The sequence below is a fragment of the Dankookia rubra genome (genome assembly GCF_004355005.1).
GTDB lineage: Bacteria > Pseudomonadota > Alphaproteobacteria > Acetobacterales > Acetobacteraceae > Paracraurococcus > Paracraurococcus ruber_A.
The window spans coordinates 1-56,594 of sequence record NZ_SMSJ01000030.1 but is presented as its reverse complement, the minus strand read 5'-3'; the positions used below and the strand labels follow the sequence as shown (position 1 = coordinate 56,594).

Sequence of the window (56,594 nt, the reverse complement as noted above, 5' to 3'; positions counted from 1 at the left end):
GGAGCCGCACCACTACGCGCTGCTCGGCCATCTCGGCACCAGGCCACGAACCACCTACCTCAAGTGCGTGCGGAACCCGAACCCGGCACTGGAGGACGGTGCATGAGCGCGGCGGCGCAGGACGCCGGCCTGCCGCTCGGCGCGAGCTATGACGGCATGATCGGCATCGTCGCCGACCCCATGCTGCAACACCGGCCCGGCCGGCACTACCGGATCGCCCTCGGCCTTGCCTTCCTGGCCACGCTGAGCTTCATCGGCCTCGTCACCTGGCTTTTCGTCGCAGGCATCGGGATCTACGGCAATAACGCGACGGTTGTCTGGGGCTTCCCCATCGCCAACTACGTCTGGTGGATCGGCATCGGCAATGCCGGGACACTGATCTCCGCCCTGCTGCTGTTGACCCGGCAGCCCTGGCGCGCCTCGATCAACCGCTTCGCCGAGGCGATGACGCTGTTCGCCGCCAGCATCGCCGGGCTGTTTCCCATCCTGCATCTCGGCCGGCCTTACCGGGCCTACTGGCTCGCGCCCTATCCCAATACGATGGAGCTCTGGCCGCAATGGCGCAGCGCCCTGGTCTGGGACTTCGCGGCCATCGCGGTTTACATCCTGTTCTCGCTGCTGTTCTGGTACCTCGGGCTTATCCCGGACCTCGCGACGATGCGCGACCGTGCGCGCAGTCGGCGGGCGCGGCTGGTCTACGGCGTGCTCGCCTTCGGCTGGCGCGGATCGGCCCGGCACTGGCAGCGGCATGATGCGGTGTACCGCGCCATGGCGGCGCTGGCCGTGCCGCTGGTGGTCTCGGTCCACAGCGTCGTCGGCCTCGATTTCGCGGCCAGCCTGATGCCGGGCTGGCAGGAGTCGATCTTCCCGCCCTATTTCGTGGTGGGCGCGCTGTTCTCCGGCTTCGCCATGGTCGTCACCCTGGCGGTGATCCTGCGCTGGGGCCTTGGGCTGCAGGCGGTGATCACCGAGCGGCATTTCGACGCCATGGGCAAGATCCTGCTTGCCGGCGCGATCGTCATGGGCATGTCCTACGCCACCGAATGGTTCCTGGCTTGGTATGGCGGTGAGCGCGCCGAACGCGAGGTATTGCATTTCGAGTTCACCGGCCCTTATGCGCCGCTCTACTGGACCATGCTCGCCTGCAACGTGGCGGTGCCGCAGTTGCTGTGGTTCCGCCGGCTGCGCACCGGGCTGCTGGCGACCTTTCTCATCGCGGTTGCCATCAACATCGGCATGTGGCTGGAGCGGGTCCTGATTATCTGGAACACGCTCTCGCACGGCTATCTGCCCAGCATGCGACGGTTGTTTCAACCGACCTTCTGGGATTGGGCGACGCTCGCCACGTCCTTCGGCGTCTTCGTCTTCCTTTTCCTTTGCTTCGTCCGCTTGGTGCCGGCAGTGGCGATGCACGACGTCAACAAGCGCCTGCACGACGAACAGGCGGGGCGTGCATGAGCCTGCTGCTCGCCGAATTTCGCGACCCGGAGACGCTGCTGGACGCCGCGCGTCGCGCCCGCGATGCTGGTTGGCAGGGGCTCGACGCGCATGTGCCCTTCAGCATCGAAGGGCTGAGCGAGGCGCTTGGCCTGCCGCAGACGCGGCTGCGCCTGGTGATGCTGACCGGCGGCGTGCTGGCCGGCATCTTCGCCTATGCCCTGCAGTGGTACACCGCCGTCTACGACTACCCCCTCAACTCCGGCGGCCGCCCGCTGAACAGCTGGCCGGTCTTCCTGATCCCGACCTTCGAGGCGGTGGTGCTCGGCGCCATCCTGTCCGGCGTAGTCGGCTTCCTCGTCTCCACCGGCCTGCCGCGGTTGAACCACCCGGCTTTCGCCGCGCATGGCTTCGAGCGCGCCAGCCAGGACCGCTTCTTCCTCGCCGTCGCCGATCCGGCGGTGGATGAGACGCGGCTGGCGGCGGCGCTCGACGGGCTCGACCCGCTGTCGATCCGCGAGGTCGCATGACCCGCGCCGCGCTCCTCTTTCTGCCCCTCGCGCTCTCGGCCTGCCGGCTTGAGATGGTGCAGCAGCGCAGGCTCGACACCTACGGGGCCAGCGCGATCTGGCCGGACGGCACCACGGCGCGGCCGCTGCCGGTGGGCGTCGTCGCCCGCGGCGACTTGGCGCGCGATGCCGTTGCGGTCAACCCGCCCGAAGCGACGCCGGCGCTGCTGGCGCGTGGCCAGGAACGTTACGGCATCTATTGCGCGCCCTGTCACGGCTCTGCCGGCGACGGCGATGGCATGATCCCGCGCCGCGGCTTCCCACATCCACCGAGCTATCACACGGCCAGGCTGCGCGCTGCGCCGGCCCCCTACATTTTCGACGTCATCAGCAAAGGCTATGGCGTGATGTATGGCTATGCGGCGCGGGTGGAGCCCGCCGACCGCTGGGCCATCATCGCCTATATCCGCGCGCTGCAACTCTCGCGCCAGGTCGCGCTCTCGGCGGTGCCCGATGCACGGGACCGGCTTCCATGACCCCGCAGGCCTGGCTGCGCGGGCATGCGGGACGGCTGGTCCTCGCCGGGATGGTCGGCACCGCTCTGCTGGCGTTGTGGGGCGTCGCCGCGCCGGGCGTCGCGCTGGCCGGCTGGCTGGTCGCCTTCGCCTTCTGGTTCGGTCTCGCCCTCGGTGCCCATGCCCTGCTCGCGGTCCATGCGCTGACCGGCGGCCGCTGGCTGGCGCCCCTGTTCCCCGTGCTGGCGCCGGCGGTGGCGAGCATGCCGGCTTTCGCCTTGCTGGCGCTGCCGCTGCTGCTCGGCGCTGCCGCCCTGTGGCCCTGGGCAGCCGACCCTGCTGCGGTGACGTCGCCCGGCGTGGCGCAGTGGTACCTCAATCTGCCGGGTTTCGCCCTGCGCGGTGCCGTGCTGCTGGCCGGCTGGTCGATATTCGGCCTGCTGCTGGTCGGCAGCGGCGCGCGGCGGCCGGCGGTGGCCGCGCCGGCGATGGTCTTCCACGGAGTGGCGGTCTCGGTATTCGGTCTCGACTGGCTGCTCTCGCTCGACCCGGATTTCCGCTCCTCCGCCTTCGGCATGGCGCTCGGCGTGACCCAGGTGCTGGCCGCGCTCGCCTGGGCGGCGCTGCTGGAGCCGGAGCCGGCGGACTTCCGCGGCAAGGCAGGCGACCTGGCGCGGCTGATGATGGCGGCGGCGCTCGGCGCCATCTACCTCGGCTTCGCGGAGTACCTCGTCGCCTGGTATGGCAACCTGCCGCACAAGGCGGCATGGTATCTGCGGCGCGAGGCGCTGCCCTGGATCCGGCTCGAGGCCGCCGCGGTCGCGCTGAGCGCCATCCTGCCCGTCGCCACGCTGCTGCCGACGGTCATGCGGCGCAGCCCGCGCGTGCTGGCCTGGGTCGGCATGGGGGTGCTCGCCGGGATCTGGTGCCACTTGGTGACGCTGGTCGGGCCGCAATTCGGACCCTGGGCCGTCGGCTCGGCCGCACTGGGCACGTTCGGCATGGGCGGGATCTGGCTGGGCCTCACTGGCGGCCCCTTTGCCGCGCGGCTGACGCGGGAGGTGCCGCATGGCGCGTGAGACGGTGCTCGCCGAGCGCCGCGAGCCGCTCGACCTTCGCCCCTGGCTGGTGCTCGGCGTCGGCCTCGGCACGCTGGCCCTGGTCGGCGCGGTGCTCGGCGCGGTTTGGCTGTTTCAGAGCCTCGTCGGCTTCGAGCCCGCCGGGGTATCCCCGCCGGCCGCCTTCGCGCCGCCGCACCTCCAGAGCGACCCGGCCGGGGAGTTGCGCGACTACCAGGCGGCGCAGCGCGCCAGGCTGTCGGGCTATGCCTGGGCGGACCGCGAGCGCGGGCTGGTGCGGATCCCGGTCGAGCGTGCGATGGCGATGGTCGCCGCGCGCGGCCGTGGCGCCTACGAACCGCTCGACCCGCCGCGCACCCCGGACCCGCGCCGATGACCCGCCGCGGGCTGCTCGGCCTTCTTGCCATCTTGCCAGCCGCCCCGCTGCACGCAGCAGAACCCGGCCTCACGCCGCCGCCCGGCGCAGCGCTGCCCGCTGGCCTCGCGGTGCGGGACCAGGCTGGCCGGCTCATGACGCTGGGCTCGGCGCTCGGCGACCTGCCGGCCGTCTTCGCCTTCGCCGATTACGATTGCGCGGCGCTCTGCGGCACGGCGCTGGGCCTTGCCGCCGCCACCTTGCCGGGCACCGGCCTGCGGCCGGGACAGGACTACCGGCTGGTCGTGCTCGGGCTCGATGCCGCCGACGGTCCGGACAAGGCGCTCACCATGCGGCGCGGCTGGCTCGGGGAGGGTAATGCCCTGGCCGAGAGCGCCGCCTTTCTGGTCGCCGAAGCACTGGTGGTCGACACGGCCACGCGCGCCCTCGGGTACGCCGCCACCCGGCGCGGCGCGGGCTTCGACCACCCGCTGGCACTCTTCGTGCTCCGGCGCGACGGCACCCTCTCAGCCACCCTGCCCGCCCTCGGCGCGGAACCGGAGGAAGTGCGGGCGGCGTTGCAGGCCGCGGCTTCGGGCAGGGAACCGGGCGTCTTCGGCCGCGTACGGCTGTTTTGCGCCGGCGCCGTCTCGGGCCGCGGTGCGGCGCTGCGAAGCGCCCTGGCCGCTGGCGGGGCGGTGACGCTCGGCCTGCTCGGCGGCGGCATCCTGCTACTGCGGCGGCGGGAACGCCGCGCGTGAGCCCGCTCACGCTCTGGCCGGCGACCGCCTCGGAGCAGGCCGCGCGGATCGACATGCTGTTTACCGGCCTGCTCGTGATTTCCGGAGCCATCCTGCTGCTGGTGGCTGGGCTGCTGCTGGTCCTCTGCGCCCGCTACCGCCGCGGCTCCGCTGCGCCGCGCGGCGACCTGCCGGACTTCATCCGCCGCGACGTCGAGATCGGCTGGACCGCGGCGACGCTCTTCCTCGCGCTTTTCCTGTTCTGGTGGGCCGGCGCGACCCAGCTTCGGGCCAGCGATCCGCCCGCCGGCGCGCTCGAGGTCCATGTCGTCGCCAAGCAGTGGATGTGGAAGACCCGCTACCCCAATGGCGCGCGCGAGATCAACGCCCTGCATGCTCCGCGCGGCGAGGCGATGCGGCTGATGATGACGTCGCAGGACGTAATCCACAGCTTCTTCGTCCCGGCTTTCCGTTTGAAGCAGGACGTGCTGCCCGGGCGTTTCACCGAGATGTGGTTCCGCGCCACCAAGCCGGGCGAGTACCGGCTGTTCTGCGCCGAGTTCTGCGGCACCGACCATGCCCGCATGGGCGGCACCGTCACGGTGATGGAGCCCGAGGATTTCGCCCGTTGGGTTGCCGCTCAGCCGCAGGAGGAGGACCTGCCGGGAGAGGGCGCCGCGCTGTTCACCGCGCTCGGGTGTTCCGGCTGCCACGCCGCGGCCTCGGCGGTGCATGCGCCGGTCCTCGCCGGGGTCTATGGCCGCATGGTGCATCTGGCCGACGGCCGGACGGTCAGGGCCGACGAGGCCTACCTGCGGGATTCCATCCTGCAGCCGAAGCGGGACGTGGTGGTCGGCTACGAGCCCATCATGCCGTCCTTCGACGGGCTGGTGGACGAGGCCGACCTGCAGCGCCTAGTCGCCTACCTGCAATCCCTGCGCGGTGAGGCGGCACGATGAGCGGCATCACGGCGGAACGCGCCATCCCCGGAGCCCCGCCGCGCGAGCCAAGCTACCTGACGGCCAAGACCGGCCTCGCCTCCTGGCTGCTGACCACCGACCACAAGCGCATCGCGCTGCTCTACATGGCGGCGATCACCGTATTCTTCTTCGTCGGCGGCGCCGGGGCGGTCGCCATCCGGATCGAGCTGTTCACGCCCCAGGCCGACCTGCTCTCGGCTGATGCCTACAACCGCGCCTTCACCTTCCATGGGGTGATCATGGTGTGGTTCTTCCTGATCCCGTCAATCCCGAACATTCTCGGCAACTTCCTGCTGCCGCTGATGATCGGGGCGAAGGACCTGGCCTTCCCGCGGCTCAACCTCGCCAGCTGGTACATCTTCATGGCTGCCGGCGGGCTGGCTGTCTACACGCTGCTGTCGGGAGGCGTCGATACCGGCTGGACCTTCTACACGCCACTGACCACCGCTTTTTCCAACGGCAATGTGCTGGCCGCAGCGGCGGCGGTCTTCGTCTCGGGCTTCTCCACGATCGCCACGGCGGTGAACTTTATCGCCACGGTCCACCTGCAGCGCGCCCCGGGCCTGACCTGGTTCCGCCTGCCGCTCTTCGTCTGGGCGATCTACGCCACCAGCATCGTCATGGTGCTGGCGACGCCAGTGCTGGCGATGGTGCTGGCGCTCATCTTCGCCGAGCGCGCCTTCGGCATCCCGATATTCGACCCGCTGCGCGGCGGCGATCCCATCCTGTTCCAGCACCTGTTCTGGTTCTACAGCCACCCCGCCGTCTACATCATGGTCCTGCCCTCCTTCGGGGTGATCTCTGAACTCGTCACCTGCTACGCGCGGCGGCGGGTCTTCGGCTACAATTTCATGGTCTATGCGATCCTTTGGATCTCGCTGGTGGGTTTCCTCGTCTGGGGCCACCACATGTTCGTCTCCGGCCAGTCGCTGTTTGCCAGCCTGGCTTTCTCGCTGCTCTCCTTCATCGTCGCGGTGCCCTCCGCCATCAAGGTGTTCAATTGGACTGCCACGCTTTACCGCGGCCAGATCGTCTTCGACGCGCCGATGATCTACGCGCTCGGCTTCATCGGCCTCTTCACCATCGGCGGGCTGACGGGGCTGTTCCTCGCTTCCGTGCCGGTCGATATCCATGTGACGGACACCTACTTCGTCGTCGCGCACTTCCACTACATCATGGTTGGCGGTGCAGTCTCGGCACTCTATGGCGGGCTGGCTTTCTGGTGGCCGAAGATCACCGGGAGGCTCTATCCGGAAGGCTGGGCGCGCTTCGCCGCCATCATGATGTTCTTCGGGTTCGGCTTCACCTTCTTCCCAATGTTCATCATGGGCTACCTCGGCATGCCGCGGCGCTACCATGTCTACCCCGAGGAATTCCAGGTCTGGCACGTATTGGCCTCGGCCGGCGCGGTGATCCTGGCCTTCGCTTACCTGCTGCCAATGGGCTTCTTCGCCTGGTCGCTGATTTGGGGACGAAGGGCGCCAGCCAATCCTTGGGGCGCCACGGGGCTTGAATGGCAGACCTCCTCGCCGCCGCCCGAGGAAAACTTCCACACGCCGCCCGTGGTGGAGCAAGGTCCCTACAACTACCACCCCGAACATGCCGGCCCGCCGGCGCTGGAGCGTGAGCAGCACCAGCCGCAGGGCCGCCAGCCATGAGCGACATCGCCGCACGGAACGCCGCGCTGCGGCAGCCCTGGCGCAGCCTGCGGCGGCAGCGCGAGGGCGCCGCCTTCGGCATCTGGATTTTCCTCGGCAGCGAGGTCATGTTCTTCGGCTGCGCGCTGCTGACCTTTGCCGTCTATCGCAGTCTCTGGCCTGACGCCTTCGCGGCGGCGGCGCGCGAGACCAACATCACCTACGGTACCGTCAACACCGCACTGCTGCTGACCAGCAGCCTGACCATGGCCGCGGCGGCGGAAGGCGCCGCCGCCGGGCTGCGCCGGCTGACCCTTTGCTGCCTTGCCGCGACGGTGGCTTTCGGGATCGGCTTCCTCGTCGTCAAGGGCTTCGAGTACCAGGAGGACATCACCAAGCACCTGGTTCCCGGCGCCGGGTTCAGGCTGGAGGCGCCGCAGGCGCAGATCTTCTTCGCCTTTTACTGGCTGCTGACCGGGGTGCATGCGGTGCACCTCTCGACCGGCATCGGCATCGCCACGGTGCTCGGCATTCAGGCCTGGCGCGGCAGCCGGATGCTCGCCAGCCCGGCCTTCGAGGCACTCGGCCTTTACTGGCACTTTGTCGACCTGGTCTGGGTCTTCCTCTACCCGCTGCTCTACCTGGGGGGACGGTCGTGACCGGGCTCGGCGAGGAGAGGCCAGCCAGCACGGCGGGGATCTGGCGCGCCACCCTGCCGGTCTGGGCCGGGCTGATGGTGCTGCTCGTGGCGACGCTCGTCGGGGCCTATCTGGAGCTCGGGCGCTTCAACCTGGTGCTCTCGCTCGGCATCGCCGTGGCCAAGGCGGCGCTGGTCGTGGTGTTCTTCATGCAGCTGAAGCGGCCCGACCCGCTGCTTCGGCTGGCCGCCTGCGCGGGGCTGGTCTTCCTCGCCTTCATGTTCACCCTGACCTATGCCGACGTGCTGACCCGCGCGCCGCCGACCCAGCCCGGCACGGTGATGCCGCGCAGCATCCCGGACAGACCCGCCGCCGGGCAACGGGCCTTCTGATGGACGGCACCGAGATCCCAGCGCTCCGCCGTCCGCCGGCGATCGCGCGGCTGTTGCAGGCGCCGGCGGCGCAGGCGTTGGTCGCCGCGCATGGAAGGCCGCTGGTGGTCGAGGCGCTGCGGGCGGCGGCGGCGGAGTTCCGCGCCCGCGCCGGCGCCGGCGCCGCGGAGGCCGAAATCCTCGGCGCCGCGGCGCAGTGGCTGGCCCGGCACACGCGTGGCCTGCGCCCGGTGCTGAACCTTACCGGCACGGTGCTGCACACCAATCTCGGCCGCGCACCGCTGCCTCCCGAGGCGCTGTGGGCCATGACAGAGGCGGCCGGCGCCGCCGACCTCGAGCTGGATCTTGAGGCCGGCCGGCGCGGCGAGCGCGATTCCCACCTCGAGGCGCTGCTCTGCCACCTCACCGGCGCCGAGGCCGCCCTCGCGGTCAACAACAACGCCGCCGCGGTGCTGCTGCTGCTGCGCGCTCTGGCGTCGCGGCGAGAGGTGGTGGTCTCGCGCGGCGAACTGGTGGAGATCGGCGGTGCCTTCCGCATACCGGACATCATGCACGAGGCCGGCTGCAGGCTGCGCGAGGTCGGCACCACGAACCGCACCCATGCCCAGGATTACGCCGAGGCGATTGGCCCGCGTACCGCGCTGCTGATGAAGGTCCACCGCAGCAACTACATCATCGAGGGTTTCACCGCGGAAGTTGCGGAGGAGGAACTCGCAACCTTGGCGCACCGCCACTCCATGCCAATGGCCGTCGATCTCGGCAGCGGCAGCCTGCACGACCTGGCGCGCTGGGGTCTGCCTCAGGAGCCGACGGTGCGCGCGGCGATCACCGCAGGTGCCGACCTCGTCACCTTCAGCGGCGACAAGCTGCTGGGGGGACCACAGGCCGGGCTGGTGGTCGGGCGCGCCGCGCTCATCGCCAAGCTGCGGCGCCATCCTCTCAAGCGAGCATTGCGGCTGGACAAGACCGCCATAGCCGCGCTGGTCGCGGTGCTGCGGCTGCAGGCCGACCCGGACCGCCTGGCGCAGCGCTTGCCCGTGCTGCGGCTGCTGCTCCGGCCGCAGGCGGAGATCGCGTCGCTGGCGGAGCGGCTGCGCCCCGGCCTAGCGGCGGTGCTGCAGGGTGCGGCGGAGGTTGCGGTCACCACCTGCGAGAGCCAGATCGGCAGCGGCGCCCGCCCCGCCGACCTGTTGCCGAGCGCAGCGCTGGCGCTCAGTCCGCGTCGGGGCAGCACGGCGGATGCCCTAGCCGCGGCGCTGCGGCGGCTGCCCGTCCCGGTACTCGGCCGCGTTACCCACGGCAGCGTGCTGCTCGACCTTCGCTGCCTTGAGGACCCTGCCAGCTTCGAGTCGCAGCTCCCCCTCCTGCCCGGGCTGCTGGCGGGATGACGATTTTGGCGATCGGTGTGATGGGCCACGTGGACCACGGCAAGACGGCGCTGGTTCGCGCGCTGACCGGCACCGACACCGACCGGCTGCCGGAGGAGAAGGCGCGCGGCATCTCCATAGCTCTTGGCTTTGCGCTGCTGCGGGTTGGCGAAGCGGAGATCGACCTGATCGACATGCCGGGCCATGAGCGCTTCCTGCGCACCATGGTGGCCGGCGCCGCGGGGATCGGCGCGGTGCTGGTCGTCGTCTCGGCGTTGGAAGGCCCGCGGGCGCAGACGCGGGAGCATCTGGAGATCGCCGGGCTGCTCGGCCTGCGGCGGGCGGTTGTGGCGGTTTCCTTCTGCGACCGCGCCACGCCCGATCAGGCTCGGCTGGCGGGCGTGTCGACGGCGGCCCTGGCGATCCAGGCCGGCCTGCAGGCGCCGCCGGTGCTGCTGACCGCGGCCCGGACCGGCCTGGGCGTGACGGAGCTCGCCGCGGCGCTTGCCGATCTCGCGCGCGCGGTGCCGCCGCCGATCGATCTCGGTCTGGCGCAGCTCCCGGTGGACCGCGCATTCGCCCTGCCTGGCATCGGCCCGGTGGTGACCGGCACGCTGCGCCGCGGGCGCCTGGCGGTGGGCGAGGAGGTGGAGCTGAACCCTGGCGGCAGGCCCGTGCGGGTGCGCAGCCTGCAGGTGCACGGCAAGCCGGTCGCGGCGGCGCCGCCGGGGCGGCGGGTCGCAGTGGCGCTGCGCGGGGTCGAGATCGGCGCGCTCTCCCGCGGCATGGTGCTGGCCAGCCCAGGCGCGGCCCGGCCGGGCGAATGGCTGGACGCGCGGCTCGAGGTGCTGGGCTCGGCGCTTGCGCCGGTAGCGGATGGCGCCACCCTCCGCCTCCTGACCGGAACAATGGAGGTCGCGGCAAGGCTGCGGCTGCCGACCGGCGGCGTGCTCCCTCCCGGCGAGGCCGCGCTGGTCCAGTTGCGCTGCGATCCGCCGGTGGTCGCCATGGCCGGCGACGGCTTCGTGCTTCGCCTCGCCTCGCCGTCCCGCAGCATCGGCGGCGGGGTGATCCTTGACCCAGGCGCGGTGCGCCGGCGCCGGACCGATCGTGCCGCACTGCCGCGGCTGGAGGCTGCCGCCGCCGGCGACTGGGCAGAGGCCACGCTGTGTCTCCTGCGGGAATGCGGCGGCGCCCGACCGCAGGAATGGGTGCCGCGGCTCGGCCACGCGGCGGCGCAACTGCGCCGCTGGGCGCTGGCAGGCGGTGCGCGCGAGGTCGCGGACGGCACCCTCCTGCATCCCGGGACCTGGGAGTCGATTCTGTCCGGGCTGCGCGCGACGCTGGCCGCCTTCCATGCGGCTCAGCCGATGGAGGCGGGAATGCGGCCGGAGGCGCTGCGCGCGACCCTCCCCGCCGGCCTGGCCGATGCGGCGGCCGCGGCCCTGGTCGAGGCGGCTGGCTTGCGGCGCGACCCGGACGGCCTGCTGCGCCTGCCCGATTTCGATCCGGTCCAGGCCATGGCGGCGGAGGCGCGCGGCCTCACCGTCGGCCTCGCCGCGCTGTTCCGCCGCGCCGGTCTTTCGCCGCCCGATGCCGCGGCTGTAGTGGCCGGCGACCGGACGCGCGCTGAGGCGCTGCGCTTCCTACTGCAACGCGGCGTGCTGGTGCGGGCCACGGATACCGTGCAGCACCGGTTCATCCTGTTTCACCGCGACGCGGTGGCAGAAGCGCAACGCCGCCTGGCCGGCGCGCTGGACCGTCCAGAAGGCTTCGCCGTCGGCGAGGCGGGCGCGCTGCTCGGCATTTCCCGCAAGTTCAGCATCCCGCTGCTTGAGCATCTCGACTCGCTGCGCTTTACCCGCCGCGCCGGTGACCGACGCTACATCGAAGGTGACGCAGCGGCGCGGCGATCCGCGGCCGAGATGGCGCGTTAGGCGCTGCGGAGGCGTCCTGGGCCTGGTGGCCCGCCCGGTCTTCAAAACCGGTGGCGCGCCAACCGCGCGCGGCGGGTTCGATTCCCGTCCGCCTCCGCCACCGATTCCGCCCGGGGGGCCGCGCAACCGACTACAGCGCCGCCAGCAGCGCCCGCAATCCGTCGCGCGTCTTCTCGACCCTGTCCCAGTGCAGGCCGGTGACAGGAAACTCCGCACTGACCGCGACGCTGACCAGCTGGTTCACCCAGTCCAGCAGGTGTCTCCCACTGCCATCGGCGCGCACCTGCTGGATAAGGTCGTCGCGCACGCCGGCGATGCTGCGCACCGCCTCGGACAGGTCCGCATGCACCTCATGCGGCCGCTCGGCGAGAAGGCGGTCCAGCCGGTCCAACGCCGCTGCCGCGGCTTGGCGGGCCTTGGGCGTAATCATCGGGTGCGCCGCCGCCCCTCACGCGGTTGGGTCAAGCGGAAGGTGTCGCGCGGACGGTCGGCGCTGGCATTGCCGGCGCGAACGATCTCGTTGCGCATGACGATATTGCCGAGGACGAGCGTGAGCGAGGCAGCGAGCGACAGTTCCCGCCGCGCGCCCGGCGCGAGCGCCGCGGCGGCGTATCCGGCGACCGGCAGCGCCTCGGCGAGTCCGACCGCGCCGAGGCTCGTCGCCCATTCCAGTGCCGGGCGGCGCACGCCGGCGGCGACCGCGCGTCCTTCCGCGAGGCCCGAGGCGACGAGGCCGACGCCGGCCGCCAGCAGCGCCACCTCGTCGAGCCGGTCGGCCGTCGCATCCTCGCCACGCCGCCGGGCACCGAGCGACAGCGCGGCGGCCCCGGCGGCGAAGGCCGCGGAGCCGAAGCGCGCCCCCATCACCCGCGGCTCCGCCGCCCAGAGCGGCGTGCTCGTCGCCGAGAGCAGCGCGGCGGTATAGACGCTCATCCCCGCACCTCCGATCGCGGCCGGCACCTGCGCGGCGCGTCCCAGGCGGCGGGCGCCGAGCAGCTCGGCCACAGTGCCGACCGCGCTGGCCAGGCCGAAGCCGCTGAGGATCCAGGTGCCGAGCGACATCGGCGAGGTCGGTCGGACAATACGCAACATGTTGGCGAAGCGATGCGGCGTCTTCAGGTCGACGACCAGCAGCACGGCGCCGATGCCCGAGGCGACGCTGCCCAGCCAATGCGCCTGGCGGCGCAGCGCGCCGTGCCGGTCCCGCCCGCGCGCCAGCAGCGCGACGACCTGCGCCGCGCCGGCCATGCCGCCGAGGCCGATATAGGTGCCGACCTTCCAGTTCCAGTGGCTGCGCCGCACCGGCGGCACGCCGTAATAAGTCTCGCCGCGCCAGGGCCCGGTGGGATTGGCCACGGGCGTCGACGGCACCGCGTTCATCGCCGCCGGCCCAGCAGCGCAAAGGCCGCGAGTGCCAGGCCCGCCACGGCGACCAGCCCGCTGCCTAAGGCCGGGGCGATGCGTTCCGCCGGCCGGCTCGGCGCCGCCGGCAGGTTGTAGACCTCCGGCCGGTCCACCAGCAGGAAGCTGGCGTTCAGGTGCCGGATGCCGCCGGTGGCACCTTCCGCCCCCGGCGTACCGTATAGCCGCGCGCCGGCCACGCCGCGGTCGCGCAGCTCCTGCACGCGCGTCTCGGCACGGGTCTGCAGCGCCTCGACCTCGCCGAACTGGATGCTGTCGGTGGGGCAGGACTTGGCGCAGGCCGGCTCCAGCCCGCCCTTCATGCGGTCGTAGCAGAGCGTGCACTTGTGCGCCTTGCCATCGTTGTCATCCATGGCGACGACGCCGAAGGGGCAGGCGGGCACGCAGTAGCCGCAGCCGTTGCAGATGTCCTGCTGCACCACGACGGTGTCGAATTCGGTGCGGAAGATCGCCCCGGTCGGACAGGCCTCGAGGCAGGGCGCCGGGCTGCAATGCTTGCAGACATCCGACATCATCAGCCAGCTGCTCTGGAGAGCCTGCTGGGTGTTGTCGCGCACCTCCTTCTCGATGAAGGCCACGTGGCGCCAAGTGGTGGAGGACAGCCGCCGCGTGTTGTCGTAGCTCATGCCCGACAGCCGGACATCGTCGGCCGGCAGCGCGTTCCATTCCTTGCAGGCCACCTCGCAGGCCTTGCAGCCGATGCAGAGCGTGGTGTCGGTGAAGAAGCCGTAGGACCGGCCGGGCTCGATCCTGACCCCCGCGGTCAGCTCGGACTCGTCCGGGATCATGCGGTTGAATTCGGAGGGCGTGTGTTCCTGTGCCCGGGCGTGGACCTCGGTCATTCCGCTGCCTCCGGCGGCCGTGGGATGCGGCCCTTGCGCAGGGCGCAGGTCAGCGCCTTGTTCTCATGCATGCTGGTATTGGGGTCGCCGACCACGGCGGTCAGCGCATTGGCGATGTCGCCGGTGGCATAGCCGACCCAGCCGAAATGCCAGGGCATGCCGATCTGGTGGATGCGCCGGCCGGCGATCTCGAAGGGCCGCAGCCGCTCGGTCACCAGGGCGCGCGTCTCCACCTCGCCGCGCGCCGTCGACAGCACCACCCAGTCGAGATTGGCGATGCCGAGCGCCGATGCGAGTTCGGGCGGGATCTCGGCGAAGCCCTCGGGCTGCAGTTCCGCCAGGTGCGGCACCAGCCGCGTCGGGATGCCGCCGGAATGGTGCTCGGTCAGGCGGTAGGTGGTCAGTACGTGCGGGAAGCGCGGGTCGCCCACTTCGTGCAGCGGGTTGTCCGGCCGGCCCCAGGTCTTGGCGCCGGGGTTGGTCTGTGTCGCCGGATGCACCGGGTTGCGGACGGGACTTTCCACCGGCTCGTAATGCGTCGGCAGCGGCCCGTCCTTGAGGCCGGAGGAGACGAAGAGCGCCGCCTTGCCGTCGGCCATCATGATGAAGGGATTGGCGCCGCTGATCGCGTCCATGCCCTCGTTCGGGTGGGACCAATCGGGCCGGTAGCCCGGCGGCTTGTGGGGCTCGAAGTCGAGCGCGTCGGGGCTGTTCCAGTCTTTCTTCTCCGCGTCCCACCAGACCAGCTTCTTGCGCTCGGACCAGGGCTTGCCCTCGGGATCGGCGGAGGCGCGGTTGTAGAGGGTGCGGCGGTTCGCCGGCCAGGCGAAGGCCCAGCCGAGATGCGTCCCCGGCCCCTGCGGCGGGTCCGGCACGCGGGACCGCGCCTGGTTGTGGTCCTGCTTCGGCCATGCGCCGCTGTAAAGCCAGCAGCCACAGGCGGTGCTGCCGTCGTCCTTCAGCTCGGTGAAGGCCGCCACCTGCTTGCGGTCCGGCCAGGTATAGCCGTTGATCTCGCGCAGCACGTCCTCGGCCGAGGGCTCGCGCCGCGCGCCCTTCTCGCGGTAGTCGAGCGTCACCGCCTGGATCGGCGCGTCCTGCGGGTCGGTGCTGCCGGCATAGAGCTGCTTCAGCCGGCGGCCCAGGTGATAGACGAACCACAGCTCCGACCGGCTGTCGCCCGGCCCGTCCACCGCCTTGTCGTGCCACTGCACCAGCCGGTGGGTATTGGTGACGGTGCCTTCCTTCTCCGGGCCAAGCTCGGCCGGCATCAGGAAGACCTCGGTGGCGACCTTGTCGGGAGAGAGCTCCCCGCGTTCGACCAGCCGGCCCTTGTGCCAGAAGCTGGCGGTCTCGGTTTCCACCATGTCGCGGACCACCAGCCATTCCAGCTTCGCCAGGCCGCGCTGCACCGTGTCCGAATTGCTGCCGCCGATGATCGGGTTCTGGCCCAGCATGAACATGCCGCGGATTGTGCCATCCGCCATCGCCATGGTCATCGGCAGCTGCGAATGGTCGCCCATGATCTTCGGCAGCAGCTGGAAGCCGAACTCGTTCTGCCCCGTTGCCGCGTCGCCGTACCAGGCCTTCAGCAGGCTGACGATGTATTTCGGGAAATTGTGCCACCAGCCCGTCGGCACCGTCTCGTGCTCCAGATAGTCCTTCAGGCTGGTCTCGGGCTTCTGCGCATTGGGATGCGGGATGTAGCCGGGCATCAGGTTGTACAGCGTCGGGATGTCCGTGCTGCCCTGGATGCTGGTATGGCCGCGCAGCGCCAGGATGCCGCCGCCGGGCCGCCCGACATTGCCGAGCAGGCCCTGGATCAGCGCCGCGGCGCGGATCATCTGCACGCCGGTGCTGTGATGCGTCCAGCCGACCGCGTAGCAGAAGGCGCCGGTGCGCTCGCGCCCGCTGTTGCGCGCCAGCGCCTCGCAGACCTTCAGGAAGGTCTCCTGCGGACAGCCGGTCGTCTTCGCCACCATCTCAGGCGTATAGGCGGCGTATTGCCGCTTGAGGATCTGGTAGACGCACATCGGGTGCCGCAAACTGCGGTCCTCCGGCGGCGGGTGCTCCGCCAGCTTGTGCGTCATCGAGGAGAAATTCTCGGCGGTGTTCAGGTAGTGCTCGGAGATGGCGGAGGCCATCGCCATGCCCTCGGGCTGCCAGGTGTCGAACTGGTAGCCGCGCTTCTCGTCGTTCCAGCCGGAGAACTTGCCGCCGCCGCTGCCGGCATCCTGGAAGCCGGGCTCGATGATCTCGGCGATGTTGGTATAGGCCAGCGCCCAGTCGCGGAACCAGAGGTCGTTCTCGAGCAGGTGGCGGATGATGCCGCCGAGGAAGGCGATGTCGGTGCCGGCGCGGATCGGCGCGTGGATATCGGCCAGCGCCGAGGTGCGGGTGAAGCGCGGGTCCACGTGGATGACGGTCGCGCCGCGTTCCTTCGCCTGCAGCACGAAGCGGAAGGCGATCGGGTGGTTCTCCGCCATGTTGGACCCCATCACGATGATGCAGTCCGAATTGGCGACGTCCCACTGCGCCATGGTGGCGGCGCCGCGGCCGAAGGAGGCACCCAGACTGGGCACCGAGGAGGAGTGTCAGACCCTCGCCTGGTTCTCGACCCAGACGAGGCCCAATCCGGCGGAGAAGACCTTCTTGATGAGGTAATTCTCCTCGTTGTCGAGGGTCGCGCCGCCGAGCGAGCCGATCGCCATGGTGTGGTTGACCGTGGTGCCGTTCGGCAGCTTATGGACGAAGGTCTCGTCGCGTGTCCGCTTCACCAGCTGGGCGATGCGCTCCATCGCCCAATCCAGCGGCTTCTCCTCCCACCGGTCGGAATAGGGGGCGCGCCACTTCACCCTGGATAGGCGCTGCGGGTTGTTCACCAGGCTGAAGGTGGCGGCGCCCTTCGGGCAGAGCGTGCCCTGGTTGATCGGGCTGCGCGGGTCCCCCTCGATATGGATCAGCCGGCCGTCCTTGACGTAGGAGAGCTGGGCGCAGCCGACCGCGCAATACGGGCAGATCGTGGTGCTGACCGTGTCGGCCTGCTCCAGCCGCGGACGCAGCCCCTCGCTCAGCGTGCTGCGTGCGGCGTCCGACCTGTGCGGCTGCCCGGCGAGCTGGCGCGGCAGCGACCAGTCGCGCAGGAAATCGTCGATCCGGCGGGCGAGCGGGCGGCGCATCGTGCGGCGGCTGGGCGGGCGGCTCATCGGCTGGTCTCCGGCACGCGGTCCAGGATGCGGATGGCATGGGCGACCTGGGCGACCTTGCCCGGCGCGGCGTCGCAACGCACCGCGATGCGGCTGGAATCGCGCTGCAGCGCGGGCAGGTCCTGCGGCTCGATCGCCGCGGCATGGCTCAGGACGAACAGGGTCGAGTGCCCGTCATCCTCGACGAGCTGGAAGCGGCTTTCCTGCACCAGGCTGACGCGCCCCGTCCTGGTCTGCATCGCGGCTCCCCTGAATCGCTGGCTTAACCGGCAACCCCGGCCGGAGTTTCCGGGATCGCCATGGCCACCGGCGCGAAGCGGATAAGGGGCGGCCCGGGCTCCACCGTGCCGATCAAAGCGGCATCGCAGCCTAGGCGGCGCAGCGCCGCCAGGCCGGCCGGCGCGGCGGCGGCCGGCAGCCCCGCGAGGAACCCGCCCGCGGTCTGCGGGTCGAGCAGCGCGGCCATGGCGGGCGGGGCCAGGCCGGCGCCGCCCAGCAGGCCAGCGACCGCTGCCGCGTTGCCCTCGTGCAGCGTGCTGCGGACGCCGCGCGCCAGGGCTTCCCGCGCGCCCTCCAGCAGCGGCACCGTCGCCGGGTCGAGGCTGGCCGCGCAGCCGCTGGCGCGCAGCATCTCCCCGAGGTGCCCGAGCAGGCCGAAGCCGGTGACATCCGTGCAGGCGGTGGCGCCATGCGCGGCCAGCGTGGCCACCACCGGGCCGCCCGGCTGCTGCATGGCGGCGACCGCGCCGTCCAGCCAGGCTGCCCTTGCCTGGCCGTGCATCGCCGCGGCCAGGATCACCCCGGTGCCGAGCGGCTTGGTCAGCACCAGCCGGTCCCCCGGCCGCAAGCCGCGCTTCAGCAGCAGCCGCGCCGGATCGGCCGCGCCGGTCACCGCGAAGCCGAGCGCCGGCTCCGCGCCTTCCGCGCTATGGCCGCCGACCAGCCCGGCGCCGGCCGCCCGCAGCACCTCCTGCGCCCCCAGCAGCATGGCGTGCAGGTCGTCCTCCTGCCAGGCGGCGGGACCGTGCGGCAGGGTGACCAGCGCGAGCGCCGCCAGCGGCCGGCCGCCCATCGCATGGATGTCGCCCAGCGCATGATTCGCCGCGATCCGGCCGAACAGGTGCAGGTCGCCGAGGAAGGCGCGGAACTGGTCGGCGCTCTGCAGCAGCACCTCGCCGGGCGGCGGGCGCAGCACGGCGGCGTCGTCCGGCGCCTGAAGCCCGACCAGCACCTCCGGCCCATCCGGCGCGCCGAGCCGGCGCAGCGCGGCCGAGAGCACCGGCGCCGGCAGCTTGCCACCGCAGCCGGCGCAGCGCATCGCCGGGGCCGGCATGGGCGCCTGCGCGGGCATGGCGGGAAGTGCCGCGAAACCGGCGATCCAGCGGCGGTCGATCCATTGCTTCAGCCACCAGGCCCAGGTGCCGGACAGCGCGAGGGGGCCGCGCAGCGCGATCGCCTGGCCATCCGCCGTGCCGATCAGCGCGAGCGCATGGCGCTGCGGGCGGTAGGGCCGCGGCGCCTCGCCGCGCAGCAGGCGGCGGATATTGGCCAGCAGCGGCCTGCCCTGCCGCACCGCCCAGACCCCCGCCTTCTCTCGCTTGTGGGGCAGCACGGCGGCGACATCGCCGGTGGCGAAGACCTCGGGGTGGGAAAGCGAGCGCAGGGCCGCATCCACGGCGACGAAGCCGTGCGGGTCGAGCGCCAGGCCGGTCTCCCGCAGCCAGGCCGGCGCCGCCGCACCGGTGGCCCAAAGCGCCAGATCGCAATCCAGTTCCCGCCCATCGGCCAGCACGACGCGGCCCGGCCCCGCCTGGGTGACCGCGCCGCCCTCGGCGAGGCCGATGCCGCGGGCCCGCAGTGCCCGCCGCACCACCGCGCGCGGCAGGCCACCGCCACGCGGCAGCAGCGTCCCGCCGGGTACCAGCGTCACCTCCGCCTGGCGCCCGGTGGTCGCGAGCCGGTGCCGCAGCGAGAAGGCCAGCTCCACCCCCGCCGCACCGCCGCCGATCACCGCGAGCCGCAGCCTCCCGTCCGGCAGCCGGGCCAGCGCGGCGTCGAGCCGCGCAGGGAAATCGCCGATCGGCCGCACCGGCAGCACGCGGTCGCCGCCCGGCGGCAAGGGCCGCGCGACCGAGCCGATGTCGAGCGAGAGCAGGTCGTAGCGCAACGGCGGGTGGCGGGCGCAGAGCAGGCGGCGCGCCCCGGCCTGCAGCCCGGTGGCCCGGTCATGCACCAAGCGAGCGCCGGCGGCCGTCGCCAGACGCAGCAGGTCGACGCGGCATTCCTCCGCCGCGTAGAGCCCGGCGACGAGGCCCGGCAGCATGCCGGAATAGACCGGCTCGACCTCGTCGGCGACGAGGGTGACGCGCAGGCGCGGCTCCGGCCGCATGGCCAGGCCGCGCAGCAGGCCAAGATGCGCATGCCCGCCGCCGACCAGTAGCAGCGCCCGCCCCTCGGCCGACGCGATAGGGTCCGGCACCCCATGCGTATCTCTCGGCATTGATCCTCGTCGCGCGGCGGGGCCGGTCCGGCGCGTTCAGCCTACCTACGCTGCCCATGGCCGGCGGTTCACGTCGCGCGGAGCCGACGCGCCCCTGCCGTGCCGTGCGTTGCAGGCGCGGCAGGGGCGTGGCCCGCAGGCAACGGAGGGTTGATGGAAAACCTGGTCGGAGGATATGACGAGGTCGGCTGGGTGGTGCTGAAGGCGCTGCTGCTCTACCTCACCGCCGTGCTCGGCCTGCGGGTCGGCGAGCGACGGACCCTAGCGCAGCTCTCGCCCTTCGACTTCGTGGCCGCGGTCGCGGTCGGCGCGATCGTCGGGCGCGTGCCGAATGCGCATGACGGCTCCTACCTCAACGGCCTCGCCACCCTGACGACGGTGTTGGGCGCGCATGCCGGGCTGACCCGGCTGCGGCTGCACACGGGCGCGGCCCGCCTGTTCGAGCCCCGGCCGCGCCTGTTGGTGGCCGACGGCCAGGTGCTGGAGGACGAGCTGCGGCACTGCGGCCTGACGCGGGACGACCTCGATGGCCTGCTGCGCCAGCACGGCATCGAGGAACTGCACCTGGTCCGTCACCTGATCCTCGAGCCGCGCGGGCAGGTCTCCATCATCCGGGCAGCTGCCGCCACGTCGTGACCGCCACGGCCGGACACCGGCCCACCCCGACCCTGGGGATCGGACGTCCCGCGGTGCGCGCCCCACACCAGCGCGAGATGCTTAATCATCCGGCAATCCCGGCGCGCTTCATGCGCTAAGGGAACAGTCTGGATCACAGGGATGATGATCGATCGGAACCGGCGCGATCAACGCGACCCGCTGACCGGCACCGCGACGCAGCCGGCGATGCAGCGCTTTCTCGAGGCCGCGCTCGACCTGTCCGAGCCGCAGGGGCCGCGCGTCGCGCTGCTTGCCATCGGTGTCGACGGGCTGGGCGGCCTGGCAAGCCGGCATGGGCCGGAGGTTGCGGATGCGGCGCTGCTCGGCATCGCCGACCGGCTTCGCAATGGGCTGCGGGCACATGACTTGGTCGGGCGGCTGCCGGAAGGCTTCTGCATATGCATCCCCGAAGCCCTGACCGCGCAGGCCCGCGGCACCGCCGAACGGCTGCAGCGGTTGCTGGAAGCGACTCCGCTGGAGACACCACAGGGGCCGGTCCCCTTGCGCTGCAGCCTGGGCTTGGCGCTGGGCCATGGACCCGGCAGCTCGGCGGAGGAGCTGATGCTGCGCGCGCGCGCCGCCCTGGCCACGGCGCAGGAAGCTGGCGGCAGTCGGATCATCACCGCCCCATAATCAGGGCGGCGGCGGCCGGGGCCGGCCGACGGGGCCCTACCGCCTCGGGTTCCGGCCTCCGGGTCCAGGGGCCGCCAGGCGCGAATTCGCCTCGCGCCAAGCGTTCTGCTAACGCCCGGGGCCTTGAGCCTGCTGCGAACCGGCCCTCCGCGCCGGGTCGCATGCCTTGGCTGCCTCGGCGCATGGGATAAGCGAGGGCATGGACCAGATCTCCCCAGACCCCGCGGCACTGTTGGGCAATGCCGATGCCTATGAGGACATCATCCTCCGCCTCGGCCGCAGCCTGCTGCAACCGGGCGACCTCGCCATCGACGGCGGCGCCGGGCGGGGCCGCAACTCCCTTGCCATGGCCGCAGCGGTCGGCGCCGAGGGACGCGTCCTGGCCTGCGAGCCGATCGGCTGGCTGGCCGAACGGCTGGAGCGCGACGCCGGGCTGCGGCAGCTGCCGCAACTGGCTGTCCACGCCGCGGCGCTGGCCGATACGGCGGGCGAGCGCGAATTCCATTGGGTCCGCAATGCCGATGCCTATAGTGGCCTGCAGCCGCGCGCCTACCCTGTCGTGCCGGATACCGCACTGATCCAGGTTGCCTGCACCACGATCGACAGCCTGCTGGCCAACGAGACCCGACGCTGGCGCTTTGCCAAGCTGGACCTGCAGGGTGGCGAGCTGCCAGCGATGCAGGGCGCGGCCGCCGCCATCGCCGCGCATCGCCCGGTGATCGTGTTCCAGAATGCCCGTGCGGCGAGCGCGGCGGCCTATGGCTACGATGCAACGGCCTTTTTCCGCTTCTTCGCCGGGCTCGGCTACCGCGTGCTCGACCTGTTTGGCCGCCCCTTTGGCCGGGCTGACTGGGATGGCCAGGATGTTCCCTGGTATTTCATGGCGGTCGCCGCGGGGTCGTCGGCCGAGCTCCTGCTCCGGAATGCCCTTGATCCCATCCTGGCGGAAGTCGCCCGTCGGGTCACCGATCCGGGTATCGACGACCTGGAACCATGGCTGGTCCAGCAACCGCCCGATGAATACCTGGAAACCCACCGGCGCCGCTACCTGGAGACCTGGAAGCGGGCTGCCCCTGCCTTGATGCCGGCGAGGGAGGTGGTTGAACTTGGCGGTGCCTCGGTCATCGGTCGCTTCCTAGAGCAGCGCCGCGGGGTGGAGTTGCGGCTGATCCAGAGCGACCTTCGCTACCCCTATGCGGCGCTCGACGGATCGACCGATGCGATCCTGTCGCTCGAGGTTCTCGAGCACCTGAACGAGGCGCACCAGCCGACCTCGGCGATCGAGGAGATCGCGTTGTTCCAGCAGTCCGGGGCGGCCTGCATGTTCCGCGAGAGCTTCAGGATGCTGCGCCCGGGTGGCTGCCTCTTGGTGACCACCCCGAACGTCACCTCGCTTGACAGCATCGGGAACCTGCTGCGGAAGCGGCACGCCTTCAACTACCCTCCGCATGTGCGGGAGTACGCCCCGGCCGACGTGGTGGCACTTGCGGAGGCGGCAGGCTTCGTCGCTGAGGTGGTGGAGACCTTCCGCGCATGGAACTCGATGCCCGACATCGACTGCGCGGCCCTGGCTGATGCCCTGCGCGCACTGGATTTCGACATGACGGACCGCGAGAACGACGCCTATTTCCTGTTCCGCAGGCCTCGATGACCGCTGCCGACTGGTCGCCAGCCTGTTCGAGGCGCCGCCCGACCTGCTGATCCTCAAGTGGCTCGGCGAGGAGACCGGCGCCGACTGGCTGACCGGATGCCGCCCGACCTCGGCCCGCGCCGAAGCCGTGCTCGCTGGGAGCGCGGCGCCGATCGAGGATCCCAATCGGCCAGCAGGCGGCTGCATTGCCGGGGGCCGCCGGAACACATCGACCGGATCACCGCAGGCCGACTGCACGCCGCGCTTTGGGCCGGAACGGCGGCCATGCTCGACCTCGTCGAGACTGGCGAGTTCAACGCGCTGCGCCCCGCCTTTGGCCTTCACGACGTCGCGCTGCGGCGGCGGCGATGCCGTGGACACCGTTGCAGCAGGCGGAGCGGATGCCCGCGGCCCGTCTACCGCTGGCCGACCCGGCGCGGCATGATCTTCGCCCCGGCAAGCCTTGGGGCTGCCGTCGGATTGACGCCGCCGGGGCGCGGAAATGCCGGGTACCCTCTGCCCCGCCAAGCCCGCTAGAATGCCGCGGTGAACATTCTCGCCCCGCCCCGTGCCCGCCTGCCGATCGAGGTCGTTTTCGACCTGGTCTGCCCCTGGTGCTTCCTCGGTATCCGCCGGCTGCGGCGGATGCTGCGCAGCCGGCCGGACGTGGCGGCGGAGCTGATCTGGCGGCCCTTCCTGCTGAACCCGGACCTGGCCCCGCAAGGAGTACCAAGACAGGAGTATCTCGTCCGGAAATTCGGCGGCGAGGAACGCGCCCGCCGACTGCACGGCACTATCGCCGAGTTGGGCCGGGCGGAGGGACTGGAATTCCGCTTCGACCGCATCCGCCGGGTGCCGCATTCGCTGGACGCGCACCGGCTGGTCCGCTGGGCCGGCCGGTTCGGTGCTGCCGACGCGGCGGTGGATGCGGTGTTCGAAGCCTATTTCATGGAGGGCGCCGATATCGGCGATGCCGCGGTGCTGGCAGCGATCGCCGGGCGGCTGGGCCTGGAGGCTCCGATGGCGCGCCGATTCCTGGCAACGGTGGCGGAGGTCGAGGCGGTGCATGCCGACAATCTCCGGGCGCATCGCCTGGGGATCAACGGGGTCCCCTGCTTCGTGGTGGCGGGGCGGCATGCGATCGCCGGGGCGCAGGAGCCGGAGGTGCTGGAGCGGCTGCTGGATGTGGCGTTGGTGGAGGGGTAAGCGGCGGCAGGGCTATCCGCCATGCCAAGCTGCCCGACGTGAGCTCCGCGCGAGTCACTTCCTGGAAATCACGTAATGTCGGTATCTCGGGTACGGTGCCTATCGCGTCCGAACATAACTTTATGATAAATTTCGTTCTTGATTCGGCGTGTGGGTGCATTGTAACCCCGGCGCCGAAAATACGGACGGGACAATATCAATGACATGATCCGTTGTTTTTAAGGTCAGTAATTTCGTCTTGATCTTAGGATCAATTATGACGTGCTCATCTACTTGTCCTGTAAATGATGATTTATCGTTTTTTCTTTTGAAAGCACTTGGTGTTCTGACCGCCGAAAAATCACTGTCTCATATCGAGTGAACACATGAGAATTCGGTTCATCATCTCACATCCGACGTCCTACCTCTTCAGTGAAGTGCGGGAGGCTGTCATTGCAGAAAGATTGATGCAGCTTGGCCACGACGCAGCGGTTTATCGCTATCATAAGCGTTCCGAGCTCAAGCACGAGCTGTTCCGGAACCATGTGCCCGTCTCCTACTTCCCGTCTGACAACCCTGGATCGTCGCCGCACCGGATGGTGTCGAGCTTGCTCCTTGAGCGGCTCGAAGCTGAAAAGCCAGACCTCCTCGTCTTCAAGGGTCTTGGATACGACATAGTACCGCATGTGCTGAACCGGATGTCACTCGGCTCGCCGCGGATTGGGTTCATCCTTGGCGGTACCGCCGTGGACCCCGTGCTGGAGCGGGCCGACTTTGTCCTGGCGGAAAGCCAGGGCCAGATTGAAGCCATTCACGAGGCACTTGGCCGCTTCCTGCCATGTCGGACCTTGGCAAAGTACCTGGACTGGGATCTGGCTGACCAAATCTACTCAGCGCGACACGCCGGCGTTGCGCCGGACTACGACATAGTCAACGTCGGCAGTTTTGAGCCACGCAAGAACCAGATTGCGTTGCGGGCGTTCTTCGGGCGTTACCGCATAGCATTGGTTGGCGGTGGCGAAGGTTTAGAAGCCGTGGCGCAGGCAGCGGCCGGCAAAGCCGACGTGCATCTGCTCGGCGGCCTGCCGAACGCAGAGGCGCTTGCCGTCGTCGGACGAGCGCGGCTTATGGTCCATGCCTCGCTTTGGGAAGGTGTGCCGCGCGCCATCTTCGAATCACTGGCCTGCGGCACGCCAGTGGTGGCGCATAATTTTGCGATCCAGGAGCGCTACGAAGGCACTAGTGCCGTCCGCCTTGTCGGCGTCGACGAGTTGGTACCGACCGCGGAGGCCTTGCTTGCCAATCCGTCACTCCTTGCAGAAATGGCGCAAGAAGGCCGTGCCTATGCGAAAGAGCGCAACGGCGCCCAGCATCTGATCGACGCGGCAGACCATATGCTTAAGATGGCTGGCTTGACGTGAGCTACTCGTACGGGTCGCCAAAGGCATGACGCAACAGGCTCGCTGCCTACTGCAATGTCGCGCCCATCCCCACCAGCACCCGCGGCACCCGCCACGGCTGCACCAGCTAACGATACGCCACCAGTGACACCGCCGTCGCCGCCAGCCAGATCGCCAGCACCGAAGCCAGCAGCAGGATTCCTGCCAACAGCGGCAGCAGCACCCGCGCCAGCCGGTCCCGCACGTAGCGCCCGGCCGGCCGCCGCCGGAGCGAGGCCACGGCCGACCAGCCTGCCAGGGTGAAGAAGATCGCCAGGGTCGAGATCCGCATGGCTTCGTAGGCCACCGTCGCCCCCCCCCAGGGCGCCGCGCTCTCTACATGGTAGCGCGGCTCGGCGGCGAAGATCAGCAGGGCATGCGCCAGGATAACCAAGCCGCAGCAGACCAGGCTGCGGAGAAGGTCGAGGTCGGTACGGCGGGCAGCAGGGGCGGACATGCCGGCGGGATGTGGCATGCGCCCACGCCGCCGCTAGTGTTACACGAATACAACCCGTTCTAAATCGCTCATAAGTACAGATTCAGGCAGCCTTCGCCTGCCCCGCCACCTTCACGAGCGCCACCAGCAGATCTTTCGCCACTCGTACTCGCTGCGGCAGCTCCATCTCCCGCAGCAGGGCCAGCTTGTGGTCGGGTCGCAGCTTTACCAGCCCCTTCTGCGCCGCCACCCAGGTTACCAGCCCGCCCGGGTTGCGGAAGTGGTTCTTGAAGAAGCTCAGCACCACGCCCTTCGGCCCGGCATCCACTTTCTCAACACCGGCGCCGCGGCAGAGCGCCTTGATGGCGACCACCTGCAGCAGGTTCTCGACCTCGGCCGGCAGGCTGCCGAAGCGGTCCGCGAGCTCGGCCGCCATGGCCTCGATCTCGGCCTCGGTCTGCAGGGCGCCGATGCGGCGATAGAGGCCGAGCCGGACCGGCAGGTCGCGCACGTAGTCTTCGGGGATCAGCACGGGCAGGCCGAGGTTGATGTTCGGCGTCCAGGCGCCGGCATAGTCGGCCTCGGACTTCTTGCGGCCGTGCTGGCCGGACTTGATCTCGTTGACCGCGTCCTCGAGCATCTGCTGATAGAGTTCGATGCCGACCTCGCGGATATGGCCGCTCTGCTCGTCGCCCAGAAGGTTGCCGGCGCCGCGGATGTCGAGGTCGTGGGAGGCCAGGGTGAAGCCGGCGCCGAGGTTGTCGAGCGTCTGCATGACCTCCAGCCGCTTCTGCGCCGCGGCCGAAAGCCGGTGGGAAGACGGCCAGGTCAGGTAGGCATAGCCGCGCTGCTTGCCGCGGCCGACCCGGCCGCGCAGCTGATACAGCTGCGCCAGGCCGAACATGTCGGCGCGGTGGATGATCAGCGTGTTCACCGCCGGCATGTCGAGCCCGGACTCGACGATGTTGGTGGACAGCAGGATGTCGTGCTTGCCGTCGCCGAACTCGGTCATGACCTTCTCAAGGTGGGTCGGCGCGAGCTGGCCATGCGCCTCGACGATGCGGGCGTCGGGGACGATTTCGCGCAGCCGGGCCGAGACCTTCTCCATATCCTCGAGCCGCGGGACGACGCAGAAGACCTGGCCGCCGCGGAACCGCTCGCGCTGGATCGCCTCCCGCAGCACCACGCCGTCCCAGGGCATGATGAAGGTCCGCACCGCGAGCCGGTCAACCGGCGGCGTGGCGATGATGCTCATCTCCCGGACGCCGGTCAGCGCGAGCTGCAGGGTGCGCGGGATCGGCGTCGCGGTCAGGGTCAGGACATGAACGTCGGTCTTCAGCGCCTTCAGCCGTTCCTTGTGGGCGACGCCGAAATGCTGCTCCTCGTCGACGATGACCAGGCCGAGGTCGGCAAACTCGACGCCCTTGGCCAGCAGCGCATGGGTGCCGACGACGATGTTGATGGAGCCATCCTTCAGCCCCTCCCGCACCTTGGCCGCATCCTTTGCCGTCACCATCCGCGACAGCTGGGCGATGGTCACCGGCATCCCGGCGAAGCGGGCGGCGAAGGTGCGGGTGTGCTGGCGGGCGAGCAGCGTGGTCGGCACCACCACCGCCACCTGCGCGCCCGACATCGCCACGACGAAGGCGGCGCGCAGCGCGACCTCGGTCTTGCCGAAGCCGACATCGCCGCAGACCAGCCGGTCCATCGGCCGCCCGGCCGCCAGATCCTCCAGCACGTCGGCGATGGCGCGCTGCTGGTCCTCGGTCTCGGCGAAGGGGAAGCGGCTGCAGAACTCGTCCCAGACGCCCTCGGGCGGGGTCGCCAGCGTGCCTTCCCGAGTCGCCCGCTCGGCGGCGATGCGGATGAGCTGCGCCGCCATGTCCTGGATGCGCTGCTTGGCGCGCGCCTTGCGCGACTGCCAGGACGACCCTCCGAGCTTGTCGAGCGCGACGCCCTGGCCCTCCGAGCCGAAGCGCGAGAGGACCTCTATATTCTCGACCGGCAGGAACAGCTTGTCGCCGCCGTCGTAGATCAGCCTGAGGCAGTCATGCGCCGCGCCGCTGACCTGCAGCGTCTCGAGCCCGTCGTAGCGGCCGATGCCGTGGTCCTGGTGCACCACCAGGTCGCCCTGCTCGATGCCCGTGGCATCGGCGATGAACTGGTCGGCCCGCTTGCGGCGGCGCGGCGGGCGGGCGATGCGCTCGCCCAGAAGATCCTGCTCGCCGACGACCGAAAGCCCGAATTTCGTCCCGGTGGCGCTGGCCGGGGCCAGGAAGCCGCGTTCCAGCCCCAGCACGGCCAAGGCGACGACGCCCTTGGACAGGCCGGCAATGCCGGAGAAGTCGTCGACCGCCTGCGCCGCGACGCCGTTCTCCCGCAGCAGGTTGGCCAGCCGCTCGCGCGAGCCCCGCGTCCATGCCGCCACCACCGGGCGCCTGCCCTGCCCGACCATCGCCTGGGCATGCTCGGCATAGGCGGTGAAGACGTTCTGCCCGGCGGCGCGGGCCTCGGTGAAGAGCCGCCCCGGTCGCCCGCCGGCCTCGATCCCCTCGGCGCCGTCCGGCTGGCCGAAGGGGGAGAAGCGGAACAGCGGCCCGCCGGTCAGCATGCGGTCCCAGCCGGCCCGCGTCAGGTACAGCCCGCCGGGCGGCGCCGGGCGGTAGGGCACCTCGCCTTCCGAGGTGCGGACCGGCACACGGCGGGCCTGATAGTGGTCCTCGACCATCTCGAGGCGCGCCACCAGCACGTCCTCCGCCTGATGGTCGAGGCTGACCGAGGCGCCCTGGGCACCCGTGTTAAGGTAGTCGAGCAGGGTCTCCATCCGCTCGTGGAACAGACCGGCCCAGTGCTCCATGCCCGGATGCTTGCGGCCGGCGCTGACCGAGACATAGAGCGGGTCCTCGGCCGCGGCATTGCCGAAAAGCTCGCGATAGGCGGTCCGGAAGCGGCTGATCGAGGCCTCGTCAAGGAAGACCTCCCCCACCGGCCGCAGCCAGAGCTCGGCCAGCGCCGCGCCGCTCCGCTGGGTGCCGGTATCGAAGCGCCGGAGGCTCTCGATCTCGTCGCCGAACAGGTCGAGCCGCACCGGGTCCGATTCGCCCGAGGGATAGAGGTCGATGATGCCGCCGCGGACCGCGTATTCGCCAGGCTCCATGACGGTCCCGGTGCGGCCATAGCCATTGGCCTCGAGGAAGGCGGTCAGCGCCTCCGGCCGCACCCGGCCGCCCTTCCGGAGCAGCATGGTGGCGCCGAGGAAGACCTCGCGCGGCGGCACCTTCTGCACCAGGGCGTTCACGGTGGTGACGACGATGCGCGGCCGCGGCCCCGGCTCCAGCAGCCGGGTCAGGGTGGAGACGCGCTCGGCGACGATCTCCGGGTTGGGCGAGACCCGGTCATAGGGCAGGCAATCCCACGCCGGAAAGCGCAGCACCTCGACATCAGGGGCGAAGAAGCCGATCGCCTCGACCATCCGGGCGGTGCGGGCATCGTCGCGGCAGACATGCAGGACCGGCGCTTCGGTTTCGGCTCGGCGGCGGGCCAGCAGCAGGGCATCGAAGCCCTCCGGCGCGCCATGGACGACCAGACCCTGGGTCCGCTCCTGCACCTCGCTCATCGCGGGCGCAATTCCGCGGGCAGGCCGGCGCCGCTGCCGGCGCATTCGACCGCCATGCGGTCCAGCATCGGGGTCCGGCATTCCGGCGGGATCGGCCGCCGCCCGCTCAGCCAGTCTGCCAGGTCAACATCAGGGTATTCCAGCACCGCCTCCAGCTCATCCAGTTCGGCCGGGGTAAAGCCGGCGATGTTGGTTGCCACGAAGCGGCCTATCATCAGGTCGGCCTCCTTGGTTCCGCGATGATGCGCGCGGAAGACCAGGCGGCGGCGGCGGGGATCGAGGATGTCTGTTTCGGGGGGCATGTCGTCACTGAGCACGGGGGCTGGCATATAGGGGTACATGGGAATCCTGTCAGCCCGACACAGCATATACCGCGGAAGTTGCGCGTGACCGAGGATAACCAGGCTGATCCGCGCCTGGCGCCCCCGCTCGGCCCGCTGTCCGAGCCTCTGGCCTCCCTGCCCGGGGTGGGGCCGGCGATTGGTAAGCGGCTGAGGGAAGCGGTTGGCGGCGAGCGGGTGCTCGACCTGCTGTTCCACCTGCCCGAGCGCTATGCCCAGCGGATCCGGGTCGACAGCCCGGCCGAGGCGCCGCTCGACTCCGAGGTGATCCTGCCGGCGCTCGTCACCGCCTTCCGCGCCGCCCGCTCCAGGCTTGGCCGCCCCTATGTGGAGGTCCGCGCCGAGTCGGGCGGCAAGCGGCTGCTGATCCGCTACATCAACGGCAACCTCGGCTGGCTGCAGAAGCTGCTGCCGCCAGGAACGGAACGGCTCTTTGCCGGCAAGGTGAAGCTCGAGGCGGGCATTTATTCGATGATCAACCCGCTCTCGGCCACCGGGCCGGAGGGGCTGCCGGAACTGGAGCCGGTCTGGCCGCTGGTGAAGGACCTGCGCCTGTCGCATGTGGCGAAGGCGATGGCGGCGGCTCTGGACCGGCTGCCCGACCTGCCGGAATGGCAGGATGCGCCGCTACTACGGCGGGAGGGCTGGCCCGGCTTCGCCGCGGCGTTGCGGGCGGTGCAGCAACCCGCGGTGGCGCCGCTGCCGCCCATCCGAACCCGCCTGGCCTATGACGAGGCGCTGGCCGGGCAGCTCGCCCTGGCCCTGGTCCGTCGCCGGGTGCGGCAGCGGGCCGGGCGGGCCCTGGCGGGGAACGGGCAGCTTCGCGACCGGGCCCTGGCCGCCTTCGGCCATCCCCTCACCCCATCCCAGGCGCATGCCCTGGCCGAGATCGATGCCGACCTGGCGGCGCCCCAAAGGATGCTGCGCCTGCTGCAGGGCGATGTCGGCGCCGGCAAGACGCTGGTCGCGGTGCTGGCCCTGCTGCGGGCGGTCGAGGCCGGGGCCCAGGGCGCGCTGATGGCGCCGACCGAGCTGCTGGCGCGGCAGCACATCCGCACCCTGTCCCGGCTCTGCACCCCGGCCGGGGTGCGGGTGGAGCTGCTCGCCGGCAGCGTGAAGGGAAGCCAGCGCAAACGGGTGCTGGCGGGCCTTGCCAGCGGCGCGGTGGATATCGTCGTCGGCACCCATGCCCTGTTCCAGGAGGGGGTGGCCTTCCGCGACCTCGGGCTGGCGGTGGTCGACGAGCAGCACCGCTTCGGCGTCGCGCAACGGTTGATGCTGGCCGAGAAGGGCGCCAGGGAAGATCAACCGGCGGACATGCTGGTGATGACGGCGACCCCGATCCCCCGCACCCTGCTGCTGACCCAGTGGGGGGAGATGTCGGTTTCCCGCCTGACCGGCAAGCCGGCCGGGCGGCAGCCGATCACCACCACCCTGCACGGGCTGCGGCAGCTGGACCAGGTGGTGGCCGGGCTGGGCCGGGCGCTCGACCGCGGCGCCCGGGTCTACTGGGTCTGTCCGCTGGTCGAGGAGAGCGACGCCATCGACGTCGCCGCCGCCGAGACCCGCTTCGCCGAACTGGCCGCGCGCTTCCCCGGCCAGGTCGGCCTGGCGCATGGCCGCCTGGAGGCCGAGGAGCGCGAGAAGGCGATCCGCGCCTTCGCCGCTGGCCAGACCCGCATCCTGGTGGCGACCACGGTGATCGAGGTCGGCGTCGACGTGCCTGAGGCGACGGTGATGGTGATCGAGCACGCAGACCGCTTCGGCCTGGCCCAGCTGCACCAGTTGCGCGGCCGGGTCGGCCGGGGCGGCGATGCCAGCTATTGCATGCTGCTGTACGACGAGGCGCTGGGCCTCTCGGCGCGGGAACGTCTGCTGATCCTGCGCGACACCGAGGACGGCTTCCTGATTGCCGATACCGATTTCCGCCTGCGCGGCGCCGGCGAGGCGCTGGGGACCCGGCAATCCGGCCTGCCGGTCTTCCGCCTCGGCCTGCCGGAAGCCGAGGCGCAGGAGGGGCTGATCCTGATGGCCAACCGCGACGCCGCCCTGCTGCTGGAGAAGGATCCGCTGCTGACCGGGCCGCGCGGCCAGGCGGCGCGGGTCCTGCTGGCCCTGTTCGGCCGGGATGCCGCGATGGGGACGCTCGGGGCCGGCTAGCCTGCGACCGTCCCGGGCGGCGACACGCAGGACGTGAATCGCTGGCCCAAGACAGCCTGGACCGCTGTTGTCCTGACCCCGTCAGGGCAACAGCGGTCCAGATACACAGCGTTGCAAGCCAGGGGCTGGCCCTCCCTTGCAAACCCCTGTCAGGCTTGTACATCCGCCGACCGACGGCAGAGAACAGGGGGACCGGCATTGGCTGCGCTGATCGAGATCGAGCGCCTGACCAAGCGATTTGCGGAATTCACCGCAGTGGACGAGGTGTCCTTCTCGGTCGCGCGCGGCGAGGTGCTCGGCTTCCTCGGCCCGAACGGCGCCGGAAAGTCCACCACCATGCGCATGCTGGCCGGCTTCATGCCGCCGACCTCCGGCACCGCCCGCATCTGCGGGGCCGATGTCGTGGCGCAGCCGGTCGCGGCGAAGCGCAGCCTCGGCTTCCTGCCGGAAGGCGCGCCGACCTATCCGGAGATGAGCGTCACCGGCTTCCTCGGCTTCACCGGCCGCATCCGCGGTTTTCGTGGCGCGGAGCTGGATGACCGGGTGGCGCACGCCATGCAGCTGACCCAGCTGGAGGGCGTCCGCCTGCAGCCGATCGAGACCCTGTCCAAGGGCTTCAAGCGCCGCGTCGGCCTGGCCCAGGCGCTGCTGCACGACCCGCCGGTGCTGGTGCTGGACGAGCCGACCGACGGGCTCGACCCCAACCAGAAGCACGAGGTCCGCGCGTTGATCCGCCGCATGGCGCCGGAGAAGGCGATCGTCATCTCGACGCACATCCTGGAAGAAGTCGGCGCCGTCTGCACCCGCGCCATCATCATCGCCCGCGGCCGCGTGGTGGTGGATGCCGCGCCCTCCGTCCTGGAACGACAGGGCCAGACGCTGGAGCAGGTCTTCCGCAGCCTCACCCTCGGCGCCCCGGCGGAGGCGGCCTGATGCTCCCTGCCCTCACCGTCGCCCGCCGCGAACTGTCCGGCTATTTCGCCACCCCCGTCGCCTATGTCTTCATCGTCATCTTCCTGGTGCTGGCCGGGGCACTGACCTTCACGCTCGGCAATTTCTTCGGCCGCGGCCAGGCCGACCTGCAGCCCTTCTTCTCCTTCGTGCCCTGGCTATTCCTGTTCCTGGTGCCGGCGCTCACCATGCGGCTCTGGGCCGAGGAGCGACGCCTCGGCACCATCGAGCTGCTCCTCACGCTGCCCCTGCCGCAATGGCAGGCGGTGGTCGGCAAGTTCCTCGCCGCCTGGGCCTTCTGCGGGATCGCCCTGGCGCTGACCTTCCCGCTCTGGATCACCGTCAACATCCTCGGCGAACCCGACAACGGCGTCATCCTCGCCGGCTATGTCGGCTGCCTGATGGTCGCCGGCGCCTATCTGGCGCTCGGCGCCGCGGTCTCGGCGCTGACCAAGAACCAGGTGGTCGCCTTCGTGCTCGCCGTCGCGCTCTGCTTCGTCTTCGCCGCTGCCGGCAGCCCGGTGGTGACCGAGTTCCTTACCCAGCGCCTGCCGGTGCTGGCCGAGATCGCCCGGGCGCTGTCGATCTCCGACCGCTTCACCGGCTTCACCCGCGGCGTGGTCGCGGCGCGGGACCTCGTCTTCTTCGCCTCCTTCATCGGCTTCTTCCTCTTCGTGAACGCGGTGGTGCTCGACCACCGGAAGGCTGACTGACGTATGAGCGCGACTTCCCCCCGAGGCTCCCGCCGGCTCTGGTCCTCCGCCCTCGGCCTGCTCGCCGCCGCGGTGCTCGCCGTCGGCGTCAACATGCTGGCCGACCGGCTGCTGCCGCGCGCCCGCGTCGACCTGACGGAGCAGCATCTCTACACGCTGTCGGACGGCACGAAGCAGGTGCTGGCGGGCCTCAAGGACCCGATCACCCTCCGGCTCTTCTATTCGCGTCGGCTCGGCGCCGCGATCCCGGTCTATGGCGCCTATGCCGACCGGGTCCGCGAGATGCTGTCGGAATATGCCGGCCTGTCGGGCGGCAAGGTGAAGCTCGAGGTGCTCGACCCCGAGCCCTTCTCCGAGCTCGAGGATCGCGCCATGGCGCTCGGCCTGCAAGGCGTGCCTGTCGACCAGTCGGGCGAGCAGGTCTATTTCGGCCTCTCCGGCACCAACTTGGTGGACGACGAGCGCTCGATCGGCTTCTTCCAACCGGACCGCGAGCGCTTCCTCGAATACGACCTGACCCGGCTGGTCTACGACCTGTCCAATCCGACCCGCCCGGTGATCGGGCTGATGACCGCCCTGCCGCTGAACGGCGACCCGCGGGCGATGATGCTGCGCAACCCCGCGCTCGGCCAGCCGGCCGTGGCGATCACCCAGCTGCGGCAGTTCTTCAGCGTGAAGGACGTCCCGCTCGATGCCCAGGTGATCGAGCCCGAGGTGCAGGTCCTCCTCCTCGCCCATCCGCAGCACCTGACCGATGCCGCGCAATATGCCGTGGACCAGTTCGTCATGCGCGGCGGCAAGCTGATGGTCCTGGTCGACCCGCATAGCGAGAGCCAGGCGAGCAAGCCGGGCCCCACCGGCCAGCCGCCCACCGACACATCCTCCTCGCTCGACCGGCTGCTGAATGCCTGGGGCGTCGAGGCGCCGTCCGACAAGGTCGTGCTCGACCTCCGCGGAGCCTGGCGGGTGCGCGCCAATCCGGGCGACCGGGTGCAGGCGGTGGACTATGTCGCCTGGTACAACCTGCAGGGCGACAGCCTGAACCATGACGACGTCTCGCTGGCCCAGCTCGACCAGATCACCGTCGCCTCGGCCGGCGAGGTCCGCAAGAAGGACGGCGCCGCGATCGAGTTCACACCGCTGCTGACCACCTCGCCGCAGACCATGGTGGTGGATGCCGCCCGCGTGCGGCAGGAGCCCAACCCGGTGCGCCTGCTGGCCGATTTCCGCAGCGGGAACGAGCACCACGTCCTCGCCGCGCGCATCCGCGGCACGCTGGACTCGGCCTTTCCCGCCGGCCCGCCGCCCGCCGCCGAGGGCCAGGCGCGCCCGGCCGACTTCCCCGCGCACCTGGCCCGCAGCCAGGGCGCGGCCAATATCGTCGTCGCCAATGACACCGACCTCCTCGAGGACCGCTTCTGGGTCAGGGTGCAGGATTTCTTCGGCCAGCAGGTGGCGACGCCGTTCAGCGGCAATGGCCCCTTCCTGGCCAACCTGGCGGACACGCTCGCGGGCTCCGACGCGCTGATCTCGCTGCGCTCGCGCGGCGAGAGTCTCCGGCCCTTCGAACTGGTCGAGGACATCCGCCGCAACGCCGATGCCGAATACCGCCAGACCGAGCGGCAGCTGACCCAGAAGCTGGAGGAGACCGAGAAGCGGCTGCGCGAGCTGCGCCAGGGCACGCCCGCCGCCCCCGGCGCCGAGCGCAACCAGAACCAGGCCGCGGTGATCACCCCGGAGCAGCGCGCCGAGATCGACCGGGCGCGGGAGGAGATCATCGCTACCCGCCGCCAGCTCCGCGCCGTGCAGCTGGACCTGCGCCGCGACATCGAGGGGCTGGAGACAACGCTCCGCATCGTCAACATCGCCCTGGTCCCGGCGCTGCTGACGGCCTTTGCCATCGGCCTCGCCGTTGTGCGCACCCGCCGCCGCGCCGCGGCGCGGGCCTGACGGGAGGGCACCGGGCATGAACCGCCGCAGCCTTTTCCTCCTCGCCAGCGCGGCCGCCGTCTCGGTCGGCGCCGCGGTGCTGCTGGCGCCTCGCCGGATTGACCAGCCGGATATCGCCCCGGGCAGCCTCGCCTTCCCCGGCCTCGCCGAGCGGCTGCAGGCGGCGGAGCGGATCGAGGTCAGGAAAGCCGACGCCACGCTGGTTCTGACCCGGCAGGGCGATGCCTGGGGCCTGCCCGACAAGGGCGGCTACCCCGTCCGTGCCGAGAAGCTGCGCGAGATGCTGGTCGGCCTGACCGAGCTGCGCCTGGCCGAGGCGCGCACCGCCGATCCCGGCCAGCACGCGAGGCTCGGCGTCGACGATCCCGGCGCGCCGGGCAGCACCGCGTTGCTGCTGCGGGTGCTGGACGGCACGGGCGCGCCGCTGGCGGAGCTGATCCTCGGCCGCCGCCGGGTCCGCACCCAGGGAAACGTGCCGGAGAGCATCTATGTCCGCCGCCCCGGCGAGAGCCAGGCCTGGCTGGCCGAGGGACGCCTCGCGGTCGATGCCGACCCGCAGCTCTGGCTCGACCGCGACATCGCCAACCTGGCCGCCGAGCGGATCCGCCGCGTGGATGTGCGCCGCGAGGGCGAGCCGCCGCTGGTCCTGTCCCGCACCGATGGCGACGCGCGGCTGCATGTCGATCAGCCCGCCGACCTGCCGCCCGCGGAGGAGGTGGCGCTGGACGAGATCGCCCGCGCCTTCGAATACCTCACCTTCCTTGAGGTCAGGCCGGCCGCCGGCCTGCCCGGCAAGCCGCAGGGCGAGAGCCGCTTCGGCCTGACCGATGGCCTGGCCATCCAGGTCGCCCCCTCGCTCGACGACGGCAATGTCTGGATCCGTCTGCGCGCCGAGGGCGGCGAGGAGGCGCAGCGGCTGAACGGCCGCTGGAGCGCCTGGGCCTTCCAGGTCGGCGTCTGGAAGCTGAAGGCCTTCGCCCCGCTCGCCGCAGACCTGAAGCCCCAGGAGACGCCCTCGCAAGCCGGCACGCCCGCGCCGCCGAAGCCATGAGCCGGGAATACCCCGAACGCCCCTGGGTCGGCATCGGCGTGGTTGCCTTCGACGGCACCGGCCGCGACCGCGGCGCCGAGCGCGTGCTGCTGATCCGCCGCGGCAAGCCGCCGCGCGAAGGGAGCTGGTCCCTGCCCGGCGGCGCGCAGGAGATCGGCGAGCGGGCGGAAGCCGCCGCGCGGCGCGAACTGCTGGAGGAGACAGGGATCGAGGTCGGCCCGCTGGAGCTCGCCGCGGTCTTCGACAGCATCAGCCGCGACGCCGGCGGCGGGGTGCGCTGGCACTATACCATCATTGACTATTGCGGCCGCTGGACCGCCGGCGAGGCGCGCCCAGGCGACGACGTCGCCGCCGTCGCCTGGGCGGCACCCGAGGATTTGCCAACCTATGACTTGACGCCCGACGCGCTGCGGGTGATCGCCGAGGCGCGGGAGCGGCTCTTCCCCCCCTGAGCTGCCCGCCGGACTGGACGAGCGGGCTTTCGTTGAGGGCCCGCTCCGAACCGTGATGCACGCCTCTCCGTGCCGTGTGCAAGCCGGTTCCGCCAGAGCCGATATGTTCCGCCCCCAAAGTTGCGAGGGGCCGCGATGTCACTGCGGTTCGGGCTGGTGCTGCTGGCATGCGTGGTGGGGCTGGCCGCCCTCTCGCCGGGGCTCGGCGTGCCGGTGCCGGGCACCTATCTCGGGCGGGACGCCGACTTCGCCATCATGGCGCTGCAGATGCTCTCCGCCTCCTGGGCCGAGGGCGTCTTCTGGCCGCGCTGGCTGATGGACACCAGTTTCGGCTTGGGCGGCACCACCTATTATTCCTACCCGCCGCTGGCGCATTGGGCCGCCGCCGCGCTTGCCCGGGCAACCCGGCTCGACGCGGCGCCGACGCTCGGCCTCGCCATGGCGCTCTGGCGGCTGCTGGCGGTGGGGACCGCCTTCCTCTGGTTGCGGCGGCACGTGCCAGCCGGTCCAGCCCTGGCCGGCGCCACCTTCGCCGCACTGCTGCCCTATGCCGCGCTGGTCGATCCCTGGCTGCGCTTCGCCTATGGCGAGACCGCGGCGATCGCCCTGCTGCCGCTGCTGCTGCTGGCGCTCGATCGGCTGGCGGCAGGATCCCGGGCGCAGGGGCTGGTGGGTGCGGCGCTGGCCTATGCGGCGCTGGCGCTGACCAACCTGCCGGTCTGCTGCCTCGCCGCGCATCTCGGCCCGCTCTATGCCTGGGGGCTCGGCGGGCGCCGGGCGATGCTGCGCTGCGTGCTCGCCGGTGGCCTCGGCGCGGCACTGGCGGCGGCCTTCCTGCTGCCGGCGCTCGGGCTGCTCGCGCATGCCAATGCCGCCAGCCTGTTCAACGACTCCTGGACCGAGAACCTGATGCTCTTCACCGGGATCACGGGCAAGCTGGCGGTCATCTGGGGCGCCACGCTGCTGGCCGCCGGGTTGGGCCTGCTGCTGCTCCGGGATGCCGCGCCGCGGGCCGCGTGGCGCGCACCCGGTCTGCCACGGGCGCTGGCGGTGCTGCTGCTCGGTGCCCTGGCTTTGACCTGCGTGATCTCGCTGCCCCTCTGGCTGACGATGCCGCAACTCACCGCGGTGGAGCATCCCTGGCGCAGCAACGCGCTGCTCGGCACCGCGGTCGCCGGCATCGCCGCCCTGGCCTGCGCTGCGCGGCCGCGGCCGCGCAGCCTGCTGGCGGCAGGGCTCGGCCTCGCCCTGCTGCCGCCGGCCTACCTCGCCGGGGTGGTCGCGCTCGGCCATCCGGCCTGGCCAAAGTTCCTGCCCGCGGCGCAGCGGCTCGACTTCGCCCGGAACTACTCCGGCGCCTATTCCTGGGAACATGTGCCGGCCGAGGCCGCTGCCGCGGGCTGGGTGGCGATCATCGCGGGGCACCCGGACCCCTGGCCGCGGCCGCCCCTGCCAGCGGGTGCCGAGCGCATCCCGGGCGGCTTCCACCTGCCCCGCGCGACCGGGCCGGTGGCGCTGCCGCAGTTCTTCTTCCCCGCCTGGCAGGCCGCCGACCCGCTCGGTCCCCTGCCGCTGCGGCCGACGCTGGAGGGCTTCCTGGAACTGGCGCCCGACCGGCCGGCGGTCGACATCACGGTGACCATCCGGCCGACGCGCTGGGAAGGCCTGGGCTGGGCAGTGAGTGCGGCGACCGCCTTCGGCCTGCTGCTGCTCTCCCTGCCGAAGCTTCGCCCGTCCCAGCTGCGCTTGCCTGCGCTGCGGCCGGTGGCGGCGATCCGGGGCGGGACAGCGGGGACCAAGCGGGTCTAGCATCCCCGGAGCGCCGACCGTGGCCAGGGAAGGAAACGCCGCCATGCCGCTCGAGACCCACCAATCCACCGAGCTGACCATCGCCGACCAGCGTTGGCAGGCCCGCATCGACCTCGCCGCCGCGCATCGGCTGGCGGTGATGCACGGCTTCCACGAGGGCATCTTCAACCACCTCACCCTGCGGGTGCCCGGCACCGACGACCGCTACTACCAGATCCCCTTCGGCACCCATTGGTCCGAGGTTTGCGCCTCCACCTTCATGGAGGTCGGCTACGACGGCACGCTGCTGGCCGGCGAGGGCCATATCGAACGGTCCTGCTACGCGATCCATGCGCCGATCCACCGGCTGGCGCCGAAGGCCGCGGCGGTGTTCCACACCCACATGCCCTTTGCCTCCGCGCTGTCGCGACTGGAGGACCCGCGGATCCTGCCGATCGGCCAGACCGAGGTCGGCACCATGATCCACACCGCCTACGACATGCACTACCAGGGCCCGGCCTTCGAGGAGCAGGAGGGCGAGCGGCTGGCCCGCATCCTCGGCGACAAGACGGTGCTGATGATGGCGAACCACGGCGTGGCGACTATCGGCCGCAGCGTCGCCGAGGCCTATGACCGGCTGTACTACGTCGAGCGGGTGGCGCAGGTGCAGCTCTATGCCATGTGGACCGGCAAGCCGTTGGCCACCCTGCCGGACAGCGTGGTGCAGGAGACGGTGGCGCAGTTCAGCGGCAAGGCGCCCCGATATGGCGACAAGTCGAATGCCGAATGGCACTTCGCGGCGCTGAAGCGGATCCTCGACCGCAAGGAGCCCGACTACAAGGACTGAGCCGGACCGGCCGCGGCGGTGGCGCGCCACCGCCGCAGGTTTCGGACAAATACCCCTTCCGGGTCGGTGGGCGGAGGTCTGGGGGAAACGGACCGGCAGGGCTGGGCGCGAAGGCATCGCGGCATTGAATAGGAAAATAATCAGGATCGCAAGCATCTCGGCTTCCGCCGACGCAACCGCGGCGCATCCTGCCGATACGGCAATGTCCCGAGTTCCTGTAAGTATTTCAGCGGCTTGCACAGGAATTCCCGGGTCTGCCCCCAGGCTTGCCCCCGGCGCTGTGGGTAACCCCGGCCGGCCCCTCGACGCCGCATCGCACCCAGCCGGTGATATTTTCGGCCGCTGACGCGAACCATGCCGGCTACCGCGGCAAGCCGCTGACTCCATTCGATCCGTCCCGCGCCGCGCCGACCGCCGCGTGGCCGCCAGGCCGCTGTCCAGCGGCAATCCGTTCTGGCAACGATCCGAACGGGAACGCCTGAGGAACCCGCCTTGCGCGCCGCGGCTTTGCGGGGTCTTCCTCACAGCCTGTCCCCAGGCTTGTCCCGAAGCCTGGGGATAACGCCCGGGCGGCCCCGGCGCCCCCAGCGGGGCTTGCATGCCGCGGCGCCCCCGGCCCACAACTCCGGCAACCCAGATGTCCCGCCGCAAGCCCCCGCCCCCGCTAACCCTGATGCCGCCGGAGGCCGCCGTGCCCCATGCTGCGCCGCGCCTGGCGCTCGGCGGCACCAACGGCGTGCGCCTGGTGCTGGAAGCCGGGGACGCCGCCGCGGTCGAAGCGGCGGCGGCGGCGCTCAAGGCCCGGTTCGGCGCGCGCTTCGCGGTGATCGGCCGACGGCGCGCCAAAGCCGGGCTCCGGGTGACGGCCAGCTTGCAGGTCAGCGCCGACGAGGCGCTCGATGCCGGGGCGCCGCGCGAGGACGGCTGACGGGTTGCCTCGCGCCTCGTATCGGCGGCTTGACCGCCGGCGCTTCCGCACCGCAGCATCGGCCACCACGCAACCGGAAAGGATGCGCCATGCGTCGCCGCGACGTGCTCTCCTCCATCGGGGCCGCGCTTGCCGCTCCCCGCATCGCCGCCGCGCAGAACGCGCCCGGCCGCCGCATCCTGCGCTTCGTGCCGCAGGCCGATCTGGCACTGCTGGATCCGATCCACTCAGTCGCTTTCGTCACCCGCAACCATGCGCTGCTGGTCTACGACACGCTCTACGGCTGGGATGCGGACCTCCGCGCCCGGCCGCAGATGGCCGCCGCCCTGCCCGCCTTCGAGGAGGAAGGCCGGCGCGCCACCATCACCCTGCGGCCCGGGCTGAAATTCCACGACGGCACCCCGGTGCTGGCGCGCGACTGCGTCGCCTCGATCAAGCGGTGGGCGACGCGGGATGCCTTCGGCCAGGCGCTGATGGCGCAGACCGAGGCGCTGGCCGCCCCGGACGACACGCATATCGTCTTCCGGTTGAAGAAGCCCTTTCCGCTGCTCGCGGATTCCATGGCCAAGGTGGGCACGCATCTCTGCGCCATGATGCCGGAGCGGCATGCGGTGCTGCCTTCCTCCCAGGCGGTGCCCGAGGTCATCGGCAGCGGCCCCTTCCGCTACGTCGCCGCCGAACGCATCGCTGGCAGCCGCAACGTCTACGAGCGCAACCCGGACTACCTCCCCCGCCAGGAGGCGCCCAGCTACCTCTCGGGCGGCAAGGCGGTGCATCTCGACCGGGTGGAGTGGCTGACCATCCCCGACGGCGCGACGGCCAGCGCCGCCCTGCAAAGGGGCGAGGTCGACTGGTGGGAGCAGCCGGCGATCGACCTGGTCGGGCCCCTGAAGCGGGCGCGCGGGGTGAAGATCGACATCCTCGACCCGAACGGCTCGATCGGCTTCCTCCGCTTCAACTGCCTGCATCCGCCCTTCGACAATCCGGCGCTCCGCCGCGCCATCCTGCGCGGCACCAACCAGGTGGACGCGATGACGGCGGCGGCCGGCGACGACCGGACCTATTGGCGGACCCCCTACGGCTTCTTCGCCCCGGGCTCGGTGATGGCCAGCGATGTCGGGATGGACGCTCTCCGTACCCCGCTCGATGCCACGGGCATGAAGCGGGCGCTGGCCGAGGCCGGCTACAAGGACGAGCGGGTGAACCTGCTGGCCGCCACCGACTTCCCCGTCATCAATGCGATGAGCGAGGTCTGCGGGGATTTCCTGCGCCGCGGCGGGGTGAACCTCGACTATGTCTCGACCGACTGGGGCACGGTGACGCAGCGGATCCTCAAGCAGGACCCGGTGCCGCAGGGCGGCTGGAACATGATGGTCAGCTACACCGCCGGCAGCGCCCAGGTGAACCCCGCCGCCAACAACTTGATCCGCGGCCATGGCAAGGGCGCCATATTCGGCTGGCCGAGCATCCCGAAGCTGGAGGAGTTGCGGAACGCCTGGTTCGACGCGCCGGACGAGGCCGCCCAGGCGCGGATCGGCCGGGAGATGCAGGAAGTGGCCTTTGCCGAGGTGCCCTATGTGCCGCTCGGGCAGTTCTTCTCACCGACCGCGCTGCGCTCCGACCTGGACGGAATGTTGAAGGGCGTCGCGTTGTTTTATGGGATCAAGCGCGCCTGAGGGCCGGCCTTCCGACGAGGTCGAGGAAGGCCGGGAAGCGGGTATCCTCCCCGAACCCCTCGTTCATGTCCGTCAGTCGGCATCCGCCGCGTGGATGGCACCGGGCCCACAGGATGGCAGGGAGGAGCTTGGGAAGCGGATGCTTTCCTTTCCGAACCTTGGTCCTTGCCACGGCAAAGGGTCCAGCCGGCCGCCCCCCACCTGGCCACCGCCCTTCGCTCCGCGCTAGGCATCCTGGATGACTGACGTACCGCACCCCTCCGCCTCGGACGACAAGCTGGCCCGGCTGGTCGCCCGCGCCGTGGCCGCCGGCCCCGCCCTGCCCTGCGCCGTGGTGCATCCGGTGGATGCCGCCAGCCTCGCCGGCGCGATGGAAGCCGCCGAGGCCGGGCTGATCGTCCCGATCCTGGTCGGTCCCGCCGCCAGGATCCGCGCCGCCGCGGCCGCCGGCGGGATCGACCTGGCCGGCGCGGCGATCGAGGACGTGCCGCACAGCCATGCCGCCGCCGAGCGCGCCGTCGCCCTGGCGAGCGAAGGCCGTGCTGCGGCGCTGCTGAAGGGCAGCCTGCACACCGACGAGATGCTGGCCGCCGTCGTCGCCCGGGTCGGCGGGCTGCGGACCGAGCGCCGCGTCAGCCACTGCTTCATCCTCGACGTGCCGCTCTACCACAAGCCGCTGGTGGTCACCGACGCGGCGATCAACATCGAGCCCGACCTCGAGACCAAGGCCGACATCGCCCGCAACGCCATCGACCTCTGCATCGCGCTCGGGATCGAACGGCCGAAGCTGGCGGTGCTGGCGGCGGTCGAGGTGGTGACCGCGAAGCAGCCGGCGACGCTCGATGCCGCGGCGCTGTCGAAGATGGCGGATCGCGGCCAGATCGAGGGCGGCATCGTCGACGGGCCGCTGGCCTTCGACAATGCCATCAGCCTGGAAGCGGCCGAGGCGAAGCACCTGGTGAGCCCGGTCGCCGGCGATCCCGACATCCTGCTGGTGCCCGACCTGACCGCGGGCAACATGCTCGCCAAGCAGCTGCAATACCTGGCGGGCGCGGAAAGCGCCGGGGTCGTGGTCGGGGCTAGGGTGCCGATCGCGCTCACCAGCCGGGCGGAGGGGCCGCGGGCGCGGCTGGCCTCCTGCGCGGTGATGAAGCTGGCCACCGCCATGCGGGTGACCAGGCACGGCGACGACTGAGCCGCACGCATCGCGGCGCGGGGGCTTTTCCGCTTCGCGATGCGGCGGGATGCCCTTAGCCTCCGGGCCGCATGGCGTCCCGCATCGTTACCCTGACCCTGAATCCCAGCGTCGACATCTCCGCCGAAGCGGACATGATCCGCGCCGTCCGCAAGACGCGCACACGGAACGAGCGCTTCGACGCCGGTGGCGGCGGGGTCAACGTCTCCCGCGTGCTGCACGAGCTCGGCGCCGAGACGCTGGCCGTCATCCTGAGCGGCGGCCTGGCGGGCGCGCTGCTGGAACAGCTGCTGGAGGCGGACGGCGTCCCCCGCCGCAGCATCCCGATCGCCGGCAACACCCGCATGTGCCACACGGTCAACGACCTCTCGACCCGCAACGAATTCCGCTTTGTGCCGGAAGGGCCGGAGGTGTCGGAGGCCGAATGGCGCGCCGCGCTCTCGGTGTTGGAGGCCGAGCCGGGCGACTGGATCATCGCCAGCGGCAGCCTGCCGCCCGGCATTCCCGACGACGTCTATGTCCGCGTCGCCGAGTTGGCGGCGCGGCAGGGCCGGCATCTGGTGCTCGATACCTCCGGCCCGCCGCTGAAGGCGGCGCTCGGCCATGGGCTCGCGCTGATCAAGCCGAGCCGCGGCGAGTTCGAGGCGACGGTCGGCCGCCCGCTCGGCACGCCGCGGGCGCTGAACGAGGCGGCGCTGGCCCTGGTGCGGGAGGGCGGCGCCGCGCTCTGCGCCGTCTCGCTCGGGCATGAGGGCGCGCTGCTCGCCGAGCCCGCCGGCATCCTGCGGCTTCGGGCGCTGGACGTCCCGGTGCTGGGCGCGGTCGGCGCCGGGGACAGCTTCCTGGCGGCGATGGTCTGGAAGCTGGCGCAGGGCGAGAGCCCGCGCGAGGCCTTCGCCTGGGGCATGGCCTGCGGCGCCGCGGCGGTGATGCGGCCCGGCACGGCCAAGCCACGGCACGAGGATGTGGAGGCGCTGCGACGGCAGATCGGCGAGCTGCCGCCGGCCTGACCCGGCCAGGCACCGGCGGGACGGCGCCCTTCAGATGTCGGAGCACTCGGCCATGAATGGCCCTTCCACGGCCTGGACATGGCAGGCGACACAGAGGATGCAGGGATCGGCCCGGTGGTCCCCCGGCCGGCGCACGAAGCCTCGGGTGAGGCCCAGCAGCTCCCGGCCCTGCCCGCGCAGCGCGTCCTTGCGCCAGAACGCGGTACCGGCCGCACCGCATTCCGGGCAAGCGATCCTGGCGCAGCTATCGAGGTTGCCCGTCATCCCTGCCCTGCGCTGTCGGGCGCCGCCGGTCTGATGGCGGGCCCATCCCGGGCCGGACCGCAGCGCGATCCGCACGCCGGCCAAACCGGAACCTGGGTGCTGCAACGGTAGATTTCAAACCAAAGCGCGCGGCCTCGCGCGACTGCTACCCACCCCGGCGCGCCAGCGCCAGCCGCCGGCCGGGCCGCCCGGTGCTCAGCGCGGCGAAGCGCGCCAGCACGTCCTCGGGCCAGCCGGTCACCCGGCGGATGCCGAGGTCGACGCAGAGGTAGAGCACCTCGTTCTCGGCGGCGAGCCAGCCTTCCCTCGCGTGGTACATCCGGTGGGTCGCCAGCAGGCGCTTGCCGTCGTAGCCCAGCACCTCGTTCGTGCAGGCCAGCGGCATGCCCTCATGCGCCTCCCGCACGTAGTTCACCCAGGCCTCGGCGGCGAAGGTGGCCAGGCCGCGCTCGCGGAAGGGCGCGCCGAGGCCGAGCCTCGGCCAGAGCTGGTCGGTCGCGATGTCGAACACGACCATGTAGAAGCCCATGTTCATGTGGCCGTTGTTGTCCACCCAATCGGGGCGGACCACCGCGAGCGGCGGCGGCAGTTCGGGCATCTCGGGCATCAGGGCTCCATCGGACGCGGCTCGGCCGGGCGCGTGTGGGGCGGCCCGGCCGGGACGGCCCGCCTCAGTGAATGTCCTCGGACCGCGACAGCGCGTCCTTCAGCTTCTCGATGTCGAAGTCGTCGCGCTTCGCCATCTCGAGGATCACGGCCTCCTTCCGGGTGATTAGGTCGATCGCCGCGGGCAGTTGCCGCACCGCATCCGCCGGGATCACCACCGCGCCGTGACGGTCGGCATGCACCACGTCGTCGTGCATCACCGGCATGCCGTGCACCAGCACGTCTCGGCCGAAATCGACCATGTGCACATGGGCATGGCTCGGGTTGACCATGCCGCCGATGATTTGAAAGCCCGGCGCCAGCATGTCGAGGTCGCGGAACGAACCGGAGGTCACGCAGCCGAGGCAGCCGAGGCCCTTGTGGACGTTGCTGTTCACCTCGCCCCAGAAGGCGCCGAATCCGGGGGTCTCGTCGAGGTCCTCGATCACCACGATGGTCGGCAGGTCGGCATCCGCCACGTATTCGTACCAGCCGATGCGGGCGGCCTTGTCCTGTTCCTTGCTGCGGCCCGAAGGCGCGGCGGCGCGGATCTGCCCGGTGCGGGCCAGGCCGCAGATCGGCGGCAGCGACGGATCGGCGGCCACGAAGGGCTGCAGCGTGAAGCCGCGGCCGCGCCGCGCCGGCATGACGATCTCCATCGCGTTGCAGATCGTCGGCGTGTCCCACCGCCGCAGCAGTTCGAGGTCCGCGCGGGTGAAGGGGCGGTCGACCATGGTGTGCTATCCTCCCGGAAGGGGCCAAGGATCGATGAGGCCGCGCCGCCGGTCAAACCCCGACACCGCCGCCCGGTCGGGGTAAGCCGGCGGAAGCGTGACGGTTGCGCGACAGTCGCCGCGCCCGGCTTGCGCCCCCCCCGGCGGCTCCCGTAACAGCCCCGGCAAGGCCGGGGGATGACGTATGCGGGCGGGGGTGGCGCGCCTACTGGGATTTGCGGCCTGGCTTTGCGCGGCGGCGCTGCTGCCGGGCGAGGCGCAGGCGCAGCGCGGCATCGCCGGGCCGATCTACCAGCCGAACATCGACGCCCTGATCACGGGCGGCGAGGAATGGCTCGCCCGGCTGGAACAGCAGGGCTGGTTCCTGCGCGGCCAGTTCACCGGCATCGTCCAGGCCCACCCGTCCTTCCGCTCGCCTTACCAGGGTCCGGCCAGTCTCAGCCCGAAGCAGGAGACGCGGAACACCCAGTCGATCGACCTGGTGCTCGGCCGCCGTCTCTGGAGCAATGCCGAGGTGGTCGCGGTGCCGTCCCTGACCCGCGGCTTCGGCCTGTCGAACTCGGTCGGCGTGGCGAATTTCCCGAACGGCGAGGCCTTCCGGCTCGGCACCCGCGACCCGTCGCTCTGGCTGTCGCGGTTGTTTGTGCGGCAGACCATCGACCTCTCGGCCGAAACCGAGCTCGGCACCGACCCCGACCCGATGCGCTTCACCGGGCCCCTGGCGCGGGAGCGCATCACGCTGACCGCCGGGCGGGTCTCGAGCTGGGACTTCTTCGATGACAACCGATACGCGCACGATGCCCGTAGCCAGTTCATGAGCTGGGGCCTGGTCGGCACCGGCGCCTTCGACTTCGCCGCCGATGCGCGCGGCTTCACCGACGGCGCCGTGGCGGAATGGGAGAACGGCACATGGGCGGTGCGCAGCGGCGCCTTCCGGGTGGCGCGCGACGCCAATTCGCTCGACCTCGAGCCACGCTGGCTGAAGGGCTGGCAGGCGCTGACCCAGGTCGAGCGCGCCTGGTCGATCGGCCCGCATGCCGGCATGGTGCGGCTGCTCGGCGGCCTGTCGCGCACCCGCTCCGCCCGCTGGGACGCACTGACCGGCGCGGTGGCGGCGAACCAGGCCGACACTGATGCCCTGCGTACCTTCCGCACCAAGCGCATGCTGGCGCTGAACCTGGAACAGGCCTTCACCGAGGACCTGGGCGGCTTCGCCCGGCTCGGCTGGAATGACGGCCGGGCGCAGAACTGGATGTTCACCGAGATGGACTGGTCGGTCTCGGCCGGGCTGTCGCTGGCCGGGCTGCGCTGGGACCGGCCGCTTGACATCGTCGGGCTCGCCTTCAACACCGGCGGGCTGTCCGACCCGCACCGGCGTTTCCTGGAAGCCGGCGGCATCGGCTTTATCACCGGCGACGGGCGGCTGAACTACCGGCCGGAAGTGACCGCCGAGACCTACTACGACATGCGGCTGGCGCCCGGCCTGAACCTGGCGGCGAACCTCCAACTCGTCGTGAACCCGGCCTATAATGCCGATCGCGGCCCGGTGCCGGTCCTGGCAATGCGTCTGCACGCGGCTTTCTGAGGGCCGGGGCGACCATTCTCGGGCCTCTTCGCGCCGCGTTAACGCCACGCGATGCAGTATCCGCGCCCCAAGCACTGGCCCGGATTCCTTTGCATGCGCCTCCCGACCCTCACCATGCGAAGCCGCGTCGTGCTGCTGCTGCTCGGCTTCGGGCTGGTCCCGGCGATGCTCCTCGGCGGCGCCTTCCTGGCCGAGCGCGGCGACCTGCACCGCACCGCCATGGACCGGCTGGCCGATGCCGCCGCCAGCCTCGGCGACACGATCGACCGCAACCTGTTCGAGCGCTATGGCGACGTCCAGGCCTTCGGCCTCAACACCGTGGCGCATGAGCCCGCCAACTGGCGCCGGCCAGGCGCGGACAACCCGCTGGTGCGGGCGATCGATGAATATGTCGCGCTCTACGGCGTCTACAAGCTGGCGGTGCTGGTCGATCCGTAGGGTGAGGTGCTGGCGGTCAATAGCCGCGACGCGCTCGGCAAGCCGATCCTGACCGAGCCGCTCTATGCCCGATCCTTCGCCGAGGCGCCCTGGCTTGGCCGTGCGCTGCGCGGGGAATTCCTGGTGGGGCCGGAAGGCCTTACCGGAACGGTGGTGGAGCCCCCGGCCCGTGCCCCCGAGGTCGCGGAAGCCTTCGCGGGCGAGGACGGCTACAGCATCGTCTTCGCCGCGCCGGTGAAGGACCAAGCCGGCAAGCTGCTGGGCGTCTGGGCGAACTTCGCCGATTTCGGCCTGGTCGAGCAGATCGTCGCCGATTTCCACGCCAGACTTGCCAAGAGCGGCATGCCCGGGGCGGAACTGACGGTGCTGGACGCCGCCGGCGCCGTGCTGGTCGATTACGACCCGATTGCCCGGCCGGGCGCTTATCGCCGCGACTTCGGGGTGATCGGCCGGCTGAACCTCGCCGAGCGCGGCGTCGCAGCCGCAGCCGCGGCCGTGCGCGGCGAATCCGGCGCGACGATCGCCCGGCATGCCCGGAAGTCGATTGACCAGGCCGCCGGCTATGCCCGCAGCCAAGGCGCCATGGGCTTCGCCGGGCTCGGCTGGTCGAGCCTGGTGCGGGTGCCGGTCACGGAAGCCTTCGCGGTGCTCGACCGGGTCCTCGACCGCGGTCTGCTGCTGCTTGGCGTCGCCCTCGCGGCGATCCTGCCGCTCGGTTTGTGGATCGGTGCCGGCTTCGCCCGACCGGTCACCGCCCTGGGCGCGGCGATGCGCAGCCTGGCGGCCGGGGAACCGCTGCCGGACGTCCCGGGACAGGCGCGGCGCGACGAGATCGGCCAGATGGCGGCGGCAGTCGCGGTCTTCCGCGACGGCTTGGCCGAGGCCGCGGCGCTGCGCGCCCGGCAAGAGGCCGAGCGGCAGGCGGCGGAGGCGGCCAAGCGCCAGGCGCTGCTCGGCATGGCCGACCGGGTGGAGGATGCGGCGACCGCCGCCGTCACCCGGATCGGTGCGCGGGCGGAGACGATGGCCGCCGATGCCGACGGCATGGCGCAGACCGCCGAAACCGTCGCAGCCAGCAGCGCCCAGGTCGCCGCCGCCGCCGACCAGGCGCTCCGCAATGCCGAGACGGTCGCGGCGGCGGCCGAGCAGCTTTCGGCCAGCGTGCGGGAGATTTCCGCCCAGGTCGCCGCCGCCTCCGCCACCACCCGCCATGCGGCGGAGCAGGGGGTGGCCAGCCAGGCGGTGATCCGCGGCCTGGCCGACAGCGCCGCCCGGGTCGGCGCGGCGGTGCGGCTGATCGCCGAGATCGCCGGCCGGACCAACCTGCTCGCACTGAACGCGACCATCGAGGCCGCGCGGGCGGGCGAGGCCGGCAAGGGCTTCGCCGTGGTCGCCGGTGAGGTCAAGCAGCTCGCCGCCCAGACGGCACAGGCGACCGACGAGATCGGCCGGCTGGTCGCCGGCATCGACGCCGCGACGGCAAGCGCGGTGGCGGCAGTGCGCGACATCGCCGCGGCGGTCGATCGGATCGACCATACCTCCGCCGCCATCGCCACGGCGGTCGAGGAGCAGGCCGCGGCGACCCAGGAGATCGCCCGGACAGTGGCCGAGACCACGACCGCGGCGCGCGAGGTTTCCGAGCGGATCGGCGAGGTCTCGGCGGCAACCGCCGAGGCCGGCAGCCGCGCCGCCGACGTCCGCAGCGGCGCCGCCGAGGCGCGGGCGGCGATCGCCGAATTGCGCGGCAGACTGGTGCAAGTGGTCCGCAGCGCGACGCCCGAGGTCGACCGCCGCGCTACGCCGCGCATCGTGCTGCCGCGCCAGGTGCGGTTGGAGCTCGACGGGCATCCGGCGATGGAGGCCAGACTGCTGAATATCTCGGCCGGCGGTGCCCGCATCCTGCCCGCCGGGCCGCTGCCGACGGAGGCCCGCGGCAGTCTGCGGGTGCCCGGCATCGGGCAGCCGTTGCCTTTCATGCTTCTCGGCGGCACCACCGGCGACGGGCAGCGGCTGCGCTTCGCCCTCGATGAGGCCAAGAGCGCGGCCTTGGAACGGGCGCTGGAGGACCTGGCCCGCGCTTCGGCCGCGTGATGCTTGCTCCTGACGCCTCGGCCACGGCGCCGGACCCTGCGGATTTCGACCGGGCGGCGTTCTCCAGCCGCGCAGCGACCTGCTATAGCCAGCCGGCATCCCGAGGCAGGTCGGGCGGCGGAACGGCAGGGTGGCACCAGGCATGGCCGGCTGGCGGATGGACGAGGACCAGGCGATCCGCTCCGGCAGCGTGGAGCATCCCGCGCCGGGGCTGGAAGGCCAGCCGCGATTCGACATGGCGCCGGTCGAGGTGGCGGTACCGAAGCTGCTCGACCATGCGGTGGGCGGCCCGGTGGTGCTCACCCGGCATGGCACGGAGGCTTACGTCCTGCTGCCGCTGGATGTCTGGCGACGGGTCTGGGGCGCGATCGCCCGGCCGCCGGTGATCGAGGCCGAGCGCGAGCCGCCCGCCGCCCCGGCGGAGGAGGCGTGAGGCGGCGCGGGCCGGCGCCACGGCTCGCGCGCCCCAGGGGTCGGAAGGCTTGACGCGGCGGGCCCTCCACCCCCCTTTCCCGCCGCATGGCCCCGCCCCTTCTCATCCTCCAGGACATCCACCTCCATCTCGGCACCACGCCGTTGCTGACCGGCGCGACCCTCTCGGTCGGCGCCGGGGATCGGGTGGCGCTGGTCGGCCGCAACGGCTCCGGCAAGTCGACCCTGCTGCGGGTGGCGGCCGGGGAGATCCAGCCCGAAAACGGCACCCGCTTCCTGCAGCCCGGCGCAACCCTCCGCACCCTGCCGCAGGAGCCCGGCTTCGGCGGCGTGCGGACGGTCTGGGAGCATGTCGAATCTGGCCTCGGCCCGGCCGACGACCCCTACCGTGCCCGCTGGCTGCTCGAACAGCTCGGCCTGACCGGGGAGGAGGAGCCGGGGCGGCTCTCGGGCGGCGAGGCGCGGCGCGCGGCGCTCGCCCGGGCGCTCGCCCCCTCCCCTGACATCCTGCTACTGGATGAGCCGACCAACCACCTCGACCTGCCGGCGATCGCCTGGCTGGAACAGGAACTGGCCGCCTTCCGCGGTGCGCTGGTGCTGATCAGCCACGACCGGCGATTTCTGGAACGGCTCAGCCGCGCCATGGTCTGGCTCGACCGCGGCCTGACCCGCCGGCTGGAACAGGGCTTTGCCGGCTTCGAGGCCTGGCGCGACCAGGTGCTGGAGGAGGAGGAGACCGCCGCGCACAAGCTCGACCGCAAGATCGTGCGGGAGGAGCACTGGATGCGCTACGGCGTCACCGCCCGGCGCAAGCGCAACATGCGCCGGGTCGGCGAACTGGCTGCGTTGCGGCAGCGCCGGCGGGAGACCCTGAAGGCCGCCGGCACCGTCCGCATGGCGGCGACCGAGGCCGAGGGCAGCGGCACGGTGGTGACCCAGGCCGACCAGGTCACCAAGGCGTTCGGCGAAGGCCCGGTGGTGCGCGACTTCTCGACCCGCATCCTGAGGCGCGACCGGGTCGGCATCGTCGGTCCCAACGGCGCCGGCAAGACCACTCTGCTGAATCTGCTGACCGGGGCGCTGGCGCCGGATGCGGGGGAGGTGCGGCTCGGCACCGGGCTGCATATGGTCACGCTCGACCAGAAGCGCGAAAGCCTCGATCCCGCGATCAGCCTGCAGGCGGCGCTGACCGGCGGCAGCGGCGACCAGGTGGAGGTCGCCGGGCAGCGGCGCCACGTCGTCGGCTACATGAAGGACTTCCTCTTTGTCCCCGACCAGGCGCGGACCGCGGTCGGCGTGCTCTCGGGCGGCGAACGCGGCCGGCTGATGCTGGCGCGCGCCCTCGCCCGGCCTTCCAACCTGCTGGTGCTGGACGAGCCGACCAACGACCTCGACCTCGAGACGCTTGACCTGCTGGAGGAGCTGCTGGCCGAGTATCCCGGCACGGTGCTGGTGGTCAGCCACGACCGCGACTTCCTTGACCGCGTCTGCACCAGCGTGATCGTGGCGGAGGGCGACGGGCGCTGGCAGGAATATGCCGGCGGCTATTCCGACATGGTGACGCAGCGCGGCCGCGGCGTGGAGGCCAAGGTGGCCGAGGCGCCGAAGCCCGCCGCCGCGCCGAAGCCGGCCGTGCCCGTCGCACTGGCGCCGGCCGCACGGAAGCGCATGACCTTCAAGCAGCAGCATGCGCTGGAGACTCTGCCCGGCCGCATGGCGGCGCTGGAGAAGGAGATCGCCACGCTGCGGACGGCACTCGCCGCGCCCGACCTGTACAGCCGCGACCGTGCTCGCTTCGACCGCTTCAGCGCCGCCCTGGCGGAGAAGGAGGCGGCGCTGGCCGCGGCGGAGGAGGAGTGGCTGGAACTCGAGTTGCTGCGGGAGGAGATGGAGGCGGGCTGATCCCCGCCTCCCTGCCTCAGCCCAGCGTCCAGCGCCCCCGCTCGACGGTCGACAGGAAGGCCGCGACCTCCCGGTTGAAGGCCGCCGGCTCCTCGAGGTTGATGGCATGGCCGGTGCGCGGGCAGAGCCAGAGCCCGCAATTCGGCAGCACCGACTTCAGCCAGACATTGGTGGCGACGCAGGGTCCGTCCTCGTCCCCCACCGCCAGCAGGGTCGGCACGGTCATCCGCCGCAGCTCGGCTTCCCAGTCGAAGATCGAATCCCGCTCACCCTGGTAGTGCTTCATGGTCAGGCCGCTGCCGAGGCCGGAATGCTCGGACAGCCGCTGCATGTAGGCGGCCCAGCCGCGCGGGTCCTTCTTCTTCAGCTGGATGCGGGTCGGCGAATGCCCGGTCTCCTCGGCCAGCTCGCCGGCCCAGCCCTGCGCGATCAGCTTGTCGCCGCGCGCCTGGCAGCCGGCGCGGAAGGCCGCTTGCTCCTCGCGCGGCGAGCCCGAGCCGGCGCCGGCCGGGACCAGGGAGATCGCCATCTCCGGGTGGCGGATGCCGAAGAGGATCGCGGCGAACCCGCCCATCGACAGCCCGACGATGTGCGCCTTCGGGATGCCGAGGTGCCGCAGCACCGCGACGGCATCCTTCACCGCGAAATCCTGGCCGTAGAGCTTCGGGTCGTCCGGCACGTCGGAGGGCGTGTAGCCGCGCGCCGCATAGGTGAGGCAGCGGTATTCGCGGGAGAAGAACCGCACCTGGTCCTCCCATTCCCGGTGGTCGGCACCGAATTCGTGGATGAACAGGAGCGGCAGGCCGTGGCCCGCCTCCTCGTACCAGATGCGCGCGCCTTCGGACGGGGCATAGGGCATGGCGATCTCCTCCGGGATTGCTTTGTCCGCATCCTGCACCGGAATGCCGCGCGCGCCAGCCCCTTGGCAGCCGCGCCCGGCCGGGCAAGGCTGGCCGCAACGCCAGCCTTGCCCCGCGACCTGCAGGACTCCACCCATCCGCTTCGGCGGCTGCTCGCCATGCCCGCCTTCCGCCGCCTCTGGGCGGTGGGCGGCATCGCCAATGCCATGCGCTGGGTGGAGATCCTGGTCGCCGCCATCTGGACCTTCGAGACGACGCATTCCGCCCTCGCCGTCTCGATGGTCGCGCTGATGCGTGCCCTGCCGATGCTGCTGCTGGGTGCGGCCGCCGGCGCGCTGGCCGAGGTGCTGGACCGCCGCCGACTGCTGATGGCGGGCCAGGCGGCGACCTGCGCCGGCGCTCTGGTGATCCTCGCGCTCGCGGCATCCGGCGCGTTGCAGGTCTGGCACCTGGCCGCGCAGGGCTTCCTGGGTGGTCTCGTCTGGACCGGGGAGATGGCTTCCCGCCGCCGCATGCTGACCGAAGTCGCCGGCGAGCGCGACGTGGTCACCGCCGTCGCCTTCGACAGCCTCACCGCCAATACCACGCGCATGGCCGGGCCGCTGCTCGGCGGCGCGATCTACGAGTATCTCGGCCTGCCCACGGCCTACCTGGTCGCCACCGCCTGCTACGCCCTGACCTTTACCTTGCTCGCCGGGGTGCGCCACACCCAGGCGACCCGCCGCTTCGTGCCGCGCCTGCTGCTGGCGGAGATGGCGGACGCGATCGGCGTGGTGCGGCGGATGCGGGTGCTGCAGGCGGTGGTGCTGATCACCATAGCGATGAACGTCTTCGGTTTCTGCTTCATGGCGGTGCTGCCGGCCTTCGGCAGCCTCGCCTTCGCCGCGACCCCGGTGCAGATTGGCCTGCTGTCCGCGGCGGAGCCGGCCGGGGCGCTGCTGACCGGGCTGGTCATGGCCTCCCGCCGCGGCGTGCCGCTCTCGCCGGCCCTGATGCTGGCCGGCGGCGGGTTTTTCCTGCTCTGCCTGCTGCTGGTGGCACTCGCCCCGACCCTGCCGCTGGCGGTTGCCGTGCTGATGCTGGGCGGCAGCGGCACCGCGCTGTTTGCCGCGCTGCAGACCGCCCTGCCGGTCACCCAGGCGCCGCCCGAGGCGCGCTCGCGCGTGCTCGGCCTGGTCACCACTTGCATCGGCATGGGGCCGGCTGGGCAACTGTCGATCGGTGCGCTGGCCGATGCCTGGGGCCCGGCAGTGGCGATTCCGATCATGGCGGCAGCCGGCCTGGCGATGGTGCTGGCGACCGCCGCGCATACCCTGCGGCGCTGAACCGCTCGCGAGGCCACCGCCTATGACCCGTCGCCGGTTGTGCCTTCGCCCGCCAGGCCCCATCTAGGTAGCATCCGCCTCGTCTCCCGCCATTGCCGGGGCAACGCCATTGTCCGAGCCCACCTCGGCTGGAGGATCACCTCATGTCCAAGGCTCCCCAGCCGAAACCGGCCCTGCGCGCGCGAGTCGATGGCCGCCGCGTGCTGTTCGAGGTCGAGGTGGACGGTACCGCCTGTGCCTGCGCCATCTCGCTGGGCGCCCTGCAGGACATCAGCAACCGCCGCTGGCTCCGCCCGCCCGACGTGCTGCCTTGCTTCACCGCGGCGCAGGAGCAGATCGAGGTGGCGGCGCGGCGCAAGCTGGCTGGCCGCTCGGCCGCGACCGGCGGGCTGATGAACCTCTTCTCCGACGATTTCGAGGAAGAGGAAGCGCCCGCCGAATAGCTTGGGCTTTGCTCGGCGCTTGCTCCGGGGCAAAGCTGCTCCGACAGGCAGCGGAGCGGACGACATGAGCGAACGGGTGGCCGAGTACCTGGCAGGGCAGCGGGACGCGATCCTCGACCGCCTGTGCACCCTGATCCGCTTTCCTTCCGTCAGCACCGACCCGGCCTTCGCCGAGGGAATGCGCGGCGCGCGTGAGTTCCTGCTGGGCCGTCTGCGCTCCATAGGCCTCACCGAGGTGCGGCTGCTGGAGGCACCAGGCGGCCAGCCGGCAATATTCGGCGCCTGGACCGGCGCCGGGCCGGACAGGCCGACCATCATGATCTACGGCCACTACGACGTGCAGCCGGCCGATCCGCTGCCGCTCTGGCATTCCCCGCCCTTCGAGCCGACGATCCGCGACGGCCGGCTCTATGGCCGCGGCGCCTCCGACGTGAAGGGCTCGACCACCGTCGCGGTCGAGGCGGTGGCGGGGTTCCTGGCGGTCGAGGGCGGTTGCCCGGTGAACGTGAAGCTCTTCCTCGAGGGTGAGGAGGAGGTCGGCAGCCCCTCCCTCCCCGCGCTGGTCAAGGCGCACCGCGAGTTGCTGGCCGCGGATGCCATGCTGTCCGCCGATGGCGGCGGCGCGGCGGGGAAGCAGCCGGCGCTGAACATCGGCTGCCGCGGCATCTGCGCCCTGCAGTTCAGCCTGCGCACCGCGGCCAAGGACGCGCATTCCGGCAAGGTCGGCGGCGCCATGCGGAACGCGCTGCATGAGATCGCGCGGCTGGTCGCCTCGCTGCACGACGAGCAGGGCCGGGTGACGGTCGAGGGCTTCCACGACGGCATCCCGCCATTGAGCAATGCCCTGCGGATGGAGGCGGCGTCCCTGCCCTTCGATGAGGCCGCTTGGTATGCCGAGTTCGGCGCCACGCCCTTCGGCGACCCCGCCTACAGCGTCCGGGAAAACACCACGATGCGCCCGACCGTCGAGGTGAACGGGATGTGGGGCGGCTATACCGGCGATGGCGGCAAGACGGTCACGCCGGCGGAGGCGCATGCCAAGCTGACCATGCGGCTGGTACCGGGCCAGGAGCCGGAAGCCGCGCAGACTGCGGTGAAGGCGCATCTGGAGCGCCACGCGCCGCCTGGCGTTGCGTTGGAATTCCATGGCCGCCCGGGCGGCACGCGGGCCTTCACGCTGGCGGCCGATCATCCGCTGCGCGCCGCGGCGGCGGCGGTGCTGGCGCGGGAGAAGGGCGGCCGGCCCGCGGTGACGCGGCTCGGCGGCACGGTGCCGATCACCACGCTGTTCCAGGAGACGCTCGGCATCGACAGCCTGATGTTCGGCCTGGCCAGCCCGGACGAGGACGCGCATGCGCCGAACGAGTTCTTCCGGCTGTCCTCGTTGGAGGAAGGACTGCGGCTCTGGCCGATGATCCTGACCGAACTCGGGACGATGCGCGCGGCGGACTTCAGGACGCGGGGCTGAAGGAGGCAAGCCCGGGAAGAAGGCATTCTGCCGGGCCCCCTTATCCACTTCCATGAGTCCGGGACCCGTCGCGCGGCAACGCCTGATACCGTCTCCGGGTGATTGGCTCGCGGTGAGGCTGTGGTCCCCTGGGCCGGGCGCGGGTGGTAACCTGCCTGGCCCTGTTGGGGAGCGGCGCCATGGCCCGGATTGT

The 56,594-nt window shown here is 71.3% G+C and carries 51 protein-coding genes and 1 tRNA gene (1 of these 52 running past the window's edge); 39 read left to right on the top strand and 13 right to left on the bottom strand.

The window, feature by feature from the left end; genetic code table 11:
- The 14 genes from E2C06_RS19890 to E2C06_RS19825 form a co-directional block, all read left to right on the top strand.
- On the top strand, positions 1–106 hold the final stretch of the coding sequence (locus E2C06_RS19890) for a 4Fe-4S dicluster domain-containing protein (protein ID WP_133290362.1). 2,726 nt of this gene lie to the left of the window's left edge; 106 of the gene's 2,832 nt are visible here — the last part of the coding sequence; its start codon lies beyond the left edge, outside the window; the stop codon is at positions 104–106.
- The gene (gene nrfD, locus E2C06_RS19885; protein WP_133290361.1) at positions 103–1,458 is read left to right on the top strand and encodes an NrfD/PsrC family molybdoenzyme membrane anchor subunit; all 1,356 of its coding nucleotides are present in this window, start codon (positions 103–105) and stop codon (positions 1,456–1,458) included. Before E2C06_RS19890 ends, nrfD (E2C06_RS19885) begins: the two co-directional genes overlap by 4 nt.
- Positions 1,455–1,967: a DUF3341 domain-containing protein gene (locus E2C06_RS19880; protein ID WP_133290360.1), complete on the top strand. Its 513-nt coding sequence runs from the start codon at positions 1,455–1,457 to the stop codon at positions 1,965–1,967. Before nrfD (E2C06_RS19885) ends, E2C06_RS19880 begins: the two co-directional genes overlap by 4 nt.
- Positions 1,964–2,482, top strand: coding sequence for a c-type cytochrome (locus E2C06_RS19875; RefSeq protein ID WP_133290359.1), 519 nt, complete (start codon positions 1,964–1,966; stop codon positions 2,480–2,482). The genes E2C06_RS19880 and E2C06_RS19875 overlap by 4 nt, the downstream gene beginning before the upstream one ends.
- Positions 2,479–3,540 (top strand): hypothetical protein, encoded by a 1,062-nt coding sequence (locus E2C06_RS19870; protein WP_133290358.1) that lies wholly within the window; start codon positions 2,479–2,481, stop codon positions 3,538–3,540. The genes E2C06_RS19875 and E2C06_RS19870 overlap by 4 nt, the downstream gene beginning before the upstream one ends.
- Positions 3,530–3,916: a hypothetical protein gene (locus E2C06_RS19865; RefSeq protein WP_133290357.1), complete on the top strand. Its 387-nt coding sequence runs from the start codon at positions 3,530–3,532 to the stop codon at positions 3,914–3,916. The genes E2C06_RS19870 and E2C06_RS19865 overlap by 11 nt, the downstream gene beginning before the upstream one ends.
- Positions 3,913–4,656: a thioredoxin domain-containing protein gene (locus E2C06_RS19860; RefSeq protein ID WP_133290356.1), complete on the top strand. Its 744-nt coding sequence runs from the start codon at positions 3,913–3,915 to the stop codon at positions 4,654–4,656. The genes E2C06_RS19865 and E2C06_RS19860 overlap by 4 nt, the downstream gene beginning before the upstream one ends.
- Positions 4,653–5,594, top strand: a complete 942-nt coding sequence (coxB, locus tag E2C06_RS19855; RefSeq protein WP_133290355.1) for a cytochrome c oxidase subunit II — start codon at positions 4,653–4,655, stop codon at positions 5,592–5,594. The genes E2C06_RS19860 and coxB overlap by 4 nt, the downstream gene beginning before the upstream one ends.
- Positions 5,591–7,273: a cytochrome c oxidase subunit I gene (locus E2C06_RS19850; RefSeq protein WP_133290354.1), complete on the top strand. Its 1,683-nt coding sequence runs from the start codon at positions 5,591–5,593 to the stop codon at positions 7,271–7,273. Before coxB ends, E2C06_RS19850 begins: the two co-directional genes overlap by 4 nt.
- Positions 7,270–7,911, top strand: coding sequence for a cytochrome c oxidase subunit 3 (locus E2C06_RS19845; protein WP_133290353.1), 642 nt, complete (start codon positions 7,270–7,272; stop codon positions 7,909–7,911). The genes E2C06_RS19850 and E2C06_RS19845 overlap by 4 nt, the downstream gene beginning before the upstream one ends.
- On the top strand, positions 7,908–8,282 hold the full coding sequence (locus tag E2C06_RS19840) for a cytochrome C oxidase subunit IV family protein (protein WP_241671373.1): 375 nt from the start codon (positions 7,908–7,910) through the stop codon (positions 8,280–8,282). The genes E2C06_RS19845 and E2C06_RS19840 overlap by 4 nt, the downstream gene beginning before the upstream one ends.
- Positions 8,282–9,670 (top strand): L-seryl-tRNA(Sec) selenium transferase, encoded by a 1,389-nt coding sequence (gene selA / locus E2C06_RS19835; protein WP_133290352.1) that lies wholly within the window; start codon positions 8,282–8,284, stop codon positions 9,668–9,670. The genes E2C06_RS19840 and selA overlap by 1 nt, the downstream gene beginning before the upstream one ends.
- Positions 9,667–11,586 (top strand): selenocysteine-specific translation elongation factor, encoded by a 1,920-nt coding sequence (selB, locus tag E2C06_RS19830; protein WP_133290351.1) that lies wholly within the window; start codon positions 9,667–9,669, stop codon positions 11,584–11,586. Before selA ends, selB begins: the two co-directional genes overlap by 4 nt.
- Before the next feature lie 7 nt (positions 11,587–11,593).
- A tRNA-Sec gene (locus E2C06_RS19825) sits at positions 11,594–11,686 on the top strand.
- A 30-nt stretch (positions 11,687–11,716) separates the two neighbouring features.
- On the opposite strand, the gene E2C06_RS19820 is transcribed toward E2C06_RS19825, so the two are convergent.
- From E2C06_RS19820 to selD, 6 genes are read right to left on the bottom strand one after another with little or no spacing between them, the layout of a single operon-like run.
- Positions 11,717–12,016: a hypothetical protein gene (locus E2C06_RS19820; RefSeq protein ID WP_133290350.1), complete on the bottom strand. Its 300-nt coding sequence runs from the start codon at positions 12,014–12,016 to the stop codon at positions 11,717–11,719.
- Positions 12,013–12,957 carry an NrfD/PsrC family molybdoenzyme membrane anchor subunit gene (gene nrfD / locus E2C06_RS19815; protein ID WP_165982508.1) on the bottom strand — a complete coding sequence of 315 codons (945 nt, stop codon included), beginning with the start codon at positions 12,955–12,957 and terminating at the stop codon, positions 12,013–12,015. Before nrfD (E2C06_RS19815) ends, E2C06_RS19820 begins: the two co-directional genes overlap by 4 nt.
- A gap of 5 nt (positions 12,958–12,962) precedes the next feature.
- On the bottom strand, positions 12,963–13,850 hold the full coding sequence (locus tag E2C06_RS19810; RefSeq protein WP_133290348.1) for a 4Fe-4S dicluster domain-containing protein: 888 nt from the start codon (positions 13,848–13,850) through the stop codon (positions 12,963–12,965).
- The gene (gene fdh / locus E2C06_RS19805) at positions 13,847–17,029 is read right to left on the bottom strand and encodes a formate dehydrogenase (protein ID WP_370451451.1); all 3,183 of its coding nucleotides are present in this window, start codon (positions 17,027–17,029) and stop codon (positions 13,847–13,849) included. Before fdh ends, E2C06_RS19810 begins: the two co-directional genes overlap by 4 nt.
- A gap of 23 nt (positions 17,030–17,052) precedes the next feature.
- Positions 17,053–17,295, bottom strand: coding sequence for a hypothetical protein (locus E2C06_RS19795; RefSeq protein ID WP_133290346.1), 243 nt, complete (start codon positions 17,293–17,295; stop codon positions 17,053–17,055).
- A gap of 23 nt (positions 17,296–17,318) precedes the next feature.
- Positions 17,319–19,535, bottom strand: a complete 2,217-nt coding sequence (gene selD, locus E2C06_RS19790) for a selenide, water dikinase SelD (RefSeq protein ID WP_165982507.1) — start codon at positions 19,533–19,535, stop codon at positions 17,319–17,321.
- Between the two features lie 174 nt (positions 19,536–19,709).
- Between selD and E2C06_RS19785 the strand changes: the two genes are divergently transcribed.
- The 5 genes from E2C06_RS19785 (at position 19,710) to E2C06_RS19765 (ending at position 25,082) form a co-directional block, all read left to right on the top strand.
- Positions 19,710–20,192, top strand: a complete 483-nt coding sequence (locus E2C06_RS19785) for a DUF421 domain-containing protein (RefSeq protein ID WP_133290344.1) — start codon at positions 19,710–19,712, stop codon at positions 20,190–20,192.
- A 141-nt stretch (positions 20,193–20,333) separates the two neighbouring features.
- On the top strand, positions 20,334–20,846 hold the full coding sequence (locus E2C06_RS19780) for a GGDEF domain-containing protein (protein WP_133290343.1): 513 nt from the start codon (positions 20,334–20,336) through the stop codon (positions 20,844–20,846).
- Between the two features lie 199 nt (positions 20,847–21,045).
- On the top strand, positions 21,046–22,497 hold the full coding sequence (locus E2C06_RS19775) for an FkbM family methyltransferase (RefSeq protein ID WP_133290342.1): 1,452 nt from the start codon (positions 21,046–21,048) through the stop codon (positions 22,495–22,497).
- 525 nt (positions 22,498–23,022) lie between these two features.
- Entirely contained in the window at positions 23,023–23,682 is a 660-nt protein-coding gene (locus tag E2C06_RS19770; RefSeq protein WP_193560480.1) for a DsbA family oxidoreductase, read from the top strand.
- A 365-nt stretch (positions 23,683–24,047) separates the two neighbouring features.
- Positions 24,048–25,082 carry a glycosyltransferase gene (locus E2C06_RS19765; RefSeq protein ID WP_133290341.1) on the top strand — a complete coding sequence of 345 codons (1,035 nt, stop codon included), beginning with the start codon at positions 24,048–24,050 and terminating at the stop codon, positions 25,080–25,082.
- A 106-nt stretch (positions 25,083–25,188) separates the two neighbouring features.
- Here E2C06_RS19765 and E2C06_RS19760 read toward each other — a convergent pair whose 3' ends face one another.
- From E2C06_RS19760 to E2C06_RS19750, 3 genes are all read right to left on the bottom strand, one after another.
- Complete coding sequence (locus E2C06_RS19760; protein ID WP_133290340.1) at positions 25,189–25,575, bottom strand: acyltransferase family protein; 387 nt, start codon at positions 25,573–25,575, stop codon at positions 25,189–25,191.
- A 64-nt stretch (positions 25,576–25,639) separates the two neighbouring features.
- Positions 25,640–29,152 carry a transcription-repair coupling factor gene (mfd, locus tag E2C06_RS19755; RefSeq protein ID WP_133290339.1) on the bottom strand — a complete coding sequence of 1,171 codons (3,513 nt, stop codon included), beginning with the start codon at positions 29,150–29,152 and terminating at the stop codon, positions 25,640–25,642.
- The gene (locus tag E2C06_RS19750; RefSeq protein ID WP_193560479.1) at positions 29,149–29,454 is read right to left on the bottom strand and encodes a succinate dehydrogenase assembly factor 2; all 306 of its coding nucleotides are present in this window, start codon (positions 29,452–29,454) and stop codon (positions 29,149–29,151) included. The genes mfd and E2C06_RS19750 overlap by 4 nt, the downstream gene beginning before the upstream one ends.
- An 84-nt stretch (positions 29,455–29,538) precedes the next feature.
- On the opposite strand from E2C06_RS19750, the gene recG reads away from it, so the two are divergent.
- From recG to E2C06_RS19690, 12 genes are all read left to right on the top strand, one after another.
- Positions 29,539–31,653, top strand: a complete 2,115-nt coding sequence (gene recG / locus E2C06_RS19745) for an ATP-dependent DNA helicase RecG (protein WP_241671372.1) — start codon at positions 29,539–29,541, stop codon at positions 31,651–31,653.
- 198 nt (positions 31,654–31,851) lie between these two features.
- A complete protein-coding gene (locus E2C06_RS19740; protein WP_133290337.1) occupies positions 31,852–32,586 on the top strand; it encodes an ABC transporter ATP-binding protein in 735 nt (244 codons plus the stop codon).
- Positions 32,586–33,317: an ABC transporter permease subunit gene (locus E2C06_RS19735; protein ID WP_133290336.1), complete on the top strand. Its 732-nt coding sequence runs from the start codon at positions 32,586–32,588 to the stop codon at positions 33,315–33,317. The genes E2C06_RS19740 and E2C06_RS19735 overlap by 1 nt, the downstream gene beginning before the upstream one ends.
- A 3-nt stretch (positions 33,318–33,320) precedes the next feature.
- A complete protein-coding gene (locus E2C06_RS19730) occupies positions 33,321–35,267 on the top strand; it encodes a GldG family protein (protein WP_133290335.1) in 1,947 nt (648 codons plus the stop codon).
- Positions 35,268–35,283: 16 nt separating this feature from the next.
- Positions 35,284–36,318, top strand: a complete 1,035-nt coding sequence (locus E2C06_RS19725) for a DUF4340 domain-containing protein (protein WP_133290334.1) — start codon at positions 35,284–35,286, stop codon at positions 36,316–36,318.
- Positions 36,315–36,770 (top strand): NUDIX domain-containing protein, encoded by a 456-nt coding sequence (locus tag E2C06_RS19720; RefSeq protein WP_133290333.1) that lies wholly within the window; start codon positions 36,315–36,317, stop codon positions 36,768–36,770. Before E2C06_RS19725 ends, E2C06_RS19720 begins: the two co-directional genes overlap by 4 nt.
- A gap of 135 nt (positions 36,771–36,905) precedes the next feature.
- The gene (locus E2C06_RS19715) at positions 36,906–38,579 is read left to right on the top strand and encodes a hypothetical protein (protein WP_133290332.1); all 1,674 of its coding nucleotides are present in this window, start codon (positions 36,906–36,908) and stop codon (positions 38,577–38,579) included.
- Between the two features lie 43 nt (positions 38,580–38,622).
- Positions 38,623–39,405 carry a class II aldolase/adducin family protein gene (locus E2C06_RS19710; RefSeq protein WP_133290331.1) on the top strand — a complete coding sequence of 261 codons (783 nt, stop codon included), beginning with the start codon at positions 38,623–38,625 and terminating at the stop codon, positions 39,403–39,405.
- Between the two features lie 691 nt (positions 39,406–40,096).
- On the top strand, positions 40,097–40,333 hold the full coding sequence (locus E2C06_RS19705) for a hypothetical protein (protein ID WP_133290330.1): 237 nt from the start codon (positions 40,097–40,099) through the stop codon (positions 40,331–40,333).
- An 89-nt stretch (positions 40,334–40,422) separates the two neighbouring features.
- Complete coding sequence (locus tag E2C06_RS19700) at positions 40,423–42,009, top strand: ABC transporter substrate-binding protein (RefSeq protein ID WP_133290329.1); 1,587 nt, start codon at positions 40,423–40,425, stop codon at positions 42,007–42,009.
- Positions 42,010–42,247: 238 nt separating this feature from the next.
- Entirely contained in the window at positions 42,248–43,204 is a 957-nt protein-coding gene (locus E2C06_RS19695) for a bifunctional enoyl-CoA hydratase/phosphate acetyltransferase (RefSeq protein WP_133290328.1), read from the top strand.
- A 71-nt stretch (positions 43,205–43,275) separates the two neighbouring features.
- Entirely contained in the window at positions 43,276–44,214 is a 939-nt protein-coding gene (locus E2C06_RS19690; protein ID WP_133290327.1) for a 1-phosphofructokinase family hexose kinase, read from the top strand.
- Between the two features lie 30 nt (positions 44,215–44,244).
- Here the strand turns inward: E2C06_RS19690 and E2C06_RS19685 are convergent, their stop codons facing one another.
- The 3 genes from E2C06_RS19685 to E2C06_RS19675 all read right to left on the bottom strand — a co-directional run bounded on the left by E2C06_RS19685 (position 44,245) and on the right by E2C06_RS19675 (position 45,857).
- Positions 44,245–44,478 (bottom strand): hypothetical protein, encoded by a 234-nt coding sequence (locus tag E2C06_RS19685; protein ID WP_133290326.1) that lies wholly within the window; start codon positions 44,476–44,478, stop codon positions 44,245–44,247.
- A gap of 145 nt (positions 44,479–44,623) precedes the next feature.
- On the bottom strand, positions 44,624–45,085 hold the full coding sequence (locus E2C06_RS19680) for an acyl-CoA thioesterase (protein ID WP_133290325.1): 462 nt from the start codon (positions 45,083–45,085) through the stop codon (positions 44,624–44,626).
- 64 nt (positions 45,086–45,149) lie between these two features.
- Positions 45,150–45,857, bottom strand: a complete 708-nt coding sequence (locus tag E2C06_RS19675; RefSeq protein ID WP_133290324.1) for an RraA family protein — start codon at positions 45,855–45,857, stop codon at positions 45,150–45,152.
- 184 nt (positions 45,858–46,041) lie between these two features.
- On the opposite strand from E2C06_RS19675, the gene E2C06_RS19670 reads away from it, so the two are divergent.
- The 5 genes from E2C06_RS19670 (at position 46,042) to E2C06_RS19650 (ending at position 52,305) form a co-directional block, all read left to right on the top strand.
- Positions 46,042–47,442, top strand: coding sequence for a carbohydrate porin (locus E2C06_RS19670; protein WP_133290323.1), 1,401 nt, complete (start codon positions 46,042–46,044; stop codon positions 47,440–47,442).
- A 93-nt stretch (positions 47,443–47,535) separates the two neighbouring features.
- Positions 47,536–47,880: a hypothetical protein gene (locus tag E2C06_RS19665; protein ID WP_133290322.1), complete on the top strand. Its 345-nt coding sequence runs from the start codon at positions 47,536–47,538 to the stop codon at positions 47,878–47,880.
- 6 nt (positions 47,881–47,886) lie between these two features.
- Positions 47,887–49,971 carry a methyl-accepting chemotaxis protein gene (locus E2C06_RS19660; RefSeq protein WP_133290321.1) on the top strand — a complete coding sequence of 695 codons (2,085 nt, stop codon included), beginning with the start codon at positions 47,887–47,889 and terminating at the stop codon, positions 49,969–49,971.
- Between the two features lie 130 nt (positions 49,972–50,101).
- The gene (locus E2C06_RS19655) at positions 50,102–50,404 is read left to right on the top strand and encodes a type II toxin-antitoxin system Phd/YefM family antitoxin (protein WP_133290320.1); all 303 of its coding nucleotides are present in this window, start codon (positions 50,102–50,104) and stop codon (positions 50,402–50,404) included.
- An 86-nt stretch (positions 50,405–50,490) separates the two neighbouring features.
- On the top strand, positions 50,491–52,305 hold the full coding sequence (locus E2C06_RS19650) for an ABC-F family ATP-binding cassette domain-containing protein (RefSeq protein WP_133290319.1): 1,815 nt from the start codon (positions 50,491–50,493) through the stop codon (positions 52,303–52,305).
- Positions 52,306–52,321: 16 nt separating this feature from the next.
- Here the strand turns inward: E2C06_RS19650 and E2C06_RS19645 are convergent, their stop codons facing one another.
- Positions 52,322–53,164, bottom strand: a complete 843-nt coding sequence (locus E2C06_RS19645) for an alpha/beta fold hydrolase (RefSeq protein WP_133290318.1) — start codon at positions 53,162–53,164, stop codon at positions 52,322–52,324.
- A gap of 108 nt (positions 53,165–53,272) precedes the next feature.
- Between E2C06_RS19645 and E2C06_RS19640 the strand changes: the two genes are divergently transcribed.
- From E2C06_RS19640 to E2C06_RS19630, 3 genes are all read left to right on the top strand, one after another.
- Complete coding sequence (locus tag E2C06_RS19640; RefSeq protein ID WP_133290317.1) at positions 53,273–54,490, top strand: MFS transporter; 1,218 nt, start codon at positions 53,273–53,275, stop codon at positions 54,488–54,490.
- A 143-nt stretch (positions 54,491–54,633) separates the two neighbouring features.
- The gene (locus E2C06_RS19635) at positions 54,634–54,933 is read left to right on the top strand and encodes a DUF1488 family protein (RefSeq protein WP_133290316.1); all 300 of its coding nucleotides are present in this window, start codon (positions 54,634–54,636) and stop codon (positions 54,931–54,933) included.
- A 64-nt stretch (positions 54,934–54,997) separates the two neighbouring features.
- Positions 54,998–56,401, top strand: a complete 1,404-nt coding sequence (locus E2C06_RS19630; protein WP_133290315.1) for a dipeptidase — start codon at positions 54,998–55,000, stop codon at positions 56,399–56,401.
- Positions 56,402–56,594: the final 193 nt, after the last annotated feature.

Excerpts from the sequence above, each read along its gene's own strand:
- nrfD (WP_133290361.1), top strand. The coding sequence starts at position 103 with ATGAGCGCGGCGGCGCAGGACGCCGGCCTGCCGCTCGGCGCGAGCTAT.
- E2C06_RS19880 (WP_133290360.1), top strand. The coding sequence starts at position 1,455 with ATGAGCCTGCTGCTCGCCGAATTTCGCGACCCGGAGACGCTGCTGGAC.
- E2C06_RS19875 (WP_133290359.1), top strand. The coding sequence starts at position 1,964 with ATGACCCGCGCCGCGCTCCTCTTTCTGCCCCTCGCGCTCTCGGCCTGC.
- E2C06_RS19870 (WP_133290358.1), top strand. The coding sequence starts at position 2,479 with ATGACCCCGCAGGCCTGGCTGCGCGGGCATGCGGGACGGCTGGTCCTC.
- E2C06_RS19865 (WP_133290357.1), top strand. The coding sequence starts at position 3,530 with ATGGCGCGTGAGACGGTGCTCGCCGAGCGCCGCGAGCCGCTCGACCTT.
- E2C06_RS19860 (WP_133290356.1), top strand. The coding sequence starts at position 3,913 with ATGACCCGCCGCGGGCTGCTCGGCCTTCTTGCCATCTTGCCAGCCGCC.
- E2C06_RS19850 (WP_133290354.1), top strand. The coding sequence starts at position 5,591 with ATGAGCGGCATCACGGCGGAACGCGCCATCCCCGGAGCCCCGCCGCGC.
- E2C06_RS19845 (WP_133290353.1), top strand. The coding sequence starts at position 7,270 with ATGAGCGACATCGCCGCACGGAACGCCGCGCTGCGGCAGCCCTGGCGC.
- selA (WP_133290352.1), top strand. The coding sequence starts at position 8,282 with ATGGACGGCACCGAGATCCCAGCGCTCCGCCGTCCGCCGGCGATCGCG.
- selB (WP_133290351.1), top strand. The coding sequence starts at position 9,667 with ATGACGATTTTGGCGATCGGTGTGATGGGCCACGTGGACCACGGCAAG.
- E2C06_RS19820 (WP_133290350.1), bottom strand. The coding sequence starts at position 12,016 with ATGATTACGCCCAAGGCCCGCCAAGCCGCGGCAGCGGCGTTGGACCGG.
- E2C06_RS19810 (WP_133290348.1), bottom strand. The coding sequence starts at position 13,850 with ATGACCGAGGTCCACGCCCGGGCACAGGAACACACGCCCTCCGAATTC.
- E2C06_RS19795 (WP_133290346.1), bottom strand. The coding sequence starts at position 17,295 with ATGCAGACCAGGACGGGGCGCGTCAGCCTGGTGCAGGAAAGCCGCTTC.
- E2C06_RS19785 (WP_133290344.1), top strand. The coding sequence starts at position 19,710 with ATGGAAAACCTGGTCGGAGGATATGACGAGGTCGGCTGGGTGGTGCTG.
- E2C06_RS19780 (WP_133290343.1), top strand. The coding sequence starts at position 20,334 with ATGATGATCGATCGGAACCGGCGCGATCAACGCGACCCGCTGACCGGC.
- E2C06_RS19775 (WP_133290342.1), top strand. The coding sequence starts at position 21,046 with ATGGACCAGATCTCCCCAGACCCCGCGGCACTGTTGGGCAATGCCGAT.
- E2C06_RS19765 (WP_133290341.1), top strand. The coding sequence starts at position 24,048 with ATGAGAATTCGGTTCATCATCTCACATCCGACGTCCTACCTCTTCAGT.
- E2C06_RS19760 (WP_133290340.1), bottom strand. The coding sequence starts at position 25,575 with ATGCCACATCCCGCCGGCATGTCCGCCCCTGCTGCCCGCCGTACCGAC.
- mfd (WP_133290339.1), bottom strand. The coding sequence starts at position 29,152 with ATGAGCGAGGTGCAGGAGCGGACCCAGGGTCTGGTCGTCCATGGCGCG.
- E2C06_RS19750 (WP_193560479.1), bottom strand. The coding sequence starts at position 29,454 with ATGCCCCCCGAAACAGACATCCTCGATCCCCGCCGCCGCCGCCTGGTC.
- E2C06_RS19735 (WP_133290336.1), top strand. The coding sequence starts at position 32,586 with ATGCTCCCTGCCCTCACCGTCGCCCGCCGCGAACTGTCCGGCTATTTC.
- E2C06_RS19730 (WP_133290335.1), top strand. The coding sequence starts at position 33,321 with ATGAGCGCGACTTCCCCCCGAGGCTCCCGCCGGCTCTGGTCCTCCGCC.
- E2C06_RS19725 (WP_133290334.1), top strand. The coding sequence starts at position 35,284 with ATGAACCGCCGCAGCCTTTTCCTCCTCGCCAGCGCGGCCGCCGTCTCG.
- E2C06_RS19720 (WP_133290333.1), top strand. The coding sequence starts at position 36,315 with ATGAGCCGGGAATACCCCGAACGCCCCTGGGTCGGCATCGGCGTGGTT.
- E2C06_RS19715 (WP_133290332.1), top strand. The coding sequence starts at position 36,906 with ATGTCACTGCGGTTCGGGCTGGTGCTGCTGGCATGCGTGGTGGGGCTG.
- E2C06_RS19710 (WP_133290331.1), top strand. The coding sequence starts at position 38,623 with ATGCCGCTCGAGACCCACCAATCCACCGAGCTGACCATCGCCGACCAG.
- E2C06_RS19700 (WP_133290329.1), top strand. The coding sequence starts at position 40,423 with ATGCGTCGCCGCGACGTGCTCTCCTCCATCGGGGCCGCGCTTGCCGCT.
- E2C06_RS19695 (WP_133290328.1), top strand. The coding sequence starts at position 42,248 with ATGACTGACGTACCGCACCCCTCCGCCTCGGACGACAAGCTGGCCCGG.
- E2C06_RS19690 (WP_133290327.1), top strand. The coding sequence starts at position 43,276 with ATGGCGTCCCGCATCGTTACCCTGACCCTGAATCCCAGCGTCGACATC.
- E2C06_RS19685 (WP_133290326.1), bottom strand. The coding sequence starts at position 44,478 with ATGACGGGCAACCTCGATAGCTGCGCCAGGATCGCTTGCCCGGAATGC.
- E2C06_RS19680 (WP_133290325.1), bottom strand. The coding sequence starts at position 45,085 with ATGCCCGAGATGCCCGAACTGCCGCCGCCGCTCGCGGTGGTCCGCCCC.
- E2C06_RS19675 (WP_133290324.1), bottom strand. The coding sequence starts at position 45,857 with ATGGTCGACCGCCCCTTCACCCGCGCGGACCTCGAACTGCTGCGGCGG.
- E2C06_RS19670 (WP_133290323.1), top strand. The coding sequence starts at position 46,042 with ATGCGGGCGGGGGTGGCGCGCCTACTGGGATTTGCGGCCTGGCTTTGC.
- E2C06_RS19665 (WP_133290322.1), top strand. The coding sequence starts at position 47,536 with ATGCGCCTCCCGACCCTCACCATGCGAAGCCGCGTCGTGCTGCTGCTG.
- E2C06_RS19650 (WP_133290319.1), top strand. The coding sequence starts at position 50,491 with ATGGCCCCGCCCCTTCTCATCCTCCAGGACATCCACCTCCATCTCGGC.
- E2C06_RS19645 (WP_133290318.1), bottom strand. The coding sequence starts at position 53,164 with ATGCCCTATGCCCCGTCCGAAGGCGCGCGCATCTGGTACGAGGAGGCG.
- E2C06_RS19635 (WP_133290316.1), top strand. The coding sequence starts at position 54,634 with ATGTCCAAGGCTCCCCAGCCGAAACCGGCCCTGCGCGCGCGAGTCGAT.
- E2C06_RS19630 (WP_133290315.1), top strand. The coding sequence starts at position 54,998 with ATGAGCGAACGGGTGGCCGAGTACCTGGCAGGGCAGCGGGACGCGATC.